The sequence below is a fragment of the Olsenella phocaeensis genome (assembly GCF_900120385.1).
Classification (GTDB): domain Bacteria; phylum Actinomycetota; class Coriobacteriia; order Coriobacteriales; family Atopobiaceae; genus Olsenella_I; species Olsenella_I phocaeensis.
This window is the reverse complement of record NZ_LT635494.1, coordinates 1,705,095-1,756,287: the sequence shown is the minus strand read 5'-3', so window position 1 is coordinate 1,756,287 and position 51,193 is coordinate 1,705,095. Positions and strand designations below refer to the sequence as shown.

At 67.1% G+C, this 51,193-nt stretch carries 36 protein-coding genes and 5 pseudogenes; 34 read left to right on the top strand and 7 right to left on the bottom strand.

Annotation, left to right across the window (positions count from 1 at the left end; translation table 11 throughout):
- The 9 genes and pseudogenes from BQ7388_RS08495 to BQ7388_RS08460 all read left to right on the top strand — a co-directional run.
- Positions 1-1,374: pseudogene (locus tag BQ7388_RS08495) on the top strand (acyl-CoA dehydratase activase-related protein); the annotation flags it as partial.
- Positions 1,375-1,849: 475 nt separating this feature from the next.
- Positions 1,850-3,232: an NCS2 family permease gene (locus tag BQ7388_RS08490; RefSeq protein ID WP_072500281.1), complete on the top strand. Its 1,383-nt coding sequence runs from the start codon at positions 1,850-1,852 to the stop codon at positions 3,230-3,232.
- Between the two features lie 88 nt (positions 3,233-3,320).
- Positions 3,321-4,604 (top strand): amidohydrolase family protein, encoded by a 1,284-nt coding sequence (locus BQ7388_RS08485; RefSeq protein WP_072500280.1) that lies wholly within the window; start codon positions 3,321-3,323, stop codon positions 4,602-4,604.
- Between the two features lie 208 nt (positions 4,605-4,812).
- The gene (locus tag BQ7388_RS08480; protein ID WP_159430818.1) at positions 4,813-5,160 is read left to right on the top strand and encodes an excisionase family DNA-binding protein; all 348 of its coding nucleotides are present in this window, start codon (positions 4,813-4,815) and stop codon (positions 5,158-5,160) included.
- A gap of 5 nt (positions 5,161-5,165) precedes the next feature.
- On the top strand, positions 5,166-5,303 hold the full coding sequence (locus BQ7388_RS12390) for a hypothetical protein (protein ID WP_156797639.1): 138 nt from the start codon (positions 5,166-5,168) through the stop codon (positions 5,301-5,303).
- Positions 5,304-5,411: 108 nt separating this feature from the next.
- Positions 5,412-5,720 carry a VapC50 family PIN domain-containing toxin gene (locus BQ7388_RS11655; RefSeq protein ID WP_083558336.1) on the top strand — a complete coding sequence of 103 codons (309 nt, stop codon included), beginning with the start codon at positions 5,412-5,414 and terminating at the stop codon, positions 5,718-5,720.
- Between the two features lie 163 nt (positions 5,721-5,883).
- Positions 5,884-6,585, top strand: a complete 702-nt coding sequence (locus BQ7388_RS08470) for a TetR/AcrR family transcriptional regulator (protein ID WP_072500278.1) — start codon at positions 5,884-5,886, stop codon at positions 6,583-6,585.
- Positions 6,578-10,033: a BadF/BadG/BcrA/BcrD ATPase family protein gene (locus BQ7388_RS08465; RefSeq protein ID WP_072500277.1), complete on the top strand. Its 3,456-nt coding sequence runs from the start codon at positions 6,578-6,580 to the stop codon at positions 10,031-10,033. Before BQ7388_RS08470 ends, BQ7388_RS08465 begins: the two co-directional genes overlap by 8 nt.
- A gap of 669 nt (positions 10,034-10,702) precedes the next feature.
- Positions 10,703-11,797: a hypothetical protein gene (locus BQ7388_RS08460; protein ID WP_072500276.1), complete on the top strand. Its 1,095-nt coding sequence runs from the start codon at positions 10,703-10,705 to the stop codon at positions 11,795-11,797.
- Positions 11,798-12,012: 215 nt separating this feature from the next.
- On the opposite strand, the gene BQ7388_RS08455 is transcribed toward BQ7388_RS08460, so the two are convergent.
- The gene (locus BQ7388_RS08455) at positions 12,013-14,637 is read right to left on the bottom strand and encodes a DEAD/DEAH box helicase (protein WP_072500275.1); all 2,625 of its coding nucleotides are present in this window, start codon (positions 14,635-14,637) and stop codon (positions 12,013-12,015) included.
- A gap of 312 nt (positions 14,638-14,949) precedes the next feature.
- On the opposite strand from BQ7388_RS08455, the gene BQ7388_RS08450 reads away from it, so the two are divergent.
- Positions 14,950-15,354, top strand: a complete 405-nt coding sequence (locus BQ7388_RS08450) for a hypothetical protein (RefSeq protein ID WP_072500274.1) — start codon at positions 14,950-14,952, stop codon at positions 15,352-15,354.
- Positions 15,355-15,373: 19 nt separating this feature from the next.
- Here BQ7388_RS08450 and BQ7388_RS08445 read toward each other — a convergent pair whose 3' ends face one another.
- Entirely contained in the window at positions 15,374-16,327 is a 954-nt protein-coding gene (locus BQ7388_RS08445; RefSeq protein WP_072500273.1) for a LysR family transcriptional regulator, read from the bottom strand.
- 197 nt (positions 16,328-16,524) lie between these two features.
- A complete protein-coding gene (locus BQ7388_RS12385; RefSeq protein ID WP_072500272.1) occupies positions 16,525-16,710 on the bottom strand; it encodes a hypothetical protein in 186 nt (61 codons plus the stop codon).
- A gap of 174 nt (positions 16,711-16,884) precedes the next feature.
- Here BQ7388_RS12385 and BQ7388_RS12380 point away from each other — a divergent pair, with 174 nt between their 5' ends.
- The 18 genes and pseudogenes from BQ7388_RS12380 to groL form a co-directional block, all read left to right on the top strand.
- The gene (locus tag BQ7388_RS12380; RefSeq protein WP_072500271.1) at positions 16,885-17,259 is read left to right on the top strand and encodes a helix-turn-helix transcriptional regulator; all 375 of its coding nucleotides are present in this window, start codon (positions 16,885-16,887) and stop codon (positions 17,257-17,259) included.
- 318 nt (positions 17,260-17,577) lie between these two features.
- On the top strand, positions 17,578-19,170 hold the full coding sequence (locus BQ7388_RS08430) for an MBOAT family O-acyltransferase (RefSeq protein WP_072500270.1): 1,593 nt from the start codon (positions 17,578-17,580) through the stop codon (positions 19,168-19,170).
- A 16-nt stretch (positions 19,171-19,186) separates the two neighbouring features.
- Positions 19,187-20,575, top strand: a complete 1,389-nt coding sequence (locus BQ7388_RS08425) for a hypothetical protein (RefSeq protein WP_072500269.1) — start codon at positions 19,187-19,189, stop codon at positions 20,573-20,575.
- A gap of 64 nt (positions 20,576-20,639) precedes the next feature.
- Positions 20,640-21,611: an AMP-binding protein gene (locus BQ7388_RS08420; RefSeq protein WP_072500268.1), complete on the top strand. Its 972-nt coding sequence runs from the start codon at positions 20,640-20,642 to the stop codon at positions 21,609-21,611.
- On the top strand, positions 21,541-22,566 hold the full coding sequence (locus tag BQ7388_RS08415; protein WP_072500267.1) for an AMP-binding protein: 1,026 nt from the start codon (positions 21,541-21,543) through the stop codon (positions 22,564-22,566). The genes BQ7388_RS08420 and BQ7388_RS08415 overlap by 71 nt, the downstream gene beginning before the upstream one ends.
- Entirely contained in the window at positions 22,563-23,591 is a 1,029-nt protein-coding gene (locus BQ7388_RS08410) for a diaminopimelate decarboxylase family protein (protein WP_083558334.1), read from the top strand. Before BQ7388_RS08415 ends, BQ7388_RS08410 begins: the two co-directional genes overlap by 4 nt.
- A pseudogene (locus tag BQ7388_RS08405) lies at positions 23,555-24,109 on the top strand (alanine racemase); the annotation flags it as partial. The gene BQ7388_RS08410 and the pseudogene BQ7388_RS08405, both read left to right, overlap by 37 nt.
- A gap of 73 nt (positions 24,110-24,182) precedes the next feature.
- A complete protein-coding gene (locus BQ7388_RS08400; RefSeq protein ID WP_072500266.1) occupies positions 24,183-24,470 on the top strand; it encodes a GNAT family N-acetyltransferase in 288 nt (95 codons plus the stop codon).
- Between the two features lies 1 nt (position 24,471).
- A pseudogene (locus tag BQ7388_RS08395) lies at positions 24,472-25,458 on the top strand (NAD(P)H-hydrate epimerase); the annotation flags it as partial.
- A gap of 395 nt (positions 25,459-25,853) precedes the next feature.
- A complete protein-coding gene (locus BQ7388_RS08390) occupies positions 25,854-26,882 on the top strand; it encodes a PDDEXK family nuclease (RefSeq protein ID WP_072500265.1) in 1,029 nt (342 codons plus the stop codon).
- A 649-nt stretch (positions 26,883-27,531) separates the two neighbouring features.
- Entirely contained in the window at positions 27,532-28,482 is a 951-nt protein-coding gene (locus BQ7388_RS08385; RefSeq protein ID WP_083558333.1) for a transporter substrate-binding domain-containing protein, read from the top strand.
- A 135-nt stretch (positions 28,483-28,617) separates the two neighbouring features.
- Positions 28,618-29,940 (top strand): amino acid ABC transporter permease, encoded by a 1,323-nt coding sequence (locus BQ7388_RS08380; protein ID WP_072500264.1) that lies wholly within the window; start codon positions 28,618-28,620, stop codon positions 29,938-29,940.
- Between the two features lie 39 nt (positions 29,941-29,979).
- Positions 29,980-30,756, top strand: coding sequence for an amino acid ABC transporter ATP-binding protein (locus BQ7388_RS08375; protein ID WP_327196113.1), 777 nt, complete (start codon positions 29,980-29,982; stop codon positions 30,754-30,756).
- Positions 30,757-30,759: 3 nt separating this feature from the next.
- On the top strand, positions 30,760-32,205 hold the full coding sequence (locus BQ7388_RS08370; RefSeq protein WP_072500263.1) for a M20/M25/M40 family metallo-hydrolase: 1,446 nt from the start codon (positions 30,760-30,762) through the stop codon (positions 32,203-32,205).
- A gap of 144 nt (positions 32,206-32,349) precedes the next feature.
- On the top strand, positions 32,350-33,975 hold the full coding sequence (locus tag BQ7388_RS08365; RefSeq protein WP_072500262.1) for an amidohydrolase: 1,626 nt from the start codon (positions 32,350-32,352) through the stop codon (positions 33,973-33,975).
- Between the two features lie 86 nt (positions 33,976-34,061).
- The gene (locus BQ7388_RS08360) at positions 34,062-35,987 is read left to right on the top strand and encodes an NAD(+) synthase (RefSeq protein WP_072500261.1); all 1,926 of its coding nucleotides are present in this window, start codon (positions 34,062-34,064) and stop codon (positions 35,985-35,987) included.
- A gap of 242 nt (positions 35,988-36,229) precedes the next feature.
- Positions 36,230-36,520: a co-chaperone GroES gene (locus BQ7388_RS08355; protein WP_009278109.1), complete on the top strand. Its 291-nt coding sequence runs from the start codon at positions 36,230-36,232 to the stop codon at positions 36,518-36,520.
- 61 nt (positions 36,521-36,581) lie between these two features.
- Positions 36,582-37,820: pseudogene (gene groL, locus BQ7388_RS08350) on the top strand (chaperonin GroEL); the annotation flags it as partial.
- Here the strand turns inward: groL and BQ7388_RS13080 are convergent.
- A complete protein-coding gene (locus tag BQ7388_RS13080) occupies positions 37,750-38,037 on the bottom strand; it encodes a P-type ATPase actuator domain-containing protein (protein ID WP_234946941.1) in 288 nt (95 codons plus the stop codon). The pseudogene groL and the gene BQ7388_RS13080 overlap by 71 nt on opposite strands.
- A gap of 558 nt (positions 38,038-38,595) precedes the next feature.
- Between BQ7388_RS13080 and BQ7388_RS08340 the strand changes: the two are divergent.
- Positions 38,596-38,934 (top strand): annotated as a pseudogene (locus BQ7388_RS08340) (SAM-dependent methyltransferase); the annotation flags it as partial.
- Between the two features lie 499 nt (positions 38,935-39,433).
- On the opposite strand, the gene BQ7388_RS08335 reads toward BQ7388_RS08340, so the two are convergent.
- A complete protein-coding gene (locus BQ7388_RS08335) occupies positions 39,434-41,320 on the bottom strand; it encodes a heavy metal translocating P-type ATPase (RefSeq protein ID WP_072500259.1) in 1,887 nt (628 codons plus the stop codon).
- Between the two features lie 365 nt (positions 41,321-41,685).
- Complete coding sequence (locus BQ7388_RS08330; RefSeq protein ID WP_072500500.1) at positions 41,686-42,423, bottom strand: GH25 family lysozyme; 738 nt, start codon at positions 42,421-42,423, stop codon at positions 41,686-41,688.
- 755 nt (positions 42,424-43,178) lie between these two features.
- Between BQ7388_RS08330 and BQ7388_RS08325 the strand changes: the two genes are divergently transcribed.
- Together BQ7388_RS08325 and rsmI are read left to right on the top strand one after the other, a co-directional pair.
- On the top strand, positions 43,179-44,222 hold the full coding sequence (locus BQ7388_RS08325) for a glycoside hydrolase family 5 protein (RefSeq protein WP_009278551.1): 1,044 nt from the start codon (positions 43,179-43,181) through the stop codon (positions 44,220-44,222).
- Positions 44,222-45,220: a 16S rRNA (cytidine(1402)-2'-O)-methyltransferase gene (gene rsmI, locus BQ7388_RS08320; protein WP_200781455.1), complete on the top strand. Its 999-nt coding sequence runs from the start codon at positions 44,222-44,224 to the stop codon at positions 45,218-45,220. Before BQ7388_RS08325 ends, rsmI begins: the two co-directional genes overlap by 1 nt.
- Before the next feature lie 61 nt (positions 45,221-45,281).
- Here rsmI and BQ7388_RS08315 read toward each other — a convergent pair whose 3' ends face one another.
- Complete coding sequence (locus tag BQ7388_RS08315) at positions 45,282-46,409, bottom strand: 5-methyltetrahydropteroyltriglutamate--homocysteine S-methyltransferase (protein WP_072500257.1); 1,128 nt, start codon at positions 46,407-46,409, stop codon at positions 45,282-45,284.
- Between the two features lie 418 nt (positions 46,410-46,827).
- Here BQ7388_RS08315 and BQ7388_RS08310 point away from each other — a divergent pair, with 418 nt between their 5' ends.
- From BQ7388_RS08310 to BQ7388_RS08295, 3 genes are all read left to right on the top strand, one after another.
- Positions 46,828-48,486 carry a helicase HerA-like domain-containing protein gene (locus BQ7388_RS08310; RefSeq protein ID WP_072500256.1) on the top strand — a complete coding sequence of 553 codons (1,659 nt, stop codon included), beginning with the start codon at positions 46,828-46,830 and terminating at the stop codon, positions 48,484-48,486.
- Positions 48,487-48,724: 238 nt separating this feature from the next.
- Positions 48,725-50,329: a methionine--tRNA ligase gene (metG, locus tag BQ7388_RS08305; RefSeq protein ID WP_072500255.1), complete on the top strand. Its 1,605-nt coding sequence runs from the start codon at positions 48,725-48,727 to the stop codon at positions 50,327-50,329.
- 344 nt (positions 50,330-50,673) lie between these two features.
- Positions 50,674-51,193 (top strand): ComF family protein (locus BQ7388_RS08295; RefSeq protein ID WP_072500499.1); only part of this gene is annotated, 520 nt, incomplete at its 3' end.

The window sequence follows — 51,193 nt, the reverse complement described above, 5'->3', positions numbered from 1 at the left end:
CGCGACGTGATCCGCCCCGACATCGCCGGCGTCATGGGCGCCTACGGTGCGGCTCTCCTGGCCCGTGACCGCGCCGGTGCGAGCGGCACCTCCACACTGCTGCCGCGCGTCGCCATCGACACCCTCGAGGTCAAGCGCATCCAGACCCACTGCGGCCGCTGCTCCAACAACTGCCAGCTCACCATCAACGACTTCGGCGGGGGCCACCGCTTCGTCACGGGCAACCGCTGCGAGAAGGGCGCGGGCAAGTCAAAGAGGGAGCAGAGCAAGGCGCCCAACCTCTTCGCCACCAAGAACAAGCTGCTCTTCGACCGCAAGGGGCTTGCGCCCGACGAGGCGCCCCGCGGCACGGTGGGCATCCCCCGCGCGCTCAACATGTACGAGAACTACCCCTTCTGGCACCGCTTCTTCACCGAGCTCGGCTTCTCGGTCGTGCTGAGCGACCAGACCACCAAGAGGACCTACGAGGCGGGCATCGAGTCCATGCCCTCCGAGTCCGTCTGCTACCCGGCCAAGCTGAGCCACGGCCACGTCATGAACCTCCTGGCCAAGGACCCGGACTTCATCTGGATGCCCTGCATCCGCTGGGAGCGCACCGAGGACGGCAGCGCCACCAACCACTACAACTGCCCCATCGTCATGAGCTATCCGCAGGCGCTGGAGCTCAACGTGGACGAGCTCGCCTCCGACAAGGTCGAGTACCTGGCGCCCTTCATCCCCTACGACGACAAGCGCGAGCTCAAGCGCCGCCTGTACGAGCTCATCGCCGTCCAGAGGGCCGAGGACGCACGCGCCGGCAAGGGCCGCTTCAGGGGAGAGGCGATCACGCGCCAGGAGATAGACGCCGCCGTCAACGCGGCGTGGGAGGAGGACCTGGCCTTCAAGGACCAGATGCACCGCCTGGGCGACGAGGTCCTGCAGTGGATCGAGGACAACGACGCACACGGCATCGTCCTGGCGGGCCGCCCCTACCACAACGACCCCGAGATCAACCACGCCATCCCGGAGCTCCTGCACTCCTTTGGGTTCGCGGTTCTCACCGAGGACTCCGTCGCCCACAAGATGCAGCCCGAGCGGCCCATCCGCGTGGTCGACCAGTGGATGTACCACAGCCGCCTGTACCGCGCCGCCCGCTTCGTGGCCAGCCGCAACGACCTCGACCTCATCCAGCTCAACAGTTTCGGCTGCGGCCTGGACGCCCTCACCACCGACCAGGTGCAGGAGATCCTGGAGGCCTCGGGCAAGATCTACACCGTGCTCAAGATCGACGAGGTGAGCAACCTGGGCGCCGCCCGCATCCGCGTGCGCTCGCTCATGGCCGCGCTCAAGGAGCAGCGCGCCGAGCTCGAGCGCCAGACCGCGGCCGGCGTCGCCGGNCCGTCCCCGTCGCGCCCGGGGGTTGCTCCGTGCGCTTGCAGGGCAGTTTGCGCCCGAAGTCCCCTTCGGTGGTGCAGTTCTCGCCTCCTTTAACATGGATGTTATAAACACGACGCAAAACTCTTCAAAAAGGGAATTCATTATCAAGAATATAGAAAAATTAGAGAATCTCGTGCACATAAAACCGCATATGACACTCATTTCGTAATCTTTATGAAGCACATGAATATAAACTCATGCTTAGGCTGCAGGAACTTTCGTTACGTACGCCCAGAAATAGCGACCGCTCGCCTAGAAGAAAAAATTCAGGAGGCAAGCATAAGTCTATGGTCAAGATGCAGACAGAAAGTTTGTGAGTAAGAAAAATTGGTTTTTAGTTGGCACGTGGAGGGGACGGAGCGAGACGCCCATGGGCGCCGCGCCCCTGCGCCGGGGGGACCTGCACCCCTCCAGGCAAGCAAGGGAGGGTTCTATGCAAGCAGCACTACAGAGGTTGTTCCATCTGGAGGAACGTGGGACCAACATCCGCACGGAGGTGATCGCCGGCCTCACCACCTTCGTCACCGTGGCCTACATCCTGGCCGTCAACCCCTCCGTGCTCGCACAGTCGGGGATGGACAGCGGCGCGGTGTTCACGGCGACCGCGGTGGTCACCTTCATCGGCACCTGCCTCATGGGCCTCATGACCAACTATCCCTTCATCCTGGGTCCGAGCCTGGGGCTCAATGCCTACTTCGCCTACACCGTATGCCTTGGCATGGGCTACAGCTGGCAGGTGGGCCTTGCCGCCTGCTTCGTTGAGGGCCTCATCTTCCTGCTGCTCTCGGTCACCAAGCTGCGCGACCTCGTCTTCAACGCCATCCCGCAGAGCCTGAAGCTCGCCATCACCGCGGGCATCGGCCTCTTCGTGGCCCTCATCGGCCTCAAGGGCGCCGGCATCATCGTGGGCAACGACGCCACCCTCGTGGGGCTCTTCAACATCCACGAGAGCCTCGCTGACGGCAGCTTCTCCACGGCAGGCATTTCGGTGGTGCTCGCGCTCGTGGGCGTCATCATCACCGGCATCCTCTCGTCCAAGCACGTGAAGGGCGACATCCTGCTGGGCATCCTCATCACCTGGGCCCTGGGCATCGTCTGCCAGCTCGCCGGCGTCTATGTGCCTGATCCGGCGGCGGGCTTCAACAGCGTCCTGCCCGACTTCTCGCGCGGGCTCTCCGTGCCCTCGCTGGCGCCCACCTTCATGCAGCTCGACTTCAGCCACATCACCGACCTCGGCTTCCTCACCGTCGTCATGGCCATCCTCTTCGCCTCGCTCTTCGACACCGTGGGCACCCTCGTCGGCGCGGCCTCCAAGGCCGGCCTCCTCGACGAGGATGGCAACCTTGCCCACACCAAGGGCGCGCTCGTGGCGGAGTCCCTGACCACCATGGTCGCCGCGGTCTTCGGCAACTCGCCCACTTGCGTCTCGGTCGAGTGCGCCGCCGGCATCACCTCGGGCGGCCGCACCGGGCTCACCTCGCTCACGGTCGCCGTCATGTTCGTGCTCTCGCTTCTCCTCTCGCCCTTCTTCCTGGCGATTCCCATGTTCGCCACCGCGCCTGCCCTGATCATGGTGGGCTTCTCGATGATGGGCGCCCTCTTCGGGGTCGACTTCGGCAACGTCTGCGAGGGGCTGCCCGCCTTCGTCTGCACCATCGCCATGCCCTTCACCTACAGCATCGCCGAGGGCATCTGCCTGGGCATCATCGTCTACGTGGTGGTCAACCTCGCCGCCGGCGAGGAGCGCAGGCGCACCATCAGCCCCATGATGTACGCGCTGGCCGTGCTGTTCGTCCTCAAGTACCTGGTCATATAGGAGAATCGCGGTGGGCCGCGGCCGGGGCCAGACCGAGCCTGCGGCCCGTCGCGCGACATGCTGGACCTCTCTTAGGATTGGAGAACCCATGGAAGGCAAGTCGTTCGTACTCAAGGGTGACGTCTGCTACAACGTGTCCCAGACCGAGTTCCGCACGCTCGAGGCAGGCTACGTGGTCTGCGTCGACGGCGCGTCCGCCGGCGTCTTCGAGGAGCTGCCCGAGCGCTATGCCCAGCTGCCCCTGCGCGACTTCGGCCATGCCCTGATCGTCCCCGGCCTCAACGACATCCACGTGCACGCGCCGCAGTACGGCTTCCGTGGCATCGCCATGGACCTGGAGCTTCTCGACTGGCTTAACACCTACACCTTCCCCGAGGAGAGCAAGTACGCCGACCTCGCCTATGCGGAGAAGGGCTACTCGATCTTCGCCGACGACCTCCAGAGGTCGTTCACCACGAGGGCCGTCGTCTTCGGCACCATGCACGTGCCGGGCACCGAACTGCTCATGGACAAGCTCGAGGCGACGGGCCTCAAGACCTATGTGGGCAAGGTCAACATGGACCGCAACAGCCCCGACTACCTCAGCGACCAGACCGCCGAGGCGTCCCTCGAGGCGACGCGCTCCTGGCTCGCGGACGTGAGCGGCCGCTACCAGAACACCCTGCCCATCCTCACCCCGCGCTTCACGCCCACCTGCTCTGACGAGCTCATGGAGGGCCTCGGCAAGATCAAGGCCGAGACGGGCCTTCCCGTGCAGTCGCACCTCTCCGAGAACCTGTCCGAGATCGACTGGGTAAAGGGCCTCTGCCCCTGGTCGAGCTGCTACGGCCAGACCTACGACCACTTCGGCCTCTTGGGCGGCAACTCCAAGACCATCATGGCCCACTGCAACTACTCGACGCCCGAGGAGGTCGAGCTCCTGAGGGCGACGGGCACCTACGTGGCGCACTGCCCCCAGTCCAACGCCTTCCTCTCGTCGGGCATCGCACCCATCCGCGACTACCTGCGCCGCGGCGTCAACGTCGGCCTGGGCACCGACGTGGCCGGCGGCGCGAGCCTCAACATGTTCCGCGCCGTCGCCGACGCCGTGGGCTGCTCCAAGCTGCGCTGGCGCTGCGTCGACCAGGAGCTCCCGTCGCTCACCATCCAGGAGGCCTTCTGGATCGCCACCCTGGGCGGCGGCTCGTTCTTCGGCAAGGTGGGCAGCCTGGACGAGGGCTTCGACTTCGACGCGCTCGTGCTGGACGACTCCGGCATCCGCTCGCCCCGCGAGCTGAGCGTGGAGCAGCGCCTCGAGCGCTACTGCTACCTGGCTGACGAGGGTGGCAGGCTTGCCGCCAAGTTCGTTGCCGGCAAGGAGATCGAGCTCTAGGGCACAGATTGCTGCTGGATCGTCGCGCGCCCCTCTCGTCTGCGTCTCGCGGGTGAGAGGGGCGCGCCTTCTTGTGCCGAGATGTCCGTTTTGACCGTTTTTGCTAAGATGAATGCAGCCAAAACAGACGAGGGAGGGAGAAGAAATGCATACCACGACTCTTGTTCCCACTACGTGTCCCTACCTCGTGAGCGCTCAGGGGGACCGCATGCGGCTCACCCAGGAGGCCTATGAGCTTGCCAAACAGGTGGCTCAGGTCCTCTCCTCGCCCTCAGAGGGCAAGGGTCGTGGTCCGCACCTCGTCGGCACGGGAACGGCAGCGAAGGTCCTCGGCGTGTCCCGCAAGACCGTCGCTCGCATGATTGACAGGAGGGAGCTGCCGTGCGAGCGCATCGGCGGCAACCACCACAGGAGGGTCGCTATGGAGGATGTCGTGTCCCTTGCGTTGAGAGTGCGCGCGCAGCGGTCTGCCGCGCTCGAAGAGATGAGGGATGCCGCAGACGAGGCGGGCTTCTATGATACGGACCTGTCATCGTACCTTGACGGTCTCGGCTAGCCGCAATGCAGCTTGCTGTCCTTGACGCAAACGTCTTCGTCACGACATGGACGCTTGACGTGCTGCTCACGCTTGCCGACGCCGAGGTATTCGAGCCCGTCTGGTCCAAACGCATCATCGAAGAAGCCAGGAGGGCGAACTAGCGCATTCGTGGCAACGCGGGCGATGCCATCTTTGACGCTGCCAACAAGGCATTTCCGTTTGCCCAGGTAAAGCTTGCGAGGCGGCCACCTGGCCTTGACCTTCCGGACTTGGACGACGTGCATGTGGTGCGTGCCGCAATCGTCGCGGGCGCGGGCACCATCGTCACGTACAACCTCAAAGACTTCCCCGACTCCGTCCTGCGGCAGTTTGGCGTGACGGCGCGCCATCCAGATGCCTTTCTGCTGGAACTGGCGAGCTCGCGCTCGCAGGTGGTCTTTGACGCCCTTAAGGTGCTGGTGAGCGAGAAGCGACATCCACCGCGAGGGTGGGGCGAGGAGCTCGACGCCTTGCGCAACAACAGGTTGTACGGATTTGCGAGTTGGGCTGAAGCCATCTTGGCGTCTGACGATTCGTGAGGGGAGAGGGGCGCGCCTTTCTTGTCGCGGCCTGGCCGAATGTGTGGGCGACGTGCGCCCGTCACTCTCGTCTGGTGATACTTCTCGCCTTGTGCAATAATTCCCACGCTGTAACATACTTCGCAGGGTGTGAAGTGACTGCCAGCAGGGAAGGAGTCGCGGCATGCGACAGGCCCCTCGCCAGAAGAGCGACGCCACGGCGGCAAGCGCCGATCGACGCGTCGTGCGCACGAGGCGTGCCCTGCGCGACGCCCTCGCGGAAGAGATCGAGGTGACGGGCGACCTCTCCCAGGTCACGGTCACCGCCGTCTCGGACCGCGCAGGCATCACGAGGCGCACCTTCTACTCCCACTACCGGGATATCTCCGACCTCGTGTCCTCGCTCGAGGAGCGGACCATCGACGAGCTCAGGAGCCGCGTCGCACGGCTCTCCGCCGTCAACCTGGACGAGCTCCAGAGGGTCATCGCCCGGCTCGAGCCGGCTCCCGGCGCGGTGGGGCTCCTCGAGTACTTCAGGTCCCGCCCCTACCTGAGCCCCCTTCTGGGCGAGGGGGGAGACCCTGCCTTCGCCGAGCGCATCAAGCTCATGGTGCGCGAGGTGGTACAGGACCGTGCGCTCGACGGGCTGGACCTGCGCGCCATCCCCTTCTTCGACTACTACCTCACCTTCGTCATTTCGGCCGAGGTCGGCGTCCTCGCGCGCTGGCTCTCGGCGGGGATGCGCGAGGACGTGGGCGACATGGCGCGCGTCATGACCGCCCTCCTGTTCGTCAGGCCCGGAGACCTCTACGGCAAGTCGCTGCAGTTCGACGTCGACGCCCTGGGCCTCTCCCTTCTTGGAATTAAGGAGTCAAGCGATGACTAACCACGCAGGTTCCAACGCGGCGCAGGCAGAGGCCACGCAGGGAGTGGAGCTAAGGCAGCAGGGGGCGGAGCTCAGCCCCGCCAACCCCGTCGACCTGGGGCACGCCGAGCTCAGGCTGGGCATCGACGTGGGCTCCACCACGGTCAAGCTCGCCGTCATCGACGCCCGCAACCACCTGGTCTACGCGAACTACGAACGTCACCACACCGACGTGCGAGCCACCGCGAAGGCCCTCTTCGAGCGAGCCCGCTCGGTCATCGGCGACCCCTCCATGCGCGTGTCCATCACCGGCTCCGGCGGCATGCTGCTCGCCAGGTGGCTCGACCTCGAGTTCGTGCAGGAGGTCATCGCCTCGAAGCGCGCGGTCGAGGCCCTCATCCCCCAGACCGACTGCGCCATCGAGTTGGGCGGCGAGGACGCCAAGATTATCTACTTCGACAACGGCATCGAGCAGCGCATGAACGGCACCTGCGCCGGCGGAACGGGTGCCTTCATCGATCAGATGGCCTCGCTCATGCGCACGGACGCCTCGGGCCTCAACCAGATGGCCAAGGAGGCCTCGCACATCTACCCCATCGCGAGCCGCTGCGGCGTCTTCGCCAAGTCAGACGTGCAGCCGCTGCTCAACGAGGGTGCCGCCCCCGCGGACGTGGCCGCCTCCATCTTCCAGGCCGTGGCCAACCAGACCGTGTCGGGCCTCGCCTGCGGGCACCCCATCCGCGGCTACGTGGCCTTCCTGGGCGGGCCCCTGCAGTACCTCTCCGAGCTGCGCAAGCGCTTCTACGAGACGCTGCACTTGGACGAGGAGCACCGCGTCATCCCCGCCAACGCCCACCTCTTCGTGGCGACGGGTGCCGCCCTCGCCGGGGAATCCGACAAGCACGTCACCTTCAGCGAGGTCGTCGACGCCCTTGCCAGCCTCAAGGGCACCCAGGGCTCCGAGGTCGCGCGCCTCGACCCGCTCTTCGCCACCGAGGACGACTATCGCGCCTTCAAGGAGCGTCACGACAAGCAGGTCGTGCCCAAGGGACGGCTCGAGGACTACCACGGTCGCGTGTTCATAGGCATCGACGCCGGCTCCACCACCATGAAGGCGGCCGTCGTGGGCGAGGCCGGACAGCTCCTCTACACCTGGTACGATAACAACAACGGCGACATCCTGGGCACCGCCCGCAAGATCATGGACGACATCTACGACCACCTGCCCGAGGACTGCGCCATCGGGCACGTGACCACCACCGGCTACGGCGAGGGCATCCTCATCGAGGCCCTGCGCGCCGACTCCGGAGAGATCGAGACCGTGGCGCACCTGCGTGGTGCCAAGGCCTTCGTGCCCGACGTCGAGTTCATCCTGGACATCGGCGGCCAGGACATGAAGTGCCTGCAGGTCAAGGGCGGCGTCATCGAGCACATCATGCTCAACGAGGCGTGCTCGGCCGGCTGCGGCTCCTTCATCGCCAACTTCGCCGACTCCATGGGCATGACCGTGCAGGAGTTCGCCAAGGCAGCAGTCGGGGGAGAGAGGCCCATCGACCTGGGCAGCCGCTGCACCGTCTTCATGAACTCCCGCGTGAAGCAGGCGCAGAAGGAGGGGGCGACCATCGGCGACGTGGCCGCGGGCCTCTCGTACTCCGTGATCAAGAACGCCCTGTTCAAGGTTATCAAGCTGCGCGACTACGACCAGATTGGCAAGTACGTCGTGGTCCAGGGCGGCACCTTCATGAGCGACGCCACCCTGCGCGCCTTCGAGCTGCTCACCGGCCGCGACGTGATCCGCCCCGACATCGCCGGCGTCATGGGCGCCTACGGTGCGGCTCTCCTGGCCCGTGACCGCGCCGGTGCGAGCGGCACCTCCACACTGCTGCCGCGCGTCGCCATCGACACCCTCGAGGTCAAGCGCATCCAGACCCACTGCGGCCGCTGCTCCAACAACTGCCAGCTCACCATCAACGACTTCGGCGGGGGCCACCGCTTCGTCACGGGCAACCGCTGCGAGAAGGGCGCGGGCAAGTCAAAGAGGGAGCAGAGCAAGGCGCCCAANACCATCCTGGCACCGCAGATGTCGCCCATCCACTTCGAGATTGTGGAGGAGCTCCTGCGCTCCGAGGGCTACAACGTGGTGCTCCTACCCTCCGTCGACCACAAGGCCGTCGACACCGGTCTCAAGTACGTCAACAACGACATCTGCTATCCCTCGATCCTGGTCACGGGCCAGATCATGGAGGCGGTGCTCTCGGGCAAGTACGACCTGTCTCGCACGGCCGTGCTCATCTCGCAGACCGGCGGCGGCTGCCGCGCGACCAACTACATCGCGCTCATCCGCAAGGCCCTGAAGGACTCGGGCCACGAGGACGTCCCCGTGATCTCGCTCTCCGTCGCGGGCGGGCTCGACGAGGACAACCCCGGCTTCCAGATACTGAAGCCCGGCCTCATCGTCAAGGCCGTCTACGGCCTGCTCTACGGCGACCTGCTGATGAAGCTCCTGTACCGCACCCGTCCCTACGAGGCCGAGGCCGGTGCCGCCAACAGGCTCTTCGACCACTTCATGAGCCGTGCCAAGACGCTGATCTGCCGCACCGACCGCAAGAGCTTCTACCGCCTGTGCCAGGACACCGTCGACCGCTTCGACGCGCTGCCGCTGGTCGACGACCGCAGCAAGCCTCGCGTCGGCGTGGTGGGCGAGATCCTCGTCAAGTTCCACCCCACGGCCAACAACCAGGTCGTGGACGTGATCGAGGGCGAGGGCTGCGAGGCTGACGTCCCGGGGCTCGTGGACTTCTTCCTCTTCGGCACTTCCAACCAGATCAACATGAAGGACGAGCTGGGCACCAAGGCGACGAGCCGCCTCACGCACGGTGCTGGCATCAAGCTGATCGAGGGCATGCGCGCGCCGATTAACCGCATGCTCGAGAGGTCCGAGCGCTTCGAGCCCTACATCGACATCTTCGAGCTCGCCGCCAAGGCCAAGCAGGTCCTCTCGCTCTGCAACACCATGGGCGAGGGCTGGCTGCTCACGGCCGAGATGGTGGACCTCATCGAGAGCGGCACCCCCAACATCGTCTGCGCCTCGCCCTTCGCCTGCCTGCCCAACCACGTCGTGGGCAAGTCGGTCATCAAGAGGCTGCGCCAGATGCACCCGGAGTCCAACATCGTGGCCGTCGACTACGACCCCGGTGCGTCGGAGGTCAACCAGCTCAACCGCATCAAGCTGATGATCTCGGTGGCGAAGGAGAACTTCAGGAACGGCGGGGCGTTCAGGGTCCAGAATCCCGATGACCCCACCGAGCGCGTGGTGGCGCCCTATGTGGACGAGACCCGCTACCAGCGTAGCTACACCGACCGCATCGTGAACGAGCGCGCGGAGAGCGCGGCGGTGCACGGAATCAGGCTGTCCCCCGAGCAGCTGGCCGAGATCGAGCGCGCCAAGCGCAAGGCAGGCGTGAGGTAAGGGAGCAGGAGAGCACGAGGTAGCTACGCAGAAGGCGGACACGAGGTAGCCACGCAGAAGGCGGACGTGGGGCAGGGGGGCAGCCACCCGCGCGGCAGGAGGCGGGGCGTCTGCACGGCAGGAGACGATGCCGCTGCGGCGGTCCGGCTTCCGCCAAGAGGTACTTCCAGGCGAGAGGGACGCTGCGGCGAAGGCCAGGCGCCCCTCTCGCCATTTTTCTCTCCCTCCCTCCCCCTCTCGCGAGTGCACAAACTTAAAGCTTCAGATTGCGCATTCGACTACCCATGCCTCCTCCTTTCCTGGGCAAACACGCTGCTTAATTGTGTTGAGTGCGCAATTCAAGGCATTCAGATTGCGCACTCGCGAGAGGAGACACGGGGAGGGGAAAGAGGCGAGCGGAGAGAGGGGCAAGCGGGATGAGGAAGCGCGGAGCTTGTCCAAGCGGGATGAGGAAGCGCGGAGCTTGTCCAAGCGGGGTAGTCCGTGGGCTTTCTGTGACGAGTGTGTTCCCACGTCGGTTCGACGGCAGGCAACTTAAGCGTTAGCTGCAGGTTGGTGTCATGGCTGAACTGCGCAAACGAGGCTTGCATACATCAACCCCAATCTGCTGGCAGTCTGCGGCAAGCTGCCAACGAGGTACCTGCGAGCTTGCGTTGCTAGTCTCGCCGCATGGATATCTTCGTGTCGGGCGGCAGCTCCCTGGAATTGCTGCGCAGAAGCAGGATTGACAATCAGGTCACGGTCGCGCCAACGGGCTTGCGGCGAGTGAGGAGGTCGGCATGCCCCTACGAGCGCCTGGGTGACGTCGCGGTCGACCGGCTCTCTGGTCTTCTCGCCATCAATGCAGCGCATCCATTGCGCCTTCATGCCCCGGACCCGGGACATAGGGTTCGGCATCGTCTCGTGGCAAGTGACATGTGTTCGGTCGAGTTTCCCGCGACCGCCTTCCTGGGCCTGTCGTCCCCGCTTCTGAAGCCTGGGACGCATGGGTTTGCGATAGACGTTCCCCAGCTCAGCCTCTTGCAGCTTGCCCGAGACCGGCAGAGGCGCATCCGAAGGGGCATCCTTGAGGACTTTGCCGCCCTCGTCGACCTAACGGAGTTCACAAACGAGATGTGCGGTAGCTACGGCAGGGACCCACGGGACCCCTTGCGGGGAGCCTGTACGTATGGGCTCAGGCCACTCCAGCGCCTCGAGGACTTCTCTGGCTTCTTGGCTGGCTGCTCGCGCATGCGTGGCATTGCACTGGCAAGGCAGGCCGCGCATCTGGCAGTGGAGAGTGCCGCGTCCCCGATGGAGTCGCTTCTCGCACTGCTCCTGAGCCTTCCGCCAGAGCTGGGTGGCATCGGTCTCGAGAAGCCCCTGGTCAACCAGCCTTTGGACCTCGGGCCGTCTGGAAGGGGAGTCCAACACCGGAGGCTCAGGCCCGACCTGTACTTCCCTGGCCTGGAGCTCGCACTTGAGTATGACAGCGGGGAATGGCATGACCTGGCGGAGCAGCGAAGGGAGGACGTTCGTAGGATGCAGGACTACGCGGCACTTGGCATCGTCGCCTGCCCCATTGTCTTCGATGACTTGCGCACGCCTGCGGCTGCTGAGACGCTTCTGGCTCGAGTGATTTCGCCTTCGTCGAGGCACATGGGGAAGCGGCTTGCGCGAGAGCGACTTGACCTGCTCGGGGACCCCGAGCTGCGTGCCCGGCGCAGGATTCTCCTCCGACGACTGCTCCCCCGTGGCCGTCGTCCGCCCGAGTGCGCAAACTGAACGTACTGATTTGCGCACTCGAGGGTAGATGCCAGCCTAGTCAGAGTGCCCTGCAGCCCGAGTGTGCAAACTGAATGAGTCAAATTGCGCACTCGGCAGGGTTCTTTCTCACTTTCCTGGGCAAATGCAGGCGAGAGAAGCCTCGAGTGCGCAAACTGAAGCTTTCAGATTGCGCACTCGCGAGGGGGGAAGGGGAGAGGGGCAGAGGCCTAGGCCTAGGCCCGCAGGTCCTCGACGAAGCCGACGCGGTAGCTGGCGAAGACGACGCTGCCCTCGGCCTGCGTCTCGTCCAGGTCCACGTCCGCGGCGATGCCGAAGTCGTCATCGCCGTCCGCGTCATGGAACATCTGCCTTACGTGCCAGACGTGCCCCTCGCGCTCGTCCGCCTCGTCGACCCAGAGGTAGGCCGAGCTCCTGGCGTCCCCGTCCAGCAGGATCTCGTCGTGCTCCCCGAAGAGCTCGCCCAGCGCCGCCTGCCAGCGCCTCTCTCGCCAACCCCACTCCTCGTCCATCGCGCCCAGGGTCGTAGCGTCGCGCACCGCCGCCGCCCGCACGCGCCTCCAGAGGGCGTTGCGCACCAAGAGCGTGAGGCCGCGCCGGTCGCGCACGACGACGTCCGCCTCCTGTGGCGCCGCGGCGTCCAGCCCGTCCTCGTCCCGCGATCCCAGGCCGGACCACTCGTCCACGAGGCTCGAGTCCACGGTGCGCACCACCAGGCCCAGCCAGTCCACGACCTCTTCGAGCCTCTCGTCCAGCTTCGACGCGGGGACCGTGCGGCTCAGCACGCGGTAGGCGTCGCTCAGGTAGCGCAGCAGCGTCCCCTCGCTCCGGGCGATGCCATAGCGGGCCACGTAGCCCTTGAAGTCGCTCGCGGTCTCGACCATGTCGCGCAGCACGCTCTTGGGTGACAGCTCGAAGTCACGCGCCCAAGGCACCTGCTCGCAGTAGCGCGCGAAGGCCTCCCCAAGCAGCTCCTCGAGGGGCTTGGGATAGCTGACCTCCTGGATGCGGTCAATCCGCTCGTCGTAGTCGATGCCGTCGGCCTTCATCTGCGCCATCGCCTCGTCGCGGGCATGGCGCTCCTGGACGCGCAGTATCTGGCGCGGGTCCTCGAGCGTCGCCTCCACCATGCTGATGAGGTCGAGCGCGTAGTCGGGCGACTCGGGGTCCAGGAGCTCGAGCGACGCGAGCAGGAAGGGCGAGAGCGGCTGGTCCAGGGCGAAGTCCTCGGGCAGGTCGACGGTGAGGGCGTAGCTCGCCGACGGGCTTCCGTCGAAGGCGAGGCTTCCGTCCGTGGCCTCCTCGCGCGACACCACACCGGCGTCGATCAGGGTCGCGAAGATCTCGTCCGCGCGGACGCGCAGGCGCAGCTTCTGCTCCTCGGTCTGCTGGGAGTCCTCCACGAGGCGCATCACGCGCTCATGTGCGTCGCCGCCCTGCTCCACCTCGCCCAGCACCATGGAGTGGGTGACCTTCATGTGGGGACGCAGGGTCTCGGGCGTGGCCTCGACGAGCCGCTCGAAGGTCTGCCTGTTCCACCCCACGAAGCCCTCGGGCGGCTTCTTGGTCTTGATCTTGCGAGCCTTCTTGGGGTCGCCACCGGCCTTGGCCAGGGCGCGGGCGTTCTCTATCTCGTACTCGGTCGCCTGGGCGATGACCAGGCCCTCCGTGTCGAAGCCCGATCTGCCCGCGCGCCCGGCGATCTGGTGGAACTCGCGGGCCGAGAGCCTGCGCATGCGCCTTCCGTCGAACTTGCTGAGCGCGGTGAGGAGGACGGTGTGGATGGGCACGTTGATGCCCACGCCCAGGGTGTCGGTCCCGCAGATGACGGGAAGGAGCCCCTGCTGGGCGAGCTTCTCCACCAGGAGGCGGTAGCGGGGGAGCATGCCCGCGTGGTGCACGCCCACGCCCGAGAGGAGCAGGCGGCGCAGGGTCTTGCCAAAGGTGGTGGTGAAGCGCGTGCCCTTGACGGCCTCCTTGATGGCGTCGCGCTGCTCGCGGGTGCTCACGCCGTAGCTCGCGAGCGACTGCGCGCTGGCGAGGGCGCTGTCCTGCGAGAAGTGCACGACGTAGAGGGGGGCGTCGCCGTCCTTCAGGGCAAGCTCGACCGTGCCCTCGAGTCCCGTGTCCACGAAGCGGTACTCCAGGGGCACGGGTCGCTCGGCGTCCAGCACGAGCTCGCAGGCGCGCTCCGTGTGCCCCTCGAGCGAGGCGGCGATGGCGCTGACGTCGCCCAGGGTGGCGCTCATCAGGAGGAACTGCACGTGGGGGAGGGTGAGCAGGGGGACCTGCCAGGCCCAGCCGCGGTCGCGGTCGCCGAAGAAGTGGAACTCGTCCATGGCGACGCAGCCCACGTCGGCGCGGGCGCCCTCCGAGAGCGCGAGGTTGGCCAGGATCTCGGCCGTGCAGCACACGACGGGCGCGGCGGGGTTGATGGTGACGTCACCGGTGACCATGCCCACGTTGTCCCTGCCCAGCAGCTCGACCATGTCGAAGAACTTCTCGCTCACCAGGGCCTTGATGGGTGCGGTGTAGTAGCTGCGGCGGTCGGTGCACATGGCCATGAAGCAGAGGCCCAGGGCGACCATGGACTTGCCCGAGCCCGTTGGCGTGCCCAGGATCACGTGGCTGCCGGACGCGAGGTCGAGCAGGGCCTCCTCCTGGTGCTCCCAGAGGGTGACGCCGCGCGACTCGACCCAACCCAGGAAGAGTTCGAGGGCGTCCTCGGCGGGGATGTCGGGGAAGTGCTCGTCGTCCGGCCAGGGCACGAGCTGTCCCAACGAGGCGACGTCCCTCTGGTCCAAGGGCTCCTGGGGCGTGGGGGTGAGGTCGGCGGGCATGGGGCTCCAAGTCTGGGATGGGGGCGGGGCGCGCGGGTAGCGCCAGAGGCGGTTGGCGTGGGGCGAGAGGGACGTGCTGTGCCGACGTGGCGCGGGCGCGTGGCGTTCCGGCTGGCACCTCCTGGCCCACAAGGCACGGACGCAGGTCCTCTCGCCTTGCTGACTTTACGCCTGCGTGCCACCCTCCGCAACGCAGTGCGCCTTCGCCTGCGGTTGCGGCGTCGCGGCTGGCGGGCCCTTGGGTATCATCGGGGGAGAGAAACGTGGGGCCTCGGCGGCACGTCGGGGCCAAGCGAGGGAAGGGAGCTCCTCATGATGGGAGCGCAGAAGGGCCTGAAGGTCCTCTCCATAGCCGTGCTGCTCTTGGGTGTGGTGACCTTGGCCGAGGGCGTGCTCCTCGAGCTGGGCATGCTGCCGGGCGACGTCTCCAACGGCAGCGCGCCGCTGGGTGGGTTCGTCCTGGGGCTCGTGGCGCTCGTCTCGGGCGTCGTGAGTGTCGTCCTTGGCGCCCGCCTCGCCCGGGCGACAAACGCGCCCCGTCGCGTGGCAGACCAGAAGGCGTCGGCCTGGGTTCTGCTCGTGGCCAACGTGCTGGCCGTGGCCTGCGTGCAGATGGGCGGCAGGCTCGTGGCGCTCGTCCTGGCCGCGCTGCTCCTGCTCGCGTCGCTCGCCGTGCTCGTGCTCTCGCGCAAGGTCGCGGAGGACGCCGCCCGCTAGGCGCCCGTGCCCGCCCCTCTCACCTGTCCCTGAGCGCGCCCTTGGACGGGACCAGGACGCTCTGGTCGTCGAAGCCGACGATTAGAGCGTTCAGCTTCTTGATGTACGCCCGCGCAAGCTCGCTCAGGCGCCGTTCGGAGTGGACGACGTAGCCCACGTTCATGACCTCGTCGGTCTCGAGCGGGAGCGACACGATGCCCGAGTACATCTCGTCCGACCTCACGCCGGTGGACACCAGGAAGCCCTCGTAGTCGCGCAGGAGGCTCGTCATCGTCGCGCGGTCGCTGGCTACGATGCGCCGTTCGTGCGGCAGGGTGCTCAGAGGCTCCTCGGAGTAGAAGAGCGAGCTCTGGGGCCCCTGCTCGAAGGTGTAGCGTGGCCAGCGCGCGAGGTCCTTGACCCGCACCGTGCCGAGCCGCGCGAGCGGGTGGCCCTCGTGGACGAAGACGTGGGGACGTGCCTTGAAGAGCGAGGTGAAGGTGAGACCCGCCTCGTCGAAGCGCCGCTGCAGCGCGCGTTCGTTGGAGGTGCCCAGGTAGAGGATGCCAAGGTCGCTCCTGAAGCCGCGGACGTCCTCGATTACGTCGGCGGTGCGGGTCTCGCGCAGGGTGAACTCGCAGCTGCCGTCGTCGTGCTCGGACACGAAGTCGATGAAGGCGTTCACCGCGAAGGCGTAGTGCTGGGACGAGACGGAGAGCCTCCGTGAGGCGCTCGTGCGGTCGCCGGCGTAGCGGCTCTGGAGGAGGTCGACCTGCTCCACCACCTGGCGGGCGTAGCTCAGGAACTCCACGCCCTCGCTGGTGAGCGAGATCCCGCGGCTCGAGCGGTTGAAGATGGAGATGCCCATCTCGGCCTCGAGCTCCTTGATTGCGACGGAAAGGCTCGACTGCGAGACGAAGAGCGTATGGGCGACGGCGTTGATCGACCCCGCCTCGGCGACGGCTATGACGTAGCGCAGCTGCTGCAGCCTCATGTTTGCCTCCTCGTTAGTGCTCTGCTCGATAGCTTTTACCTGCGGTTTTCTTAGCATCTCACTTTTCGAGCATTTGGAGCATCACTTTTCGAGGGAGAATGGCCTCACTTTTCGAAGGCGTGCGGCCTCGTATTTCGAGGGAGAATGACTCCAGTTCCCGTGCTGGGGCCCCGTGGCCACCCGCAGGCGTCCGCGTCTCAGTCCCTCTCCACCGGCGTCGCTCCCATGAGCGAGAGCAGAAGCTCCAGGTCCGCGTTGCTGCAGGGAAGGAGCTCGGGGTCTATCTCTGCGGTCATCTCCGCATAGGTGACGGTCCTGTCGGTCCCGTCCAACCGGTACGGTTGGCTCGGGTCCGGGGCAGTGAAGTCCCTCTCGTCATCCATGGCTCTCCGTTCGTGGGTTTCAAGCTCGTTTCTGCCTTCGCGTGTATTACAAAGTCTACGGTACGTGGATATTGGTGGCCAACTCAGACGTTTCGACATGGTCCATATATTCGGCCGGCGTGTCCTCATAAAGAATGGCCCCATGCAGGCAGGTCGGCGCATGGGAGACGGACGGTGGAACGAAGGCTGAGGCTCAAGGAGCTGAGGGTGAGGTCGGGCAAGAGCCAGGCCGACGTCGCCACGGAGCTCGGCGTCGGGCCGTCGACCTACAACGCCTGGGAGGTGGGTCGCAACAGCCTGAAGTCCCGCTACGTCTGGGACGTCTGCCGGGTCCTCTCGTGCACGCCCAACGAGCTCTTCGGCATCGAGGACGGTGGCGACCCCGCCGGCGGCACCCGTCGCGGCTACCTCGCCGAGGACGGCTACTTCGAGTTCGCCGACCTCTACCAGCGCACGCCTCCCAACATCCGCGAGGCGGTTCACACGATCATGGAGGGGAGCGCGAAGGCCAGGAGGCCACGCGGCCGCCACCGGAAGCGCAACGCGTAGCTCTACCCCCGTTACCGGAAGCGCAACGCATAGGCTTCATCTCCCCGCCCGGAGGCCGGACATCCCGCACGCCCCTTCGTGGCGCGCGCCCTGGCAGGTCCTCCCCGTCCTAGGATCAGACGCAATCGACCCTCCTTGTTCAGCCCGCATATGGGGATTCTGGCGATTTCGATGGTTTCGCGCCGTAGGCGCTGCCATTCGCCCGATTGCCTGTCACAGTTGGAGTGCTGAAACGTTTTTATCTTGAGCGCGGGCAGCCGAGCACCTCGGATGCCCCGTCAGACGACGCGGGGCAAGAAAGGAAGGTGAGGTGCCCGCTTGGAGCTCTATTCCCTCAACTTCGTCCTCTTCCTCGCCGCCCTCGCCGTCACCTACTTTGGCGTGGGCCGCATCCTCGGCCGGGGACAGTGGGTCGTGCTCCTTGCCGGTAGCCTCTGCTTCTACTGCCTCATGGGCGGCCTTCCCACGCTCTGGCTCGTCATTGCCACGGCGGCCGTCACCTGGGCGGCGGGCCTCGCCCTGGCCCGGCTCGACGCCGAATGCCGCGACCGGCGCAAGGCCGCCCCCGACCGGGCGGTGAAGAAGGAGATCAAGGCTCGCTTTGCCCGGCTGCGTCGCGTCGTGCTCCTGGTGGCCCTCGCCTGCTGCCTGGGGGCGCTGGGCTACCTCAAGTACTGGAACGTCATCCTCTGGCAGGCGGGCGCGGCCCCCTCGCCCTCGAGCCTGGGGCTGGTGCTTCCCCTGGGCATCTCCTTCTACACCTTCCAGGCCGTGGGCTACCTGCTCGACTGCTACAACGGCAGGGTGGAGGCGGAGCGCAGCCTCCCGCGCTACCTGCTCTTCGTCTCGTACTTTCCCCAGCTCATCCAGGGTCCCATCAACCGTTGGGCAGACCTCGCCCCCCAGCTCCTGGGTCGCAACCGCGCCGACTGGGACCGCGCGCGTCGGGCGCTCCTCCTCTTCCTCTTCGGCGCCATGAAGAAGTACGCCGTTGCCAACGTCCTCTCTGGCAGGATTGACGCCATCTTCTCGTCCGTGGACGCGGGTATGCCCGGGTCGGTCGTCGTCCTCGGGATTCTGCTCTACTCCGCCCAGCAGTACGCCGACTTCTCCGGCGGCATCGACATGGTGCTCGCCGCCTCGGAGCTCCTGGGCGTGCGGATGGCCCCCAACTTCAAGCGCCCCTACTTCGCTGTCTCGCTCGCCGACTTCTGGAGGCGCTGGCACGTCTCGCTCGGCGCGTGGATGCGCGACTACGTCTTCTATCCCTTCGCCCTCACTCGTCCCATGAAGGCCCTCGGCCGCTGGTCGGGAGAGAGGCTGGGACGCCACCTCGGGCGGACGCTGCCGGCTTGCTGCGCCAACGTGCTGGTCTTCCTCATCGTGGGCGTCTGGCACGGCGCGGAGGTCCATTACGTGGCCTGGGGCCTCTACAACGGCCTGGTCATCGCTGCGGCGGACCTGTTCTCGCCGGCCTTCGCCCGCATGCGCACGGCGCTCGGCGCCGACTCCCACCCCCGTCTCTGGCGCGTCTGGGCGACCCTGCGCACCTTCCTGGTGGTCAACCTGGGCTGGTACTTCGACCGCATCTACGACTTCGGCGACTCCCTCACCTGCTTGAGGGCAACCTTCCTCAACTTCGCGCCGCAGCTGATGAAGCCCACCCTGGCCGAACTCTTCGGGCCCAAGGCGGCGGGGCCGCTTGGTGTCAGCTACATCGCGATCATAGGCTGTGTGGCCATCTTCGCGGTGAGCCTCGTCGAGGAGCGTGGGCATGACGTGCGCGAGCTAGTGCTCTCGCGCGGCCTCTTGGTCAGGACCTGCGCCTATGTGGCCCTGCTCTTCCTCATCGCGTCCTCGTACGCGTTCTCGATCGGCGGCGCGGGAGGGTTCATGTATGCGAACTTCTAGCGGGAGGGAGGTACCCATGGACACGGACGTCGTCCCCGGTCGCCGTCGCACCTGGGCTCGCCGAGCGCTCGGCACCCTGGTGACCCTGGCCCTTCTCGCCCTCGCCAACGTCCTTGCCACGCTGCTCCTCGACCCCTATGGCAGCCTGAGCTCCGTTCGCTGGTCGGAGTACCGCTCCATGGCAGGCCAGGACATAGACACCATCGTCGTGGGCTCCTCGGTGTCTGAGCGCTCCCTCGACCTCCAGGTGCTCGACGGCACCCTCGGCGCCAGCTCCTTCAGCCTCTCCTCGTCGGCGCAGTCGCTCGAGGACTCCTACATAGGCATAGAGCAGGCCATCCGCGACCATCACGTGAAGCGGGCGATCCTGGGCGTGGACTACGCGAGCTTCTCCGAGGGCTCCTACCCCAACGCCCGCATGGCCTACCTCCTGGCCCGCTGCGAGGGACAGCCGCTGGGATACCGCGCCCGCGCCCTGTGGGGGCTCATGAGCAGCCACGAGTTCGCGGGGACCAGCCAGTCGCTCAACTTCCTCTTCCCCTGGACCTTCAACCGCGTGGGCATGGGCCCGCGCGCCGTGAGCCAGAACCTGCGCCAGCGCCTGGGCGGCACCACGCAGCTCGAGGCGGTCAAGCAGCGCGACCCCAACTGGCACTACCAGGGCAAGGGCTATGGCAACTACGACTTCGTGATCGACTACACCAACGCGAAGGAGCTGCTCTTCTCGTCCCAGTACGGCAGGAAGCCCTTCCGCGACGACACCCTCGACGCGCTGCGCCGCATCTGCGACCTCTGCCGCAGCAACGGGGTCGAGCTGACGGTGGTCGTCGCCCCATGCCCCACCTTCAACGTGCTCTGCTATGGCGACTACTACTCCCAGCAGATGCCGCGCGCCCAAAAGGTAGTGACGGACGCGGGCTTCCGCTTCCTCGACTTCAACCTCGCCCGGGGCTCGGCATACGTGGCCGACGAGTCGGACTTCCTGGACGGCGAGCACCTCAATGCCAACGGCGCCGCGCGCTTCACCAAGGCCTTTGGCGAGCTCCTCGCGCGCGTTGAGACGGGCCAGGACGTGACGTCCGACTTCTACTCGTATGACGGTTGGGACGAGTACCTCGGCTCCATAGACAGGCTGTCTGCGGTGACCCTCGACGAGGAGCCCGGCGACGGTGTGGTTCGCGTCACGGCGACACCCTACGCTGGCCTGGGTCGTAAGGTCGAGTACCAGTACTACGTGGGCGAGAGGGGCTCCAACGACACCGCGCTGGTCCGTGACTGGAGCGAGGACCCCACCTTCGACCTGCCCGTCACGGGCCACGGGGAGAAGGTCGTCTACGTGCGCGCCCGTCTCGTGGGCTCCACGGCGGAGTTCGACCGTCGCTCCAACATCCTGGTCACGTACTAGTCGCGCCGTCCTGGCACGTCCGCGAGGCGGACGGCACCCGAGACGGCGCGGGAAAGGCAGGAACATGAGAAACGTGCTCGAATGGCTCGAGGGCCAGGCATCGCTCAGGCCTGACAAGCTGGCCGTGGTCGACCCCGACTCCCAGCTGAGCTACGCCGAGCTACTCGACCGCTCCCGTCGGGCGGGGAGCTGGCTCGTCGCACAGGGCATGGCTCCGCGCCAGGCCCTCGCCCTCTACCTCGAGAAGAGCACGGACGCCCTCTGCTGCATGCTGGGCGGCGTGTATGCCGGGGGCTTCTACTCCGTGCTCGACGTGCGTCAGCCCGACGGGCGCATCCAGGCGATCTGCCGGGCCCTGGAACCCGCCCTGGTCCTCACCGACCGCGCCAACGAGGAGGCCGCGCGCCGTGCCCTCGAGGGGACGGGCACGAGGGTCGCCCTCGTCGACGAGGCACTCGCCTTCCCGCGGGCGGACGCCGACGCGCTCGCCTCGGTGCGCGCGTCGGCAATCGACGTCGATCCCCTCTACGTCAACTTCACCAGCGGCAGCACGGGCACGCCCAAGGGCGTCGTGGTGTCCCACCGCTCGGTCATCGACTTCATCCCGACCTTCACCCAGATCTTCGGGATTGACGCGGAGGACGTCCTGGGCAACCAGGCGCCCTTCGACTTCGACGTCTCGGTCAAGGACATCTACTCGAGCCTCTGCCGCGGGGCGACCCTGCGCATCATCCCGCGGCCCTACTTCTCCAACCCCACGACCCTCATGGACTACCTGGCGGACGGCCAGGTGACCACCCTGGTGTGGGCCGTGAGCGCCCTCTGCTTCGTCTCGATCATGCACGGCTTCGACTACCGCGTCCCCCGGACGGTGCGGCGCGTCCTCTTCTCCGGCGAGGTCATGCCCCCCAAGCAGCTGCGCGTCTGGCGGAGCTTCCTTCCCGGCGTCCGCTTCGTGAACCTCTATGGCCCGACCGAGATCNCACCGCTCGGTCATCGACTTCATCCCGACCTTCACCCAGATCTTCGGGATTGACGCGGAGGACGTCCTGGGCAACCAGGCGCCCTTCGACTTCGACGTCTCGGTCAAGGACATCTACTCGAGCCTCTGCCGCGGGGCGACCCTGCGCATCATCCCGCGGCCCTACTTCTCCAACCCCACGACCCTCATGGACTACCTGGCGGACGGCCAGGTGACCACCCTGGTGTGGGCCGTGAGCGCCCTCTGCTTCGTCTCGATCATGCACGGCTTCGACTACCGCGTCCCCCGGACGGTGCGGCGCGTCCTCTTCTCCGGCGAGGTCATGCCCCCCAAGCAGCTGCGCGTCTGGCGGAGCTTCCTTCCCGGCGTCCGCTTCGTGAACCTCTATGGCCCGACCGAGATCACCTGCAACTGCACCTACTTCGAGGTCGAGCGCGACTACCAGGACGACGAGGTCATCCCCATGGGACGCGCCTTCCCCAACGAGCGCGTCTTCCTGCTGGACGAGGACGGGGGAGAGGTCACGTCCCCCGGCGTCGAGGGCGAGGTCTGCGTGGGCGGCACTGCCCTGGGCCTGGGATACCTGGGCGACGGGGAGAAGACCGCCGCCGCCTTCGTCCAGAGCCCCCTCAACCGTCGCTGGCTCGAGCCCGTGTACCGCACGGGCGACCTCGCCCGCTACGACGAGCGGGGCGACCTGGTCTACGCCTCGCGCAAGGACCACCAGATCAAGCACCTGGGACAGCGCATCGAGCTGGGAGACATCGAGGCCGCGGCGCAGGCCGTGGAGGGTGTGGAGCGCGCCTGCTGCGTCTATGACGCGCGCCGCAAGCGCATCCGCCTCTTCTACCTGGGCGCCCCCACGGAGGACGAGCTCCTCGACGCGCTGGGAAAGAGGCTGCCCCCCTACATGGTCCCGCGGCAGGTCCGCCGCCTGGACCAGATGCCCCTCACCAAGAACGGCAAGATAGACCGCGCCGAGCTGGCGCAGATGGGAGCGCGCCGATGAGCCGGCAGTACAGCAAGCTCGCCCCCGAGGGGGGCTTCGCCACGGGAGACGAGCTCCTCTCGCTCGCCAGGGACTTCGGTACCCCGAGCTTCGTCTTCGAGCTGGGCCCCTTCCGCCGGCGCCTGCGCGAGGTGGGGGAGGCCTTCGGGCCCGAGGTGGGACTCTGCTACTCCATCAAGGCCAACCCCTTCCTCGCCCGAGCTGCGGCGGAGGAGGGCCTCAAGCTCGAGGTCTGCAGCCCCGGCGAGCTCAGCATCTGCGAGTCCCTGGGCATCGACCCTCAGGCGATTGTGTACTCCGGCGTGTGCAAGCGAGAGGACGACGTGAGGGAGGCGCTCGCATACGGCGTGGGCGTCTTCACGGCGGAGTCTCGCCTCCAGTTCGAGCTGGTCGAGCGCTGCGCCATGGAGGCGGGGAAGGTCGTCCCGGTGCTGCTCAGGCTCAACGGGGGCAGCCAGTTTGGCATGTCGCTCGAGGACCTGACCTCCATCGTGGACGAGCGCCAGAACTTCCCCGCGGCGGAGCTTGTGGGCATCCACTACTTCGTGGGCACCCAGCGCCGCAAGCTCAAGCACCAGGCACGCGAGCTGCAGAGGCTCGAGGACCTGCTCGACGAACTCGAACGCGGCCACGGCTGGCGCCCCCGACGCCTCGAGTACGGGCCCGGCCTGGCCGTGCCCCTCTTCGAGGGCGAGGACTTCCAGGACACGCTTGCCCCCGCCCGCCAGATCGCCCAGGACCTGCGAAGGGTCGCCGGCAAGGTTGAGCTCACGGTGGAGATGGGGCGCTTCTTCGCCACCGAGTGCGGCAGCTACCTCACGGGCATCGTGGACCTCAAGTCCAACGAGGGCACCCACTACGCCTTCGTGGACGGCGGCATGAACCACGTCACCTACCTGGGGCAGATGATGGGCATGAAGCTGCCCGTGATCCAGGACCTCAGTGCTGCCGGGCGCGGAGGCGCAGTGGTGCCCGGGGGCCCCGCCCCGCTTGGCCCGCGCTCCTGCGCCCGGGCGTCCAGATGATGTGCGCCGTGAAGGCGGACGCCTATGGGCATGGGGCGGTCGAGTGCGCCCGCGCCATGCACGCCTCGGGCGCGAGCCAGTTCGCCGTGGCCACGGTGGACGAGGGCGTCGAGCTTAGGAAGGCTGGCATCGAGTGGCCCGTCCTCATGCTCAACGAGTCGCCGCTCCAGAGCATTGACGTGCTTCTCGAGCATGACATCATGCCCTCGGTGTACGACATGGACTTCGCGCTCGCCTACGGCGAGCGTGCCGTGGCGCTGGACAAGGTCGGCAAGTACCACCTGGCGATAGACACCGGCATGAGCCGCATCGGCGTGATGCCGGAGGACGCGGTGGAGTTCCGCCGCATGATCGACTTCCATCGTGGCATCGAGTGTGCGGGCACCTTCACCCACTTCGCCACCGCCGACGTGGTGGGCGACTGGGACTTCCGCCAGCAGAGCACGCGCTTCATGGACACGGTGGGCGCCCTGCGCGACGCCGGCCTGGACTGCGGCCTGGTGCACTGCGACAACACGCCNGCCCCCCGCCAGCGTGAGGGTAACCGGCACCGCCGACGCGCTCGCGGGGCGTCACCTGCAGTTGCGGCCCATGTCCGTGAACGACCTCGACGCCGTCGCCGCGCTCGAGGCTGGCGCGTACCAGGTGAGCGACCACAGCGCCTGGACGCGCCAGATGTTCTACGAGGAGCTCTTCGCTCCCCAGCGCAGCTGGTGGGTGGCTCACGACCAGGGCGAGCTCGTGGGGTTCGCAGGGGCGAGCCTCGCGGGATCCGACTTCGAGCTGCTGGAGATCGTGGTGGCCGAGGGGCGCCGCCGCGAGGGAATCGCGTCCAGGCTGCTGGGCCGCGTTGCCTATGACGGACANATAGGAGGCTGACATGCAGCCCGTGCTCAACATCGAGGACATCAAGAGGGTCGAGGCGGGGCTCACCAACGTGGGCGTGAGCATATCCGAGCTCATGCACCGCGCCGGCACCGCCGCCGCCAACGAGGCGCTGCGCCTGGCGCATCCGCAGGGCGCGGTCGTGCTCTGCGGCCTGGGCAACAACGGGGGCGACGGCTGGGTCGCCGCCGAGGAGCTGCTCTCCAAGGGAGTCGAAGTCTATGCGGTGACTCCCGTCGAGCCCGACCAGATCAAGGGTGACCTCGCCCGCGTGGTGGCAAAGAGCGCGCAGGTCGCGGGCGTGTCCATCGTGGTTGCTCCCCCGCGCGAGCTGCTCGAGGGGCTCCTCTCGGACGCCGACGTGGCCATCGACGCCATGCTGGGCACGGGGTTCCGCGGCGTCCCCCGCGCACCCTTCGACATCTGGATCGGCTGCCTCAACGGCAGCGACGTCCAGGTGGTCTCGGTCGACGTGCCCAGCGGCCTTTCGGCCCAGACGGGCCTTGCCGAGGACGCCTGCGTGGCGGCCGACCTCACCGTGACCATGCTCGCCCTCAAGCCGGGCCTGCTTTCGGACGACGGACGTGACGCCTGCGGCGCCATCGTGGTGGCGCCCCTGGCCGAGCAGACGGAGAGTCTGGTCCTCGAGGCAGATCCCGTTGCCTGGAGGGCCGACCTGGACGACTACGACTCCGTCCTGCGCCCGTCCTCGAGCGCCGACGACAAATTCCGTCGCGGCTCGGTGCTCGTGGTGGGAGGCTCCTCTCGCTTCCCCGGTGCCCCCATGATGGCGGCCCTGGCTGCTGCCCGTGCCGGTGCGGGCTACGTCACCCTCGCCGTACCCGCGGCCATCGCGCCCATCGTCCAGTCCCAGATGCTCGAGATTCCGGTCATCGNGCACCCCGCGACCTCGCGCTGCCTGTCGCTCGCGTCTCGCTGGCACCTCGTGACCCCGCGCCGCTCGCCTGTCGCCTTGGGGCCCGTGCCGTCTTTCGTCCGCCTTGTGAACCGCGCCGTCTGCCGGCCGCTCGTTACTCGTGCCGCCAGCTCCTCTCGCTTAAAAAGAAGTTAATAAAATTGTCTGCTGTTTTTTGATTTATTAATTGATTTAAATTTTCAGCTGTTTAGATTTCCACAGGTAGATGACCTGTGTTGTTTTCTAGTTGTATGCGGAATCCGCATACAACTCGCGAGGCAGACGATTGCGCGATTGAATGCTGCCGTATCGGGTGACTGGCGACCCAAAAAAGCGCATGGCTGCACATTGCTTGCATGCAGCTGCCTGCAGTCGAATTCCCGTGAAGATGAGAATTGCGAGATGCCGGCCAATATCATGTCTCCCAATGGAGGGGTTATGGGGAGAGGTGATTATCTACTATGAAACTGTTTCTTGGACACTGGACGGCGCTGCGCCTCTGGAGGCGGCTGCGGATACGCGGTGTCACGCCTCCCGTCGCTCGCCTGGGCCGTCTCGATGGCTGCGTCTGCCGCAAGCGGCAGCTCGTCGATTGCGGAATCAGCCTCTCTCCCCCTGCCGTCTCCTCGCGCGTGGGTTGCGCCGACCTGGAGGTAGCGCTCGTCGACCCGACGTCCGGGGACGTCCGTCTTGACCTGCTCGTGGGCGGCCGCGCGGCGATAAGCGGCCTGAGGAACGTCAGACACCACCTCCTTGCCGGCGCGCTCCCTCCGGGCTCGCTCAGGATGGTCGCCGACGGCATCTACCTGCCCAGCCCAGAGCTTACCTACCTTTTGCTCGCGCCCGAGCTCTCTGGGCTGCGCCGAATCGCGCTGGCGCACGAGCTCGTGGGGAGCTACGCGCTGGACCCTGCCTCTCCCAACGGTTTCGCGAGTGGTCTGACGCCGGCTACGTCGCTCGACCGGCTGAGGGGCTACCTGGAGCGCTCGACCTGCCGCCGCTGCGCGGCGAGGGCTCTCGAGGACCTGGGGATGGTGCACGAGGGCAGCGCCTCCCCGCGCGAGACGGACCTGGCCATGGCGTTCTGCCTGCCCGTACGCGACGGGGGCTACGGGCTGGGACGCTTCGAGATGAACAGGGAGCTGAGCTTCGGGGGCGAGCTTGCGGCGTTGGTGGGTGGGGCCCGGCGGTACCCGGACCTTCTCTTCCCGGACGCGCGGGTGGTCGTGGAATACGACAGCGACCAGTGGCATGGCGGGGGCCTGAAGCCGAGTCTGGACAGGGACCGGTCGGATGGCCTCTCCGCGGCTGGCTACACGGTGCTCACCTTCACCAACCTGCACTTTGGCAGCTACGAGAGCTTTGCCCGACAGATGCGTCGGCTTGCGGGGCATCTGGGAGAGGACCTGGCATGTGAGGACGAGACGCTCGTCTTTGCCCGCAGGCGCCTCTTTGACTTCCTTCGCTCTCCTAGTCGGCTCGTGTACTAGGGGGTCTGGGCTCTGGAGTTGCTGCATCGTCGCCCGGACGTCTGCCGCGAGACTCCCGTGCCCGTCGCGAGACTCCCGTGCCCGCTGCAAACTCTCGTTGTGGCATCCCCGCGTCACCCTGAAAGCTAGTTTCCAAATTTGTGTGCGGTTTTTCTCTTCACTATTTGATATAAATTTTCAGGAGAATACGTTTCCGCAGGTAGAAGTATTGGGCCGATTTTGAGTTGTATGCGTAATCCGCATACAACTCGGAGGAGCTGCCGTTGCCGCGCTGAGGAGCTTCCGCGTCAGGAGCTGCGAAGCCTGGGACCGCTGCCGCGCCGGGGGTTGCGAAGCCTGGGGCCGCTGCTGTGCTGGAGGGGGCCGCACCGCGCCGCCAGCTCCGTAGCGCCGCTGCGACAGAGGCGCCTCGCCACATGCAGCCGCGCCAGTGCCGCGCGCCGTCGCTCTGTGGCAGGTGAGAATCACGCGCGTTACCTGGATGTTTCATATCCCACGAAGTTTGCGTCACGCGCGTCCGAGGGGCGTAGCTTATGCCTAGCGACGTAACTTTCTCGCATTAAGTTGCAAGGGGGAGGGGAATGGGTCCCCTCCGGTTGCGCTCGCGGAAGGGGTCTTAACAGACAGTCAGGAAGAAAGAAGAACCGCCATGACCACCGACTCTCGCACAGCCATCACAAACGCCACCCAAGACGAGAAGCGCCAGCACGTCTCGCGTCGTGACTTCCTCAAGCTCTCGGGCATCAGCGCCCTGAGCATCGCCGGAATGACCGTCCTCACCGCCTGCGGCCCCGCAGCCCAGAGCTCTACCACAGACAACAGCTCCACATCCTCTGCCTCTGCCTCGAACGACGGCACCCTTGGCGACGGCAAGACCCTGCGCATCGGCATGGAGGCGGCGTACGCCCCCTACAACTGGCAGGTGTCCGAGGCGAGCGACCACACCATTCCCATCCAGAACGTGAGCGGCGCGTACGCTGACGGCTACGACGTTCAGATGGCAAAGGTGGTCGCCGACGCGCTCGGCATGGAGCCGGTCGCCGTGAAGATGAGCTTCACCGGCCTCATCGACGCCCTCAACAACGGCCAGATCGACATCATCATGGCCGGCATGAGCGCCACCGAAGAGCGTCGCCAGGCCATCGACTTCTCCGACCCCTACTTCGAGGGTGGCTTTGGCCTTCTGGTGAAGAGCGACTCGCAGTACGCGAGCGCCACTAGCCTCGAGGACTTCTCGGGTGCCGCCGTCCTGGGCCAGAAGGACACCATGCTCGACGACGTGATCGACGACATCCCCGGCGTCAACCACCTCACGCCAGTCGACTCCGTGCCCTCCCAGATCTCGCAGCTCAACCAGGGCACCTGCGACGCCATCACCTTCAACACCGAGAACACCGATGGCTTCCTCCGTGCCAACCCCGGACTGGTCGCCGTCCAGTTCGCCGAGGGCAAGGGCTTCACGGAGACCGTTCCTGCCAACGCCGGCATCGCGAAGGGTCAGGACGCAGTCCTCGCCAAGATCAACGACGCCCTCGCGACCGTCTCCACCGACGAGCGCCAGTCCGTCTTCGACGCCTGCGTCGAGCGCCAGCCGGCGTAGTCCGGGCAGCGTACCAGGTTGTTCCCAACCACGCCAAGTCGTTCCCAACCCGGAACGCGCACCTCGCCTCCCGCATGTCGGGCGACGAGGTGCGTCGCCGCTCCTCTCCCCATTAATTCCTAGGAGGTTGTGCTCATGGGCACAGACCGGGAGGGCCTTACCAGACCCGCCGAAACATCGCCTGCCGAGGCTGGCGCGCCAGACGCGCCAAGGTCGCACGGACGCCTAGCCAGCTTCGTGACATCAGACCACCGATACGTATTCCTGGGTACGAGCGTCCTCGCGCTTGCGGGCATCTGGCTTTCGATGCAGCCCCGCTCCCCCTGGAGCTTCCTCAGGGGCGCCTACGCGGTGGAAGTCGTCCTGTACTACGTCCTGGTGGCGTGGGTCGCGCTCTCGCTCGTCGCGCTCGCCAACAAGCTCGCCAGGTGGCGCGACTACATGCGGGTCTCCCCGTTCGTGCGTCCCGGCGCCAAGCGAGCGGAGAGGTACCTCTCGTATGCAGTCGTGGCCATCTTTGCCGTGCTCTTCGTCGACCGCGCCGTGATGGGGCTATGCTCGGCGGTGTCGGCAGCCATCTCGTCTGATTCGAACCCGACGGACTTTCTGGGCGGAGCCATCTACATGCTCTACGAGGGCCGCGACGTCTTCGCGAAGGGCATCGCCACCACCATTGGGCTCGCCACCTTCGGCACGGTCATCGCCTTCTTCCTCGCCATACTCCTGGTCTTCCTGCGCATACAGACGGTTGACCGCCCCGACAACGACCTCGTCCGCTTCCTCAAGGTCGTGGGCACCACCTTCGCCAAGGCCTACTCCGCCATGGTGCGCGGGACCCCGATGATGGTCCAGTCCCTACTGATCTACTTCGCTGGCTTCGCCATCCTGCGCGGGACCGGCATGAGCACGTCCCAGATCGGCGCGATCTGGAGCACCTTCGTCGCCGGCCTCACGACCATCTCGCTCAACTCCACCGCTTACATGATGGAGGTCCTGCGCGGCGGCATCGAGGCGGTCGACGTGGGCCAGGCCGAGGCCGCACGCTCGCTGGGCCTCTCGCAGTGGCAGGCGATGACTAAGGTCGTCTTCCCCCAGGGCATAAAGAACGCGATCCCCGCCCTGTCCAACGAGCTCGTCGTCAACATCAAGGACTCCTCCGTCCTCTCGGTCATCGGCGTCTTCGACCTGATGTTCGCGACGACCACGGTGGCTGGCATCTACTATCGCCAGCTCGAGGTGTACGCCATCGCCGCGGTCTGCTACCTCGTCCTCACCATGGTCGCCTCCAAGCTGCTCTCGATGTTCGCGCGGCACCTCGAGGTGCAGAGCCCCGGGCCGGTGCTCTCCACGTCGGACATGACCTCGACGCACGGCACCGCCGGCGGCATGGCAGACCCCAGTCGCGTCAGGCTCTCCCCGAGGCACCCCGCCGAGAAGAACGACATGGGAGGCAGGTAGGACATGGACTTCCGCGAGCAAGAGGTCGTGACTCCGGTGATGGCAAAGAGGGAGGAGGGCCCCATGGACCCAATCATCCGCGTCGAGGGGCTGCGCAAGTCGTTTGGCAGCAACGTCGTGCTGAGGGACATCGACTTCCAGGTCATGCTCGGCGAGGTCGTGACCATCATCGGGGCCTCCGGTTCCGGCAAGTCAACCCTGCTGCGCTGCATCAACCTCCTCGAGACGCCCGACGCGGGCCACGTCTGGTTCCACGGAGAGGACCTTGCCTCCCGGCACGTGGACGTGAATTGCCTGCGCGAGAAGATTGGCATGGTCTTTCAGGGCTTCAACCTCTTCAACAACATGGACGTGCTCCAGAACTGCACCCTCGCTCCCGTCACGCTCGGCAAGATGAGCAGGGAGGAGGCCGAGGCCGAGGCGATGCGCAACCTCGAGTCCGTTGGGCTCGCGGGCTTCGCGCATGCCGCCGTCACGTCCCTCTCGGGCGGGCAGAAGCAGCGTGTTGCCATTGCCCGCGCCCTCTGCATGAAGCCCGACCTCATGCTGTTCGATGAGCCCACCTCTGCCCTCGACCCCGAGATCGTGGGAGAGGTGCTCTCCGTCATGCGCGACCTGGCCGCCCAGGGGATGACCATGGTCGTCGTGACCCACGAGATGGAGTTCGCCAAGAACGTCTCGGACAAGGTCGTGTTCATGGACCAGGGCGTCATCGCCGAGTCCGGGGACCCCGGGAAGATGTTCTCCTCCCCAGAGCTGCCGCGCACGCGCGAGTTCCTCGCGCGCTACCTCGACGGGCCGAAGGCGGGGGAGTAGGGCGTGGCCGAGGTCTGGCGCTACTTCGCGCACGAGGGCGACTACCTCGACCTCGACGGCGACGCCGCCTGCCGCAGGCTCGGTGACGCGCTCGCCATACCCACGGTGGACGGCCCGTCCCGGGAGCTGACCGACTGGGCGGCGTTCGACCGTCTCGAGGGCCATCTGCACGCCTCCTTTCCCCTGACCTTCGCCGCGGCGACAGCCGAGCGCGTTGACCACTCCCTCCTGCTCACGCTTCCGGGAAGCGACCCCTCGCTCGACCCGGCCCTGTTCATGGGTCACGTCGACGTGGTTCCCGTGGTCCCCGGCACGGAAGGCGACTGGACGCATGGCGCGTTCTCGGGGCACGTGGACGGGGAGTACGTGTGGGGACGCGGCGCGCTGGACATGACCGACCAGGTCGTGGGGTACTTTGAGGCGATCGAGTACGCGCTCTCGCATGGTTGGGCGCTTCGCCGCACGCTCCTCGTCGCCCTCGGGCAGGACGAGGAGACCCTGCAGTCTGGAGCCCGGCGCATGGGCGCGCTGCTCGCCGGGCGTGGGATTCGCCTGGCATGGCTGGTGGACGAGGGCGACTACCGCATCGTGGACACCGGGCTCTACGGGGCCCCAGGCCACCACGGCATGAGGGTCAGCCTCGCCGAGAAGGGCTACGCCGACCTGCGCCTTACGGTGAGGAGCCACGGCGGCCACTCATCGAACCCCTTCGGGGGCAGCTCCCTGGCCACGCTTGGCGAGGCGATCGCCCGCGTGGCCAGGGACCCTTGGCCCGTCGAGCTGACGGAGCTGAGCCGCAGGACGCTCGAGGCCGTGGCACCCTGGGTGAGCCAGGAGCCGCTCGCCTCTCTGGTGAGGTCAGGTGAGGGGGAGGGCACGCGGGACGCGATCGACCGCAACGCCGATGCCATCGCCCGGCTGTTCCTCGGCTCGCGCGAGCTCTTCCCCCTCGTCACCACCACGGTGGCGCCCACCATGATCGAGGGCGGGTCCAAGCAGGCAAACGTGCTCCCGCAGGACATGAGCGCCGTCGTCAACTTCCGCATGCTTCCCGGGGTGACCTGCGCGGCGGTCGTGGCGCGGGTGAGGGAGCTCCTGGCAGACCTGCCTGTGGAGGTCGAGCTGCTCGCCGAGGTGAGCAACAGCCCGTCGCAGGTGTCGCGTTCGGACGGTCCGGGCTTCAGATTCCTCGAGCGCGTCGCCGCCCGCTATTTCAGGGAGCCTGAGTCGGAAGAGCCGCTCAAGCTGATTCCCGCCATCGTCGTTGGCGCGTCGGACGCCCAGATGTACGACTGCGTTTGTGACTCGTGCCTGCGATTCTCCCCCTTCGTGGCGGATGACGAGGAGGTCGAGCGCGGCGTTCACGGCACCGACGAGCGCATCACGCGACGCGCCTACCTGCAGGGCGTGCGCTTCCTCATCGGGCTCATCCGCGAGGCGCTGCTCTGATCGGGACACCCCGGCGAGGGCCCCGACGTCCCTTGCCGGGCCATGATGTCCCGCACTGGACTATAGAATGAGCGAGTAAATCGTGCGTCCGCGGCCGTGGCCAAGTCCCAGACCCGGGCCCGTGGGAGGTTGGGGGAGAGGACCATGGCAGCCGATCTGGTCGTCGCATCGCGAAGGGTCTTCGACGGGCTGGGGGATGAGGCCGACCCTCTCTCGTTCGCTGTCGAGGACGGCCGCATCACGAAGGTCGCCCACTACGACCAGGCCGACGAGCTTGTCGGTCCGGGCGCGCGCGTCCTCGACTTGGGCGACGCCTTCGTCTGCCCCGGCTTCCACGACGCCCACCAGCACGTTCTGCACGCGGCGCTCTTCCCCTCTGCGCTCGCCACGGAGTATCGGGGCACGAGCGAGGCCGACTGCGTCTCTCACATGGTCGAATTCGCCAGGACGAGGCCGGCTGACGGCTGGCTCTTGGGCCACGGCTGGCGCGAGACCTTCTGGGATTCGCCCGTGCCCCCCACCAAGGCGTCGCTCGACGCCGCCTTCCCCGACCGCCCGGTGGCCATGTACTCCGGCGACGCCCATACCCTCTGGGTCAACTCGGCGGGCCTTCGCGCCTTGGGCATCGACGAGGGGACCGAGCCGCCCGCGGGAGGCTTCTTCGACCGCGACGCCGATGGCAGGCTCACGGGAGTTCTCCGCGAAGCGGCGGGCATGCTCTATGTGGGGCGCGTGCTGGGAAGCTTCTCCATGGGCGAGCTTCGCGGAATCTACCGTGACTACTTCCGGAGGCTCAACGCCATGGGCGTCACCTCCGTCTGCGACATGGCGCTCTCCTTGGTGCCGGGTGCCGACGGCATCAACCCGCAGGTCTATGAGGCACTGCTGCAGGCGGACGAGCTCAGCCTGCGCGCGCACCTCTTCCCCACGCTGGGAGACGACCAGTCGATTCTCGAGGGCCTGCAGTCCCGCTGGCGAGGTCCGCTGCTCCGCGCTCCCGGCTTCAAGCAGTTCTTCGACGGGGTGAGCAGCCAGCACACTGCCTGGGCGAGCGACGAGTACGCCAACCCCCGCTTTGCCGGCGACGTGGGGCGGCCCACCGTGGCGCCCGAACGCATGCGCGAGCTGGTGCTGGCCGCAGCCGGGCGTGGGCATGCCGTGCGCATCCATACCATCGGCGACGAGGCCGTCCACGCCGCCGTGGGCATCTTCGAGGAGGCGAGGCGCCTCTTCGGCACGCCGAGCCAGGGCGCCAACACACTGGAGCACATCGAGGACATCCATCCCGAAGACGTCGCCCGCCTCGCCCGCGCCGGCGTGGTCGCCTCCGTGCAGCCACCGCACGTGACGATCGACGTCGACCAGCCCGCTCGAGACCTGGGGGAGTGGCGCGCCGAGCGCATGTGGCCCTTCGACGAGTTCGCCCGCCAGGGCGTGACGATGGCCTTTGGCACCGACGCCCCCGTGGTGCCCCCCAACAGCCTTGACGTGCTCTGGTGCGCCTTCGAGCGCAGCGCGCCGGACACCCACCTTCCCACAGGCGGCTGGTACTTGCAGCACGCGGTGGGCCGCGCGGCGGCGCTTCGTGCCTACTCGGCGGGGTCTGCGGCGGCGGTGGGCCGCGGGCGTGAGCTGGGGGCCATCGCGCCTGGCATGCTCGCCGACTTCGTCGTCTGGGATGCGGACCTCCTCGAGGTCCCTGCCGAGGGGTTCCAGCGGGCGCGCCCCATGGCCACCTACCTGGGTGGGCGTGCGGTCTGGGAGGCGTAGCGCCGAGGCGGCCCGCCCCTCTCGCCCGGCTCCGTAGGCTTCGAGCTGCTAGGATTGCGGGGTAGGCCAAGAGAAGCGAGGTTGCCATGCAAGACGGATTCGTCAAGGTCGCGGCGCGCACGCCCCAGGTCCGCGTGGCCGACGTCGACTTCAACCTGAGCGCCTGCGTGGCCGAGACGACCGATGTCGTGCGCTCGGGCGCGCGCCTGGTGGTCCTGCCCGAGCTCTGCGTCACGGGCTACACCTGCGAGGACCTCTTCTGGCAGCAGTCCCTCGTCAAGGCGGCCGAGAGGGCCGTCGCCTCCTTCGCCCAAGAGACCGCCTCGCTGGACGCCCTCGTCTTCGTGGGCTGCCCCGTGAGCGTCGCCGGCAAGCTCTACAACTGCGCAGTCGCCGTCGCGCACGGCCATGTCCTGGGCATCGTGCCCAAGCTCAGCATCCCCACCTACAACGAGTTCTACGAGGGCCGCCACTTCGTCGCAGGTCCCCTCGACGTCACGCTCGTGGACTTCGCCGGCCAGTCTGGCGTCCCCTTTGGTGCGCGCCAGCTCTTCTGCTGCGAAAGCCTGCCCGACCTCGTGGTCGCGGCTGAGGTCTGCGAGGACCTCTGGGTAGCCAGCCCGCCCTCCATCGCGCACGCCATGGCAGGGGCCACGGTCATCTGCAACCTCTCCGCCTCCAACGCCGTGGTGGGCAAGGCGGACTACCGCCGCTCCCTCGTGGTGGGGCAGAGCGCGCGCCTGGCCTGTGCCTACGTCTACTGCAGCGCCGGCTGGGGCGAGTCCACGCAGGACGTGGTCTTCTCCGCCCACGACATGGTGGCCGAGAACGGCTCCCTCCTTGCGGAGGGCAGGCCCTTCGGCGAGCGGCAGGCCACGTCTGAGATCGACCTCGAGTTCCTCGTGGGCGAGCGTCGTCGCCTCTCGACCTTTGCCACGGCCGCCTCGCCCGAGGCTGCGGGCTACGTTCGCTCGAGCTTCTCGCTCGAGGCCGCCGAGACGCCCCTCACGCGTTGGGTCGACCCGCACCCCTTCGTGCCCGACGAGCCCCAGACGCGCGCGCAGCGCTGCGAGGACGTGCTGGCCATCCAGTCGCATGGCCTGGCCCGCCGCCTCGGGCACATCCACGCCAAGTCCGCGGTGATCGGCGTGTCTGGTGGCCTCGACTCGACGCTTGCGCTGCTCGTGATGGCGCGTGCCTTCGACCTCCTGGGCCTCGACCGATCTGGCATCGTCGCCGTGACCATGCCCGGCTTCGGAACCACCGACCGCACGCACGACAACTCGCTCGAGCTGTCGAGGGCGCTGGGGGCGACCCTGCGCGAGGTGGGCATCGTGCCTGCTGTCCGCCAGCACTTCGCCGACATCGGACACGACGAGGCCCTGCGTGACGTCACCTACGAGAACGCCCAGGCCCGCGAGCGCACCCAGATCATCATGGACATCGCCAACCAGGTGGGCGGCATCGTCGTGGGCACGGGCGACCTCTCGGAGCTCGCCCTGGGCTGGTGCACCTACAACGCCGACCATATGTCCATGTACGGCGTCAACGCAGGCGTGCCCAAGACGCTGGTGCGTCACCTCGTGAGGCACGTCGCAGACACGACTGGGTCCCAGCCGTTGCGGCGCGTGCTCCTGGACGTGCTGGACACGCCCGTCTCGCCCGAGCTCCTTCCCGCCGAGGAGGACGGCAGCATCGCGCAGCGCACGGAGGACCTGGTGGGTCCTTACGAGCTGCACGACTTCTTCCTCTACCAGGCGCTCAGGCGTGGCTTCGGCCCTCGCAAGGTGTTCCGGCTCGCCCGCTACGCCCTGGGCAAGGACTACGACGACCAGACCATCCTGCGTTGGCTCAAGACCTTCTACCGGCGCTTCTTCTCTCAGCAGTTCAAGCGCAGCTGCCTGCCGGACGGCCCTAAGGTGGGCTCGGTGGCGGTGAGCTCCCGTGGCGACCTGCGCATGCCCAGCGATGCCAGCTCCGCCCTCTGGCTGAGCGAGCTCGGGGGCCTGTAGCTGCGCCAACGGCCCGACAGATTCCCTCAGGGGAGAGGAGCCACGACCCTCGTTGGCGGCTCCTCTCCCCTGACTTCTGCCGTTGCAGAAAATCTAAGTGCCGTCTGTAAGATTTTTTCTCTCTCGTTGTATAAGGAATCGGTTCTGGGTATTATTCACAGCGTTGGCTGAGCGACAGGGTCAGCGGTGGCCCTGCCTGCGAATCGGGCATCTGCGATGCCCCCAAGAAGGAGGAACTCACCATGACTCTTAAGCCTTTGGGCGACCGCGTCCTCGTCAAGCCCGCCCCCAAGGAGGAGAAGACCTCGACCGGTCTCTACATCTCTTCCGGCGCGCAGGAGAAGCCCCAGCGCGGCGAGGTCATCGCCGTCGGCGCCGGCAAGCTCAACGACAAGGGTGAGCGCATCGCCGTCGACGTCCAGGTGGGCGACCAGGTCTTCTATGGCAAGTTCGGCGGCAACGACGTCAAGCTCGACGGCGAGGACTACCTGCTCCTCCGTGCCGACGACATCTACGCCATCATCAGCGAGTAGCTCTTAGCAGGCAGGCACAGGACGCTCGCCTCCCGCGAGCGAGACTTTGGAGGTACACAGAATGGCCAAGGACATCTCTTTTGGCACCGACGCGCGCGCCAAGCTCGCCAAGGGCGTGAACACGCTGGCTGACGCCGTCACCACCACCCTCGGGCCCAAGGGCCGCTACGTCGCCCTTCAGCGCTCCTACGGCGCTCCCACGATCACCAACGACGGCGTCTCCGTCGCCAAGGAGATCGAGCTCAAGGACCCCGTCGAGAACATGGGTGCCCAGCTAGTGAAGGAGGTCGCCACCAAGACCAACGACACCGTGGGTGATGGCACCACCACCGCGACCCTGCTCGCCCAGGTCATCGTCAACGAGGGCCTGCGCAACGTCGCCGCCGGCGCCAACCCCATCGCGATTCGCCGCGGCATCGACAAGGCCGTCGCCGCCGCCGTCGACCAGATGAAGGTCGCCTCGCAGGACGTCTCGACCAAGGAACAGATCGCCGCCGTCGGCACCATCTCGGCCGGCGACCCCCAGATCGGCAACAAGATCTCTGACGCCATGGACGTCGTGGGCAAGGACGGCGTCATAACCGTCGACGAGTCCCAGACCTTCGGCATCGACATCGACACCGTCGAGGGCATGCAGTTCGACAAGGGCTACATCTCGCCCTACTTCGCCACCGAGAACGACACCATGACGGCGGAGCTCCAGAACCCCTATGTCCTGATGACCGACCAGAAGGTCAGCAACATCCAGGACATCCTGCCCGTGCTCGAGGCGATTCAGAAGAGCGGCTCCCCGCTGCTGATCATCGCCGAGGACGTGGACGGCGAGGCCCTGGCCACCCTGATCCTCAACAAGCTCCGCGGCACCCTCAACGTCGCCGCCGTGAAGGCTCCCGGCTACGGTGACCGTCGCAAGCGCATGCTCGAGGACATCGCCATCGTCACCGGCGGCCAGGTTGCCATGAAGGAGCTCGGCGTCGAGCTCTCTGACATCACCGCCGAGATGCTGGGCCGCGCCAAGTCCGTCAAGATCACCAAAGACAACACCACGATCGTCGACGGCGCGGGCTCCAAGGAGGCCATCCAGGAGCGCATCGGCCAGATCAACTCCGAGATCGAGCACACCGACTCCGACTTCGACAAGGAGAAGCTCCAGGAGCGCAAGGCCAAGCTGGCCGGCGGCGTCGCCGTCATCAAGGTCGGCGCGGCCACCGAGGTCGAGCTGAAGGAGATCAAGCACCGCATCGAGGACGCGCTGCAGGCCACCCGCGCGGCCGTCGAGGAGGGCATCGTCGCCGGCGGCTGGCCACGTCGTCGCCGGGCGCCACGTCGCGGGGCAGGCTCTCGCCGGTCAGGGCCACGGTGTTGAGGCTCGAGCGACCGTCCAGGACGATGCCGTCCAGGGGGACCTTCTCGCCCGGGCGAACCAGCACCACGTCGCCCACGTGCACCTCCGTGGGGTCGAGCGAGACGAGCTCGCCGTCGCGCTCGAGGTTTGCCACGTCGGGTCGGATGTCCATGAGCTCGCTGATGGAGTCTCGTGCACGGTCCTCGGCCAGGTCTTCGAAGAGCTCGCCTACCTGGAAGAAGAGCATCACGAAGACTGCTTCGGCGAACTCGGGCTCTCCGTTGGGGAGGAAGCCGATGAGGAGGGCGCCCACGGTGGCGATGGTCATGAGCAGGTCCTCGTCGAAGGGCTCGCCGTGCGCGACGCACTCCAGCGCCTCGAGCACCACGTCGTAGCCCGCCACGAGGTAGGCAGGCAGGTATAGGAGCAGCTGCTGCCAGAGGCCGAGGCTCGCGAGGCGGCTGGCTATCGCCGCTGCCACGAGGAGCCCCGCAGACGTCAGGATGCGTGCGAGCTTGACCCTGTTTTCCTTCTCTTCCATGGTGCGCTCCCTAGATGATGCGTATATGAGCAATCACTCATAACTTGAGTTGGATTGTAGGGAGCTTGGATAGGGGAGTCAAGGGTGAATTGCGTCGGATGCATGCATGAACGCACGTCCCTCTCGCCTTGCACGCCATAACGCACAGGGCGTTCGACGTTTGCCCAGTTGGCGAGCCTCGTCGTTGNCGAGGGAGGCGAACGCGTGGCCTTCGTGTCCGACGCGGGCATGCCCGGCGTGTCGGACCCCGGCCAGCAGCTGGTGGACGCGGCGCTCGACCGTGGGTTGCGCGTCGAGGTCATCCCCGGTCCCTCTGCCGTGACCTGTGCCCTGGTGGCCTCGGGACTTCCCATGGAGCACTTCTTCTTCGAGGGCTTCCTGCCTCGGCGGGAGGGGGCCATGGCGGCGCGTCTCGAGGCCTTGGCACAGGTGCCGGGCGCGCTCGTGGTGTATGAGTCGCCGCATCGCGTTGCATCCACGCTCGCCGTGGTGGCCCGGGTCCTTNTGAGCGCTGCCATCTGCGTCGTGGGCGTGGTCGCGCTGGTCGTGGGCTTGCGCGGACGGCGCGACAGGCGCCGGTAGGGAGGCTTCTCTCCGCTGGCATCTCTCGCCTTTCCGGAGTCATCCCCCTGCGTCTCCCCGTCCCCCCCGTGCCCCCGTCCCCTTGCGTTCTCCCGTCCCTTTCTCCCCCCGTTCGTTTGTTCTCTATGCATCTCTCTGATTCCATCCTCTTCTCTATGCCGATTCCTGAACCCGACGGAAATCTACCTGGGCTTTTGTCGGACGGCTTCAGGGAAATGCATAGAGAATGCGACTAGGGTCAGGAGATGGCATAGAGAATGGTCGTCACCGATGTCGGAATCAGGAATCGGCATAGAGAACGGTAGCGGGGACAGACAAAGGTAGACAAGCGAGGGCGGCTGCCGCGGCATAAGTGAGAAAACCGCAGGCAACCCATCCGGTTCACCTGCGGTTCCTGTCAGTTGGCCCCTTCTGTTGGACTCACGCGCGAGTGCGTCATCGCCCCTCAGATCCGAAGCGTCCGACTCGCGTTGAGTACCGCCAGCACCATGACGCCCACATCACCAAACACCGCGAGCCACATGGGGGCCAGCCCCAGCGCTGCCAGCACCAGGATCGCCAGCTTCACGCCGATGGCGAAGGCGATGTTTTGCCGCGCGATCGCCAGGGTCTTCCGGGCGATGCGAATGGCCTCGGCTATCTTGTCCAGGCCGTCGTCCATGAGCACCACGTCCGCAGCCTCGATGGCAGCGTCGGAACCCATGGCTCCCATGGCGATGCCCACGTCCGCGCGCGCCAGGACCGGTGCGTCGTTGATGCCGTCGCCCACGAAGGCCACGGTCGTGCCCTCGGGCTTGCTCGCGATGAGCCCTTCGACGGCGGCCACCTTGTCGCCTGGCAGGAGGTTTGCCCTCACGTCGTCGATGCCCAGCGAGCCGCCGACCTGCTCGGCCACCTCGTCACCATCCCCCGTGAGCATCACCAGGCGCTGGACCCCCTCGGCCCTCATACGGGCCAACGACTCCCTCGCACCTGCCTTGACCTGGTCGGCCACCACGATGTGACCCACATAGACGCCGTCCACGGCCACGTGGATGATGGCGCCCTTATGGTCGCAGGGCCTCCACTGGGCGCCGACGCTCTCCATGAGGCGAGAGCTGCCCGCCACGACCTGCCTGCCGTTCACCATGGCACGCACGCCCTGGCCGGGAACCTCCTCCACGTCGCTCACGTCGCAGTCATCATGCTCGTTGGGGTAGGCGTTGCGCAGCGTCACGGCGACGGGATGCATGGAGTAGCGCTCCACGTGGGCCGCGAGGTGCAGCAGGCTGTTGGCGTCGATGGCGTCGGGGTGCACGGCCTCCACCTCGAAGCTGCCCTGGGTCAGGGTGCCTGTCTTGTCAAACGCCACGGTCTGGGCCTTGGCCAGCGCCTCCATGTAGTTGGAGCCCTTGATCAGGATGCCGCGCCGGCCCGCCCCGCCGATGCCGCCGAAGAAGGTCAGCGGGATGCTGATCACCAGCGCGCAGGGGCACGAGACCACCAGGAAGGTGAGCGCGCGCAGCAGCCAGACCGAGAGGCTCGTCGCGAAGTCGCCCGACAGTAGGGGTGGGACGATGGCCAGCGCGATGGCGGCAAAGACCACGATGGGGGTGTACACGCGGGCGAAGCGGCTGATGAAGCTCTCGCTCCGTGACTTGCCCTCGCTTGCGTTCTGCACCAGGTCCAGGATCCGCGAGGCGGTGGACTCGTCGAACTCCTTGCTCACGCGCACGCGCAGGGCGCCGCTCACGTTGACCACGCCGCTGGCCACGTCGTCGCCGGGCGCCACGTCGCGGGGCAGGCTCTCGCCGGTCAGGGCCACGGTGTTGAGGCTCGAGCGACCGTCCAGGACGATGCCGTCCAGGGGGACCTTCTCGCCCGGGCGAACCAGCACCACGTCGCCCACGTGCACCTCCGTGGGGTCGAGCGAGACGAGCTCGCCGTCGCGCTCGAGGTTTGCCACGTCGGGTCGGATGTCCATGAGCTCGCTGATGGAGTCTCGTGCACGGTCCTCGGCCAGGTCTTCGAAGAGCTCGCCTACCTGGAAGAAGAGCATCACGAAGACTGCTTCGGCGAACTCGGGCTCTCCGTTGGGGAGGAAGCCGATGAGGAGGGCGCCCACGGTGGCGATGGTCATGAGCAGGTCCTCGTCGAAGGGCTCGCCGTGCGCGACGCACTCCAGCGCCTCGAGCACCACGTCGTAGCCCGCCACGAGGTAGGCAGGCAGGTATAGGAGCAGCTGCTGCCAGAGGCCGAGGCTCGCGAGGCGGCTGGCTATCGCCGCTGCCACGAGGAGCCCCGCAGACGTCAGGATGCGTGCGAGCTTGACCCTGTTTTCCTTCTCTTCCATGGTGCGCTCCCTAGATGATGCGTATATGAGCAATCACTCATAACTTGAGTTGGATTGTAGGGAGCTTGGATAGGGGAGTCAAGGGTGAATTGCGTCGGATGCATGCATGAACGCACGTCCCTCTCGCCTTGCACGCCATAACGCACAGGGCGTTCGACGTTTGCCCAGTTGGCGAGCCTCGTCGTTGTGCGCAACGGCGTGCGCGATGAATGTCACGCGCACAACGGCGTGCGCGGCGACCGGGAGCGTGCGCGGCGAGTGCGAGCACGCGCGTGAGCGGACGTATGCGTGACGGTGCGTGTGCCAGGCGAGAGAGGCGCTCGTCCTCGACCCGCCGCGGCCGCCCGTTGCGCGCCGGCCCGGTCCTATCCCACCGCCCCGTCGTGCAGCAGTGACGTGAGGTCCAAGTCGACGTCCACCGGCCCGTCGATGCCGTCGATGGTGCCCGCGTTGCTGTACTGCCACAGCGCGAAGCGCAGCCTCATGCTGGGCGTGGAGCCATACTCCGCGTACCAGTAGCCGTAGGACGCGAGCTCCTCCAGGTCGTAATAGCCTAGGTCGACCTGGTTGCCATAGACGATTGCCGTGTATCCGCCCTGTTCGATGCGCTTGCAGAACGCCAGCGCAACCTGGGCAAGCTCCTGGGCGCTCATCTGAGAGGAGCGCCCGGCCATGACGTCGGACGGCTCCAGGTCAAACGCCACGGGATAGTCCAGCTCGTTGCCGTCCAGCCGCTTGAGGACGAAGTCGGCCTCCTCCTCGGCCTCTGCGGCGGTCGTTGCCTGGGAGTAGAAGTAGGCTCCCACCTTGAGCCCGGCGGCCTTTGCGTTGCGCAGGTTCTTGCGGAAGAGAGAGTCCACCACGATGTTGCCCGCCACGGTCCCGCGATAGCCCAGGCGCAGGTAGGCAAACGAGACCCCGTCTGCCCGGACCTTCTCCCAATCGATCTCCTCTTGGTGTTCGGATACGTCTACGCCCAGCTTGGACACCGTGGTCCCGTCCAACTTGTAGGCGTAGTGGTTGGGGTCGGAGCTGTCGAGCCTTGACCAGTCGAAGACGCTGTTGTCGCGCGCGAGCGAGGCGTCTCCCACGGAAGTGTCCATGGCGTTTGGCGCGTGGTTCACGACCTCGACCTTGGGCTCGGCGTAGCTCTCGGTGGGGCTTGCCGAATTTGTGGGGTGCGTCACGTAGTAGGCGATCGACGCCACGAGCGCGGCGGCCACCACGACGATGGCCGAGGCGGTCATGNCGCTCGCGCCGCGCCTGGCGGGTTGCTTGGAGTTGGACGGGCGGGAGCCGGACCTGCCACCATCGCGCCTGGTGGGCTTGCGGGGGCTCATCGGGCCACCTGCCCGCCCGTGGAGCCTGGACGCGGGACGAACCCACGCGTGCATCCGTGCCGCGTCATGCGCCCTCCCCCCTGGTTGGCGTGGTTTCTTGGGTCGGCCGGCATATGCCACCGCCACCGCTTCGTATGTGGAGAGTATCCCATGTAATCGAAGACGGGGAGTGGAGAAGAGCTGTTATCTCTCGTCCGACCACGCCATGTGACGCGCAGGCGAAGCTGCGCCGCGGGGCGGGCGTGCTGGGCTGCTTGCGCCGCAGAACTGGTACGCCCACTTCTCGCCTCGCGCGCGGCAGGCGAGAAGTGAGTGGTTACGACGCTGCGGGACGTCCAAAGTGGGTGGTCGCCGGGCGAGAGGGGCGCCCGCAACGACCCACGTCGCCCCTCTCGCGCGCCAGGCGAGAAGTGGGTGGTTACGACGCTGGCAAATGTGTCCCATCCTCGGGCTATACTCGAACCAGCAAGTGACCAGCAAGTGATTTTGCCCCCTTTACCTGCGAATCGGAGCGTCCCATGGCAGAGCGTGCCCTACACGGTGTGAACCTCACCGGCTGGCTCGTCCTCGAGCCCTGGGTCACGCCGTCCCTCTTCGCCGACTCTGGTGTCTTCGAGGAGGAGCGGCTCGTCTCGTCCCTCGGCCGCGAGCGCTACCGGGAGCTGGTGCTCCGTCACCGCGAGGGCTTCATGTCGCAGGCCGACTTCGTCCAGATCGCCGCACGCGGCTTCAACGCCGTGCGCCTGCCCGTGCCCTGGTACGCCTTCGGGCACGCCGGCCCCGAGCCGGGGCCCTTCGTCTCGTGCGTCGACTACGTGGACAAGGCCTTCGAGTGGGCGGAGGAGATTGACCTCAAGATTGTCCTCGCGCTGGCCATCTCTCCCGGCGTGCCCAGCGCCGAGGCGGACATGCTGCGCAACCGGGGCGACTTCTCGCGCTACAAGGACGACATGCTGCGCGTCGTAGCCGCGCTCTCCCGTCGCTACGCCCTGCGCGTCGCCTTCGCCGGCATCGAGGTGGCGGACGACCCGGTGGCGCAGCAGCGCCATGGCCTCAGCCTCACGGACGGCGTCCCCCTGCACACCCTGCGCAACTACTACCGCGAGGCATACGAGGCCGTGCGTCAGAACGCGGGCGACGACGTCGCCGTGATCGTGCCGGACGCGGGTCGTCACGGCGCCTGGAGTCGCTTCATGGCCCCGCGCCGTTACCACAACGTCTGGCTCGACTGCCACCTCTACCACTACTTCGACAAGGTGGAGAGTGCCGGGCCCTCCGGCATCCGCAAGCTCGCCCTGAGCTCGCAGAAGGCGCTGGAGCTCGCGGGCAGGAGCGGGCTTCCCGTCATGGTGGGCAAGTGGTCGGGGTCGCTGCCCTTCTCGGACTCCGCCACCACGCCCGAAGGCCGGATCGCCCTGGAGCGCGTCTTCGTGTCCGAGCAGATCGCGGCGTTCAAGGGCTGCCCCGCCTGGTTCTTCCAGACCTGGAAGACGGAGGGTCGCCTCTCGGGCTGGGACGCCCGCGTGTCCCTGGCAACCTTCGAGCGAAGGATGCTCGTGTGATGGATTTCGATTTGCGGCCGTCCCGCCAGCCGGGTGGCCAACCAAACGACCGGGCAACTGACCGATCGCCCAAGGGGGCGCGTCCCGGCGTGGGGGCAGGTGCGGGCACGAGTGCGGGCACGACAGGCTGCGAGGGCGGGGGAGAGGGGCTTCTCTCCGTCGTGGGAACGCCCATCGGCAACCTCGAGGACGCCTCGCCGCGCGTCGTGCGCACCCTGGCCGAGGCTGACCTCCTGCTCTGCGAGGACACCCGCGTGACCAGCAAGCTCCTGGCCCACTTTGGCATACGCGTCCCCCTGCAGAGGGCCGACCAGAACGTCCTCGCCCAGCGCGTCGAGGGCATCCTCACGCGCGTCGAGGGAGGCGAACGCGTGGCCTTCGTGTCCGACGCGGGCATGCCCGGCGTGTCGGACCCCGGCCAGCAGCTGGTGGACGCGGCGCTCGACCGTGGGTTGCGCGTCGAGGTCATCCCCGGTCCCTCTGCCGTGACCTGTGCCCTGGTGGCCTCGGGACTTCCCATGGAGCACTTCTTCTTCGAGGGCTTCCTGCCTCGGCGGGAGGGGGCCATGGCGGCGCGTCTCGAGGCCTTGGCACAGGTGCCGGGCGCGCTCGTGGTGTATGAGTCGCCGCATCGCGTTGCATCCACGCTCGCCGTGGTGGCCCGGGTCCTTCCGACGCGGCAGGTGGCGCTGGTGCGCGAGCTCACCAAGCTGCACGAGGAGGTCGTGCGCGGGCCAACTGCCCAGGTCGCGGAGGAGGTTGGCGACCGCGAGGGCCTGAGGGGGGAATGCGTGGTGGTCATAGGCGCCCCCAGCGAGGACGAGCTCCTCGAGCGCGCTCACGCGGCGGGCTCCGGGCCGGCGACGCTGGAGGACGCCATCGCGGCGGCGCTTGCGGCCGACGAGCCCAAGAGCGGCCTTGCCAAGCGGCTCGCCAAGGAGTTCGGCCGCCCCCGCTCCGAGGTCTACGACCTGGTGCTGAAGACGGCCGAACAATAGCGGAGCCCGCCTCTCTCGCCCGCGTCGACGAAGTGCCGCGCGACCCTGTCGTTGGTCTCGCCTAGCCCCAGACCTCCTCGGCGATGCTCCTCACCAGGGCGACCTTGGCCCACTGCTGCTCCTCGCTCAGCTTGTTGCCAATCTCGCACGAGGCGAATCCGCACTGCGGGGACAGGCAGAGCCTTTCGAGCGGGAGGTAGCGCTCCGCCTCGTGGATGCGCGCCACGACCTGCCCGCAGTCCTCGAGCTGCGCCGACTTCGTGGTGACGAGGCCCAGGACGACCTTCTTGCCATCTGCGACCTGCGCCAGGGGCTCGAAGCCTCCTGAGCGGTCGTCGTCGAACTCCAGGAAGAAGTTGTCCACGTGCTCGCGGGCGAAGAGCGTGCCCGCCACGTTGTCGTAACCACCCTCGCAGGCCCAGGTGGAGTGGAAGTTGCCGCGGCAGACATGGGTGTTGATGGTGAGGCCCTCGGGGCGGGCGTCCAGCACGCGGTTGTTGACCTGCAGGAAGCACTCCTTGGTGCGCTCGATTCCCGCCGCGTCGGTGCCGAAGAACTGCTCCGCGTGGGGGTCGACCAACAGGCCCCACGAGCAGTCGTCGAACTGGAGGTTGCGGCAGCCGGCGTCGTATACGTCCTGGATGAAGGCCTGGTAGCAGGCCACGAGGTCGTCCTCGAGGCGCTGGTCGTCGGCGTAGTAGCGGCGGGTGTTCTGGAGCGCGAAGGGCATGGCCAGCTGCTCCAGGAACTGGGCGGGTGCGGGGATGGTGAGCTTGGACACCGTGTTGGCGTCCTCCAGGTCCTGCACGAAGCGGAAGTGGTCCACGAAGGGGTGGTGCCCCTTGTAGGCGAGGCTGCCGGTGAGGTAGGTGTCGTCGATCTTGGCTGCCTCGCCATGGAAGGGCAGGCCGTCCTTGGTCTTGCTGTGGCCGATGCCCGCAAAGCCCCACATGAAGTCGAGGTGCCAGGTCAGGCGCCTGAACTCCCCGTCGGTGATGGTGCCGAGGCCCGCCGCCTGCTCCTTGGCCACCAGCTCGCGGATCGCCGCGTCCTCGATGTGGGTGAGCTCATCTTGCCCCAGGTGGCCCTCCTCGAAGGCAGCACGTGCCTGGCGGAGCTCCGCCGGCCTCAGGAAGCTGCCCACCACGTCGAAGCGGTGTGGGGTCCTCTTGTCATACGGAATTGCCATCGCTCGTGCCTCCTCGTCTTTGCGCCCGGGCCTGCCGTGCAGGCGCACGGTTCTTCTCGACTGCACATTGTGGCAGCTCAAGAGACATGGTGGCACGTCGCTTTTGGGACACCTGGTTATCGATTGGAGCAATAACGACTCGGTGCGACGGCTGGTCTGCCAGGCGAGAGGTGCGGCCGTTCCGTGCCCCCAGCCGTGCCGTTCGCACATCCCTGCAAAGATGTGAGCATTGCCGACGTTTGTCCAGTTGGGGATGGGCTCTTCTCGCACGAACAAGGTTTTTTGCGAGAGTCGCGGCTGCCCAGACGCCTCATCCATCCCACCCGCCACAGCTACGCCAGCGAACCCGGCCGGACCCGCGTCCCACCCCCGTCGTACAATTGGCCCATGACCAGCCCGCACCAATCGGAGGATGCCCATGCTCGTGAACGACAAGATCTGGGTCGCCCAGGGGGACGTGCCCTGCTGCCTGCTCCTCAACCAGGCCAACCGCCACGGGCTCATCGCCGGCGCGTCGGGCACGGGCAAGACGGTGACCCTCAAGGTCCTGGCCGAGGGCTTCTCCAACGCGGGCGTCCCCGTGTTCATGGCAGACGTGAAGGGTGACGTCACGGGCATGGCCCAGGGCGGTGCCATCTCTGACAACCTGCGCCAGCGCATGGACTTCTTCGGCATCAAGGAGGACGAGTTCTCCTTCCAAGGCTGCCCCATGCGCGTCTGGGACATGCTCGGCGGCGACGGCGTCCCCGTGCGCATCACCGTCTCTGACATGGGCCCCACCCTGCTCAGCCGCCTCCTGGGCCTCTCGGACGTGCAGGAGGGCGTGCTCAACATCGTCTTCCGCGTGGCCGACGACCAGGGACTCCTCCTCATCGACCTCAAGGACCTGCGCGCGATGCTCGCCTATGTCCTGGAGCACGCCAAGGAATACCAGGCGACGTACGGCAACGTGTCCGCCCAGTCGGTGGGCGCCATACAGCGCTCGCTCATCGCCGTCGAGGACCAGGGAGGCGACGTCTTCTTCGGCGAGCCCAGCCTGGAGCTCGATGACTGGTTTGCCTGCGCGCCCGACGGCCGTGGCTACGTCAACCTGCTCAATGCCTCCCGCCTCATCCAGAGCCCGCAGGTCTATGCCATGTTCCTGCTGTGGATGCTCTCGTCCCTCTTCGAGGGGCTGCCCGAGGTGGGCGACCCCGACAAGCCCCGCTTCGTCTTCTTCTTCGACGAGGCGCACCTGCTCTTCGATGGCATGCCCAAGGGGCTGCGCGACAAGATCGTGCAGGTCGTGAAGCTCATCCGCTCCAAGGGCGTGGGCGTGTACTTCATCACCCAGTCCCCGTCGGACATTCCCGACGAGGTCCTGGCCCAGCTTTCCAACCGCATCCAGCACGGCCTGCGCGCCTACACCCCCGCGGAGCAGAAGGCCGTGCGCGCCGCCGCGGACTCCTTCCGCGCCAACCCCGCCTTCGACTCCGCCCAGGCCCTGCAGGACCTGGGGACCGGCGAGGCGCTGGTCTCGCTCCTTGACGAGGAGGGAAAGCCCAGCGTGGTGCAGCGCGCCAAGGTGCTCTTCCCCCAGTGCCGCATGGCCGCGGCGGACGCCGACGTGATGCAGTCCGTCCTTGCCGGTCAGGGCGACCTGATGGACAAGTACGGCACCGCGGTGGACCGCCTGAGCGCCTACGAGACCATCGAGGGCCAGAACGCGGAGGCAGAGGCCAATGCCAAGCTCGCCGCGGAGCGCGCCGCCTTCGAGAAGGAGAAGGCCGAGTTCGAGGCCCAGCGACAGAAGGAGGCGCAGAAGGCGGAGAGGGAGCGCCAGAAGGCGGAGGAGAAGGCCGCCCAGGCCGCACAGAGGGAGCAGGAACGTCAGCAGAGGCAGCTCGAGCGCGAGGCGGAGGCCGCCGCAAAGCGCGAGGTGGCGGAGCAGGCGCGCGCCGAGCGGGAGGCCCAGAGGAAGCAGGAGCAGATGGCCAAGCAGGTGGGTCGCTTCGCCAACTCCATCCTGGGCACCTTCGGCCGCGAGGCGACGCGTCAGCTCACCCGCGGTCTCTTCAACTCGCTGAAGCGCCGCTAGGGAGGTGGGCCGCGAGGCCGTCGCGCCCGTATGCCGCGCGCCTGTCCGTCGGGGGGCAGCTGTCGCGGTTGTCCCGCTGCTGCCGCCTAGTCCCGGCCGCCACCGGGCCTCGACCCGGTCGTCGCGCCCGGCCGCGAAGGGCGCCCCTCTCGCCTGATGTACAATGCCTAGTTGCTCATTTTGGCATTCGCCACCGAGATGGGCGTCCGCCATCAGGACCGTCGTCAGGAGAGATCGCATGGACAAGCCGTCCTTCTTCATCACCACGCCCATCTACTACGTCAACGCCGCTCCCCACCTGGGCACCGCATACTCCACTGTCCTCTGCGACGTCCAGGCGCGCTATCGCCGCTCAAAGGGCTATGACGTGAAGTTCCTCACGGGCATGGACGAGCACGGTCAGAAGGTCGAGGAGGCGGCGTCCGAGCACGGCGTGAGCCCCCAGGAGTGGTGCGACTCCCAGGCCCCCCTCTTCGAGGGACTGTGGAAGACCCTCGAGATCTCCAACGACGACTTCATCCGCACCACCGAGCCGCGCCAGGTCAAGGCCGTGCAGTACCTGTGGGAGCGCATGCGCGAGTCTGGCTACATCTACAAGGGCTCCTACGACGGCTGGTACTGCGTGCCGGAGGAGACCTACTTCACCGAGACCCAGGTGAGCAAGTCCGACGAGGCCAACCACACCGAGGGCCAGCACCTCTGCCCCGACTGCGGCCGTCCCCTGCAGCGCGTCCAGGAGGAGTCCTGGTTCTTCAAGCTCAGTGCCTTCCAGGACCGCCTGCTCAGGCTGTACGACGAGCATCCCGACTTCGTCGAGCCCGACTTCCGCATGCGCGAGGTGAGGACCTTCGTCGAGGGCGGGCTCCAGGACCTCTCCGTGAGCCGCACGAGCTTCGACTGGGGCATCCGCCTGCCCTTCGACGAGAGGCACGTCACCTACGTGTGGTTCGACGCCCTCCTCAACTACATGACCGCCGTGGGCTACGGCCAGGGTGGTGACGAGGCGGCCGCCGAGCTGGCGCGTCGCTGGCCCGCCCAGTTCCACGTGGTGGGCAAGGACATCATCCGCTTCCACTGCGTCATCTGGCCCGCCATGCTCATGGCCATCGGCGAGGCCCTGCCCGAGCACGTCTTCGCCCACGGCTTCCTCATGGTGCGCAACGAGGAGACCGGCAAGGGAGAGAAGATGTCCAAGAGCCGCGGTAACGCCATCGCGCCCCAGGACGTCATCGACATGCTGGGCGTGGAGGGCTACCGCTACTACTTCATGACCGACGTGAACCCCGGCGAGGACGGCGCCATCAGCTTCAGCCGCATGGAGCAGGTCTACAACGCCGACCTGGCCAACAGCTGGGGCAACCTGGTGAGCCGCGCACTCAACATGAGTGCCAAGTACTTCGACGGCAGGACGCCGGAGCTCGCTGACGGCTGGGCCGAGCGCCAGAACCCCCTGCGCGACATCGCCCTGGGCATCGAGGGGCGCTACTCCGAGCGCATGGACCGCCTGGACTACGTGGGGGCCAAGGACGTCGTGATGGAGCTCGTCCACGCCGCCAACCACTACGTCGAGGATTCCGCCCCCTGGACGGTTGCGAAGGACCCCGCCCGCGCCCAGGAGCTCGCCGACATCATCACCAACCTTCTCGAGTCCATCCGAATCTGCGCCCACCTGCTGGCGCCCTTCATGCCCCAGACCTCGGCCGAGGTCCTGCGTCGCATGGCGCTGGGAGACGAGGCCTCCTGCGACGACCTCGCGGCCGCCTGCGCCTGGGGAGGGCTCGTCGGTGGCGTCGAGGTAACCAAGGGCGACGCCCTCTTCCCGCGCCTCGCCGCGAAGAAGTAGGGGGGCGACGTGGGCATCGAGCCAGGCGAGAGGGGCGTCGGCCTTTCCGGTGGCGCCTTGCCGGACGGAGGCGCGCCCGACGCGGGCCGGGCGGTCGTGCCGTGCGACAGCGGTTCCTGTTCGAGCCAGGCGGCCGGGTCGTGNGTGCGCGAGGAGGCCGGCGTCGCCCCGCGCGCCCGCAGCTACGAAGCGATGCTCCGCAACGCCTTCGGGCTCCTCGTGCCATCCGCGCGGTACCGCGCCTGACGGAGGGCGGCACCCTCCGCACCCGCGTCCCATCCCAGGCGTGCTACCATCGCCCCACAAGCCAACGACCCCTCGTGCGCCCCGGCGTAAGGCTTGCCATGCGCATCGACCGCCTCCCGCACGTCATCCCGACCGTCAGGGCCGATGGCCCGCTCCTCTCCTATGCCGCGCACGTCCTTGCGGAGGGCGCCCAGGAGCTCCTCTGGCCCACCCGCTGCCTGGGCTGCGACCTGGGCGGAGAGCTCCTCTGTCCCGACTGCCGGGCGTCCCTTCCCTGGGTCGATCAGGCCTGGGCCTGCCCCAACTGCGGGGCGCCCCATGGCTTCATGACCTGCACCGAGTGCGACGAGGCGTGGGAGACCCGCGCCTGCGTGAGCTCGCTGCCCTTTGGCGGCGTCGCCTCTCGCCTCGTCACGGGCCTCAAGGACGCCCACGAGCTGCGGCTTGCCCCCGTGCTCGCGGCGCTCATGCTCTGCTCGCTCGACGAGGCCGCGTCCTGGCCCGCGGAGGACGGACGTCCCCGCTTCGACCGCGCTGACCTGGACGCCGTCTGCTTCGTCCCCGCCACGCCGCAGGCCTACCTCCGGCGCGGCTTCGACCACATGGAGCTGGTGTCGC

Excerpts from the sequence above, each read along its gene's own strand:
- BQ7388_RS08310 (WP_072500256.1), top strand. The coding sequence starts at position 46,828 with ATGCTCGTGAACGACAAGATCTGGGTCGCCCAGGGGGACGTGCCCTGC.
- BQ7388_RS08375 (WP_327196113.1), top strand. The coding sequence starts at position 29,980 with ATGGCAAAGAGGGAGGAGGGCCCCATGGACCCAATCATCCGCGTCGAG.
- BQ7388_RS08425 (WP_072500269.1), top strand. The coding sequence starts at position 19,187 with ATGGACACGGACGTCGTCCCCGGTCGCCGTCGCACCTGGGCTCGCCGA.
- BQ7388_RS08360 (WP_072500261.1), top strand. The coding sequence starts at position 34,062 with ATGCAAGACGGATTCGTCAAGGTCGCGGCGCGCACGCCCCAGGTCCGC.
- BQ7388_RS08325 (WP_009278551.1), top strand. The coding sequence starts at position 43,179 with ATGGCAGAGCGTGCCCTACACGGTGTGAACCTCACCGGCTGGCTCGTC.
- BQ7388_RS08380 (WP_072500264.1), top strand. The coding sequence starts at position 28,618 with ATGGGCACAGACCGGGAGGGCCTTACCAGACCCGCCGAAACATCGCCT.
- BQ7388_RS08410 (WP_083558334.1), top strand. The coding sequence starts at position 22,563 with ATGAGCCGGCAGTACAGCAAGCTCGCCCCCGAGGGGGGCTTCGCCACG.
- BQ7388_RS08315 (WP_072500257.1), bottom strand. The coding sequence starts at position 46,409 with ATGGCAATTCCGTATGACAAGAGGACCCCACACCGCTTCGACGTGGTG.
- BQ7388_RS08450 (WP_072500274.1), top strand. The coding sequence starts at position 14,950 with ATGATGGGAGCGCAGAAGGGCCTGAAGGTCCTCTCCATAGCCGTGCTG.
- BQ7388_RS12390 (WP_156797639.1), top strand. The coding sequence starts at position 5,166 with ATGCAGCTTGCTGTCCTTGACGCAAACGTCTTCGTCACGACATGGACG.
- BQ7388_RS08485 (WP_072500280.1), top strand. The coding sequence starts at position 3,321 with ATGGAAGGCAAGTCGTTCGTACTCAAGGGTGACGTCTGCTACAACGTG.
- BQ7388_RS08355 (WP_009278109.1), top strand. The coding sequence starts at position 36,230 with ATGACTCTTAAGCCTTTGGGCGACCGCGTCCTCGTCAAGCCCGCCCCC.
- BQ7388_RS12385 (WP_072500272.1), bottom strand. The coding sequence starts at position 16,710 with ATGGATGACGAGAGGGACTTCACTGCCCCGGACCCGAGCCAACCGTAC.
- BQ7388_RS08445 (WP_072500273.1), bottom strand. The coding sequence starts at position 16,327 with ATGAGGCTGCAGCAGCTGCGCTACGTCATAGCCGTCGCCGAGGCGGGG.
- BQ7388_RS08480 (WP_159430818.1), top strand. The coding sequence starts at position 4,813 with ATGCGGCTCACCCAGGAGGCCTATGAGCTTGCCAAACAGGTGGCTCAG.
- rsmI (WP_200781455.1), top strand. The coding sequence starts at position 44,222 with ATGGATTTCGATTTGCGGCCGTCCCGCCAGCCGGGTGGCCAACCAAAC.
- BQ7388_RS08335 (WP_072500259.1), bottom strand. The coding sequence starts at position 41,320 with ATGGAAGAGAAGGAAAACAGGGTCAAGCTCGCACGCATCCTGACGTCT.
- metG (WP_072500255.1), top strand. The coding sequence starts at position 48,725 with ATGGACAAGCCGTCCTTCTTCATCACCACGCCCATCTACTACGTCAAC.
- BQ7388_RS08365 (WP_072500262.1), top strand. The coding sequence starts at position 32,350 with ATGGCAGCCGATCTGGTCGTCGCATCGCGAAGGGTCTTCGACGGGCTG.
- BQ7388_RS08390 (WP_072500265.1), top strand. The coding sequence starts at position 25,854 with ATGAAACTGTTTCTTGGACACTGGACGGCGCTGCGCCTCTGGAGGCGG.
- BQ7388_RS08460 (WP_072500276.1), top strand. The coding sequence starts at position 10,703 with ATGGATATCTTCGTGTCGGGCGGCAGCTCCCTGGAATTGCTGCGCAGA.
- BQ7388_RS08455 (WP_072500275.1), bottom strand. The coding sequence starts at position 14,637 with ATGCCCGCCGACCTCACCCCCACGCCCCAGGAGCCCTTGGACCAGAGG.
- BQ7388_RS13080 (WP_234946941.1), bottom strand. The coding sequence starts at position 38,037 with ATGGACATCCGACCCGACGTGGCAAACCTCGAGCGCGACGGCGAGCTC.
- BQ7388_RS08385 (WP_083558333.1), top strand. The coding sequence starts at position 27,532 with ATGACCACCGACTCTCGCACAGCCATCACAAACGCCACCCAAGACGAG.
- BQ7388_RS08330 (WP_072500500.1), bottom strand. The coding sequence starts at position 42,423 with ATGGACACTTCCGTGGGAGACGCCTCGCTCGCGCGCGACAACAGCGTC.
- BQ7388_RS08470 (WP_072500278.1), top strand. The coding sequence starts at position 5,884 with ATGCGACAGGCCCCTCGCCAGAAGAGCGACGCCACGGCGGCAAGCGCC.
- BQ7388_RS08490 (WP_072500281.1), top strand. The coding sequence starts at position 1,850 with ATGCAAGCAGCACTACAGAGGTTGTTCCATCTGGAGGAACGTGGGACC.